Source organism: Streptomyces bungoensis, from assembly GCF_001514215.1.
GTDB lineage: Bacteria > Actinomycetota > Actinomycetes > Streptomycetales > Streptomycetaceae > Streptomyces > Streptomyces bungoensis.
In genome coordinates, this window is record NZ_KQ948851.1 from 953463 (window position 1) to 1008701 (window position 55239).

Consider the following 55239-nt stretch of genomic DNA (forward strand, 5'->3'; position numbering starts at 1 on the left):
GATGACGGTGGCGATGGTCATCGCGTGGTCCTCGTGCTCCACGACCGCCGCCGTGACCTCGGCGTCGTACAGCATCCAGAAGCACTGCTCGGCCGACGACGTGGGGTAGACGGGGACGACCTGGGCGCCGATCGTCCACAGCGCGAAGTCGAACAGGGTCCACTCGTAGCGGGTGCGGGACATGATCGCGACCCGGTCGCCGAAGCGCACGCCCTGGGCGAGCAGTCCCTTGGCCAGGGCGAGGACCTCGTCGCGGAACTCGGCTGAGGTCACGTCCCGCCACTGGCCGGCGGCGTCCTTGCGGCCGAGGGCGACGTGCAGCGGGTCGGTCCGGGCATGCTCGAACACGACGTCTGCCAGACCGCCGACCGGCGGCGCCGACGCCAACGGCGGGGTGGTGAACTCGCGCAAAACCTGGCTCCCGATCCTCGCTGCTTGGTCAGGCCCCTCATGCTCGGCAGCGCCGTGAAAGCTACCCCACCCGTCAGCCGGGCGGGAGGGGTACGGAAACCGAGCAAAACTCACGTTCTTCCCGCACGACGACCGGAAAATGCCCGCACATGGGGAAGGGCCGGACACAATACTGACGGGTCAGTAAGTTTCGGTCCCGTAATCTCCACCGAATCTGTACGCGCCGATTACCGGGCGCGACGCACCGGATACGGAGGTCAGGCGCCCGGGCGGCGCAGCCGCTCCCCGCCCGCCAGGACGGCCGTCGCCAGCGCGTGGGCGGCGGCCTGTGCCGCGGCCGGCCGGTGCCCGTGGACGAGCACGAAGTCCACCTTGCCCAGCTCCGGCAGGCCGGCCCGGTCCGGCAGCCGGACCAGGCCCGGGGGGATCAGCCGGCGGGAGTGCGCCATGACCCCGAGGCCGGCCCGGGCGGCGGCGACGAGGCCGTTGAGGCTGCCGCTCGTGCACACGATCCGCCAGTCCCGCCCCTGGGCCTCCAGGGCCTCCAGCGCGCGGGCGCGGGTGATGCCGGGCGGGGGGTACACGATCAGCGGGACCGGGCGGCCGGCCCGCAGGCGCAGCTGCTCGGAGCCGATCCACACCAGGTCGTCGCGCCACACCAGCTCACCGCGCGGATCCTGCGGGCGCCGCTTGGCCAGCACCAGGTCGAGCTTCCCGGCCGCCAGCTGCTCGTGCAGGGTGCCCGACAGCTCCACGGTCAGCTCCAGGTCCACCTCGGGATGGTCGTGGCGGAAGCCCTCCAGGATCTCCGGCAGGCGGGTGAGGACGAAGTCCTCCGAGGCGCCGAAGCGCAGCCGGCCCCGCACCCGGGTGCCGGTGAAGAACGCCGTCGCCTGCTCCTGCACCGCCAGCAGCCGGCGCGCGAAGCCCAGCATGGCCTCGCCGTCCTCGGTCAGCTCCACCGAGTGCGTGTCGCGGGAGAACAGCCGGCGGCCGGTGGCGTCCTCCAGCCGGCGCACGTGCTGGCTGACGGTGGACTGGCGCAGGCCCAGCCGCCGGGCGGCCTGCGTGAAGCTCAGCGTCTGCGCCACCGCCAGGAACGTGCGCAGGTGGGTGGGGTCGTACACGACGGCAGCCTACCGCGTGGCCATCGCGAAACGTGATGACAGTCAGAGTGGTATGGCGGATTCCCGATCAGTCGCCCCAGGAGGACGATGGACCTTCCGGGCCCGGACCCGACTCCCGCACCCGACCCGCCGGTCCCGCCCCCGTACCCGACGGACAGCATGTGGAGCACCGTGAAACGCCTGCAGTGGCCGAGCTGGATGCCGATCGACCCGTACATCGTGCTGCTGGTCGCCACGGTGGGCCTCGCCGCGCTCCTCCCGGCCCACGGCACCGGCGCCCAGGTGGCCTCCGGGGCGTCCACCGCCGCGATCGCGCTGCTGTTCTTCCTCTACGGCGCCCGGCTCTCCACCCGTGAGGCGCTGGACGGCCTGCGCCACTGGCGCCTGCACATCACCGTGCTGGCCTGCACCTTCGTCGTCTTCCCGCTGCTCGGGCTGGCCGCCCGCGCACTGGTGCCGGTGCTGCTGACCCAGCCCCTGTACCAGGGCCTGCTCTTCCTGACCCTGGTGCCGTCCACGATCCAGTCGTCGATCGCCTTCACCTCGATCGCCCGCGGAAACGTGCCCGCCGCCATCTGCGCGGGCTCGTTCTCCTCCCTCGTCGGCATCGTCGTCACCCCGCTGCTGGCGGCCGGCCTGCTCGGCAGCAGCGGCGGCGGGTTCTCCGCCGACTCGCTCGTGAAGATCGTGCTGCAGCTGCTGGTGCCGTTCCTGGCCGGGCAGCTGCTGCGCCGCTGGATCGGGGGCTTCGTCGCCCGGCACCGCACGGTCCTCGGCCTGGTCGACCGCGGCTCCATCCTGCTGGTCGTCTACACCGCGTTCAGCGAGGGCGTGACCCAGGGCATCTGGCACCAGGTCAGCGCCGTCCGGATGGGCGGTCTGCTCGTCGTCGAGGCCGCCGTGCTGGCCGTGATGCTCACCCTGACCTGGTACGGCGGCAGGGCGCTCGGCTTCGGCCGGGAGGACCGGATCGCCCTTCAGTTCGCCGGGTCCAAGAAGTCCCTGGCCTCCGGTCTGCCCATGGCGAGCGTCCTGTTCGGCGCCCATGCCTCCCTCGCCGTGCTGCCGCTGATGCTCTTCCACCAGATGCAGCTCATGGTGTGCGCGGTCATCGCCAAGCGGCGCGCCCGCGACCCGGAGACGGACCCGGGGCGATCAGCCCCGGACGCGGTCCCGGGGCAGCCGGAGCACGGGGTCCTTCGCTGACGGCCGCGCGGGCCTACGGGCGCAGGACGACCGTGCCGAGGTTGCGCCGGGCGGTGATCACCTCGTGCGCCGCCGCCGCGTCCTCCAGCGCGAACTCGCCGTGCACCGCGGGCCTCAGGACGCCGTCGGCGAACAGCCGCCACAGCTCCTGCCGCCGGCGCTCGTACAGCTCCGGCCGGTTCCGGGTGCTCGCCCCCCTGTCGGCGGCCGAACGCGAGCAGTTCATGGACCTGTTGATCCGGATTTCCGGCACGGACGGCTGACGGCGGTTAACGTTCCGTCATGACCGCAGCTCCCGTGCTCGATCCGCAGCGCACCGCACTCGTCCTCGTCGACCTGATGGACCGCATCGTCGCGCTGCCCCTGGAACCCCGCAAAGGCACCGACGTGCTCTCCGCAGCCCAGGAACTGGCGGCGGCCTTCCGCTCCGCCGGCGCGCTCGTCGTGCTGATCCGGGTCGAACGCCCCTCGGCCGCCGAACAGCCGCCCGGCAGCGCCCTGGTCGCGGGTCTGCGCAGGGACGGCGACCTGGAGGTGGTCAAGCGGACCATCGGCGGCTTCCAGGGCACGGACCTCGACGCGCGCCTGCGGGAGCGCGGCATCCGCACGCTGGTGTTCGGCGGGATCGCCACCAACCTCGGCGTCGAGTCCACCGCCCGCGCCGCCGCCGACCTCGGCTACGACCTGGTCTTCGCCGAGGACGCCATGGCCGCCTTCACCGCCGCCGAGCACGAGGCGTCGGTCCGCCTCGACTTCCCCCGGCTGGGCACCGTGACGAAGGCGGCGGACCTGGACTTCGCACACGGCTGAGCCGCCGCCCGCCCGGCGGGCGGCGGAACACGGCGTGACCCCTTCACGGCGCGGGGGCCGTTCCCCGCCGGCGGGGGTCCCTCCGGCGTGCCGCGGGCCGCCGGTCAGCCCTGCGCGGCAGCGGCCCGCAGGGTGACGCGGTCCTCGCCCGCGTACACGTTCATCGAGCCGCCCCGCAGGAAGCCCACCAGGGTCAGCCCCGTCTCGGCGGCCAGGTCCACCGCCAGCGACGACGGCGCCGACACCGCGGCCAGCACCGGGATGCCCGCCATGACCGCCTTCTGCGCCAGCTCGAACGAAGCCCGCCCCGAGACCAGCAGGATCGTCCGGGACAGCGGCAGGTCGCCGTTCTGCAGCGCGCGCCCGACCAGTTTGTCGACCGCGTTGTGCCGCCCCACGTCCTCCCGTATGTCCAGCAGCTCCCCGTCCTCGGTGAACAGGGCCGCCGCGTGCAGGCCGCCGGTCCGGTCGAACACCCGCTGGGCCTCCCTCAGCCGGTCGGGCAGGCCCGCCAGCAGTTCGGGCGTGACCCGGACCGGGGGCGTGTCGGCGATCGGCCAGCGGGCGGTCGTCCGCACGGCGTCCAGGCTGGCCTTGCCGCACAGCCCGCACGAGGAGGAGGTGTAGACGTTGCGCTCCAGGGTGAACTCGGGCAGCGCGACGCCGGGCGCGGTTCGCACGTCGACCACGTTGTAGGTGTTCGCCCCGTCCGCCGTCGCACCCGCGCAGTAGACGATGTTCATCAGGTCGGACGCCGCCGCCAGCACCCCCTCGCTCACCAGGAACCCCGCCGCCAGCGCGAAGTCGTCCCCCGGCGTGCGCATCGTGATCGCGAGAGCCTTGCCGTTCAGCCGGATCTCCAGCGGTTCCTCGGCGACGAGCGTGTCCGGCCGGGTGGAGACCGACCCGTCCCGGATCCGGAGGACCTTGCGTCGTTCCGTGACTCGTCCCATGTCCTGATCAGCCCCGGTTCTGTACGTGCTGGTGGCCGAAACGGCCCTAGATGCAGAGGTTGCCGTGGGTCACCGGGCCGTCGTGCGGCGAGGTGACCCTGACGATCTCATTGTCCTGCACATGGAGCGTGACTTGCGGCCCATGCCGCAGTGGGCGCACACCGTGGTCGTCTCCGTCTGCCGGGACTCGTCCCAGGTACCCGCCGCACGCGTCTCCAACTCAGACCGGAACGACAGCGCGCCCGCCGGGTGGCCGGCGCCGGCAAGGGTGCGGGAGCCGACAACTCGTACGCCGGTTTCCTGTGGCCTTGCCCGCCGCCGTACCCGCGAGTCACTGCTCAGACTGAGGGTCCCGCCACTCACGGAACACGAGGGGGACCCCGCCATGAACGGCTCGCGCATCACCGCCGTCGGCCACTACCAGCCCGCCCGGGTGCTCACCAACGACGACCTGGCCGGCATGGTCGACACCAGCGACGCGTGGATCCGCAGCCGGGTGGGCATCCGGACCCGGCACCTCGCCGGCCCCGACGAACCCGTCGACGAACTGGCCGCGCACGCCGCCGCCAAGGCCCTCGCCGCAGCCGGCCTCGCCCCCGGCGACATCGACCTGGTGCTCGTCGCCACCTCCACCGCGATCGACCGCTCCCCGAACACCGCCGCCCGCGTCGCCGCCCGGCTCGGCATCCCGCAGCCGGCCGCCATGGACGTCAACGTGGTCTGCGCCGGGTTCACCCACGCCCTCGCCACCGCCGACCACACGGTCCGGGCGGGCGCGGCCACCCGCGCGCTGGTCATCGGCGCCGACAAGATGTCCGAGGTCACCGACTGGACCGACCGCACCACCTGCGTCCTGGTCGGCGACGGGGCCGGGGCCGCCGTGGTCGAGGCCTGCCGGCCGGGCGAGGAGCCCGGCATCGGGCCGGTGCTGTGGGGGTCGGTGCCCCAGATGGGCAACGCCGTGCGCATCGAGGGCACGCCGCCCCGGTTCGCCCAGGAGGGGCAGAGCGTCTACCGCTGGGCCACCACGCAGCTGCCGCCCATCGCCCGGCGCGCCTGCGAGAAGGCCGGCGTCGAGCCGGCCGACCTGGCCGCGGTCGTCCTGCACCAGGCCAACCTGCGCATCATCGAGCCGCTCGCCCACAAGATCGGCGCCGTCAACGCCGTGGTCGCGCGCGACGTCACCGAGTCCGGTAACACCTCCGCGGCCAGCATCCCCCTCGCCCTGTCCAAGCTCCTGGAGCGCGGAGCGGTCCGCAGCGGCGACACGGCCCTGCTGTTCGGCTTCGGCGGCAACCTCTCCTACGCCGGGCAGGTCGTACGGTGCCCGTGACGCGACCCGGCGCCCGGATGTGACGCGGTAGACGCCCGCGCGCGGCCGGCGCGCGCCGCGGACTGCAGACGATGGACGGATACTGCCTCGTGCGTACCGCCCCGGTACCGCATGCCGAGGAGGGGGACCGCGATGTCGTCGACCGGACTGCCGCAGGGGGCCGTGCCCAGGCTGGAGCGCCCCGGCCCGCTGCGAGACCGTGTCTACCAGGCGCTGCTCGAGCTGATCGGCACCCGCGCCCTGCGGCCCGGCCGGCACCTCGTGGAGAGCGAACTCGCCGGTCACCTGGGCGTCTCCCGGCAGCCGGTGCGCGAGGCGCTGCAGCGGCTGAGCACCGAGGGCTGGGTCGACCTCAGGCCCGCCCAGGGCGCGTTCGTGCACGAGCCGACGGAGGACGAGGCCGACCAGCTCCTGACCGTCCGCACGCTCCTGGAGGCGGAGGCGGCACGGCTCGCCGCGGCCCATGCCGGCACCTCCGGCGCCGCCGCCCTGGAGGAGCTGTGTGCCGAGGGCGAGCAGGCGGTGGCGGCCGAGGACGTGCACCGCGCGGTGGCCCTCGACGCGGCCTTCCACTCCAAGGTGATGGAGCTGGCGGGCAACGCGGTGCTCGCCGAACTGGCCGCCCAGGTCGACCGGCGGGTCCGCTGGTACTGCGCGCCGGTGGCCCGGCAGCGGGGCCGGCAGTCCTGGATCGAGCACCGAGAGCTGATCACCGCGATCGCCGCCCGGGACGAACAGCGCGCCACCCACCTGATGCGCGCACACACCGAGCACACCCGGCGGTCGCACCAGGAGCGCGACGCGACCTGACCGGCCGCCGGGCAAGGCGCGACATGCGCGCACGAGGTGTCAGCCCGCTCACTCGCCGTAGCACCTGGCGCACGGATACGCAGGTGAAACGCACTCCGAAACCTTGGTATTGTTGTGCCTGTCGCCGCGGGGAACACACATCCCCGCCAGGCGGCAGACACCTGGTCCGGGTGGCGGAATGGCAGACGCGCTAGCTTGAGGTGCTAGTGCCCTTTATCGGGCGTGGGGGTTCAAGTCCCCCCTCGGACACCATGCGTCGACAAGACGATGAAGAGGGCCCCGACCTTGCGGTCGGGGCCCTCTTCGCGTGGGTCCTCAGGGGGTCGCGCTGCCGGAGACCCACTCGGTCCACGGCATGTTCCAGTCGCTGAGGCCGTTGCCCGGGGCCAGCGGGGTCTTGTCCTGGGAGTTCTTGACGACCACGATGTCGCCGATCATCGAGTTGTCGAAGAACCACGCGGCGGGCAGCCTGCCGTCGCCGCCGCCCCGGATGTCCTTCAGGCCGACGCAGCCGTGGCTGGTGTTGACCTTGCCGAAGACCGAGTCGGCGCCCCAGTAGTTGCCGTGGATGAACGTGCCCGAGTCGGTCAGGCGCATGGCGTGCGGCACGGCCTGGATGTCGTACGCGGGCTTGCCGTCCTTCGTGAGGCCGACGCTCGCACCGTTCATGTGGATCTGCCGGTACTTCTCGGAGATGACCATCCGGCCGTTGTACGTCGGGTGCTCGGCGCTGCCGGACGAGATCGGGATGGTCCTGATCGTCTTGCCGTCCCGGACGACGGTCATCTGCTTCGTCCTGGCGTCGACGGTGCTGATCTGGCTCCGGCCGATCTTGAACGTGACCGTCCGCTGGGCGCCGTGCACGTGGAGCTTGACGGTGACGGTCGAACCGGGCTTCCAGTAGTTCTCGGGGCGGAAGTCCAGGCGGGTGCCGCCGAACCAGTGGCCGACGACCCGCTGGCCGCTGCTGGAGCTGACCTGGATCTCCGACTGCACGGCGGCCTTGTCGCTGATCGCCTTGGCGAAGGTGACCGTCACCGGCATGCCCACGCCGACGGTCGAGCCGTTCTCGGGGGAGAGGTGCCCGACGAAGTCGTTGGCCGGGGAGACCGTGGTGATCGTCGCGCCTGCGCTGGCGGAGCGGCCCTGGGCGTCCACGGCCTCCGCGGCGATCTGGTACTTGGTGGCCCGCTCCAGCCGGCCGTCCGGCTTCCAGGACGTGCCGTCCGCGGCCAGGGTGCCCGGAACCTCGGTACCGGTCGCGACGGCGGTCATGGTCACCTTGGTGAGCTTGCCGTCGGTGACGCTGACGGCGACGGGGCGGTCGATCCCGACGTTGTACGCACCTTGCCCGGGCGTGAACCTGATGCGGGCGTCGGACGCGTCCTGGGTGCCCGCCTGACCCGCCGGAGCCTGCGCTTTCGGGGGGCTCCCGGCGTCGTTTCCGCCGGTGGCGGCGCCGGCGGTGCCGCCGAGGGCCGTGAGTGCGAGGACGCCGCCGAACACGCCGGCCGTGGCCATCAGCCCGGTGCGTCGTTTACGTGCCGTGATCAAACGCTTCTCCCATGCGACTGGTCGGTGGATTCCTGAGCTGGTTAACGGGGGGAGCGCAACCGGCTGCGAAAATCCACCTTTACGCATTCATTCGCCTCGAAGGTAGTGATTGTGGCGAATTACACGCACCGTCCTGGGCGCGTTCCTGGGCGGGCGGCGCACCGACTGCCCGCCCAGGCTCGTCGGGGGGTGGCCGTGGGATCAGCCGCCCTGCTCGGCGAGGACCGCCAGTTCGCGATCCACCGCACGCTGGTGCTCCACCGCCTCCTCGCGGGCCCTGCGCGGGCTCCAGCGGCCGGCCATGACGAAGATGAACGGCAGGAAGATCAGTTGGCCGGCGGCGCAGATCAGCCACCAGGTGCGCCACTGTCCGGGGCCTTGGTCCGCGGCGCTCTTCACCTGGGATCCGTAGCGTCGCAGCAGCGCCAACTGCGGCTGGGCCTTGCGCACGGTCGCCAGGTCCTTCTCCCCGACCTCGCGGGCCGCCTGGGCCGCCAGTGCCGGCGGGACCGCGTTCGGGGGGTACGCCCCGAGCTTGGCGAAGAGCCGCGGGTGCGCGTCGATGACGGCCAGAGCGGGGGCGGCCCGGACGCTTGCGGCCTTCACCTCGGCTCCGTGCTCGACCAGTGGCGTCGCCGACGTCACCACGACCGGGACGAACGCCGTGGAGACCGCGACCACCGCCCGGATGATCCATCCCCACACGGCCAGGCCGGTCGCCGTGGCGGCCGGGTTCCGCTTCTCCACGGTCTCGGTGAAGCTCGCCATCCAGGGCGCGTAGGTGACGCCGGTGAGCACACCGATGGCGACGAACAGTGCGGCGAAGGTGTAGTAACCGGTGCCCGGCTCCGTGGCGCGCAGGGCGAAGAGCGTGGTGGCCGCGAGCGAGCCGACGGCTCCGACGATCATGAACGGCTTGCGCACCCTCAGCCTGTCGGAGAGCAGCCCCGCCGCCACCAGTGCCACCGCGTTGGCCGCCCAGTACCAGTTGGCCAGCCCGTTGGTGCGCTGCTCGCTGTAGCCGAAGGTCGCGGCGAAGTAGACGACGAAGTTCCCCACGGCGCCGAAGTAGAGCAGGAGGAAGAGGCTGATGGCCGTGGCCGAGCCGACGATGTCCAGCCGCAGCATCTGCCGCCAGTGGCTCCCGGCCGCCGTCGCCGGACCCGCGCCCTTGGCTCGCGCCTCGACGAGCGCACGGTCGCGGAGGCTCACCATGATCTGGTCCCGCAGCCGGGGCGACAGCTCGCGCAGTCCCAGGAGTGCCAGTGCGAAGACGGCGAGCCCGGCCCAGCCGGAGTAGCGCAGCTCGTCCTGCCAGCCGGCGAAGGACAGGGTGCTGCTGGTGACGACGGTGACGACCAGGCTCCCGATGACCGGGCCCATGGTCCAGTAGCCCATCGCGGTGGCTCGGCCGAGCTGCGGGGAGAAGTCCCGGATCAGTGCCGGAGTGGCCACCAGCACGATGCCCTCGATGAAGCTGAGGGCGGCGAAGAGCACCAGGTAGGTGCCCTTGTCCGGGGCGTTGGGCAGGCCGAGGAGGCTGAGCAGGGCGGCCATCAGAAGCCCGTAGACCACCATGTTGGCCCGGCCCCAGCGGTCGGCGAGACCCGCGACGAGCGAGGCGAAGGCGCCGACCCCGTTGCCGATGACGCTGACCCACACGAAGTAGCCGTAGGTCATGTGGAAGTGCGTGATGATCGACGTCGCGACCGCGTACTGCACGTAGAGGGCGTAGTACAGGACGACGGTGGTCAGCACCACGATCGCCAGGTACGCCATCCGGTGTGAGGTGACGGGGTAGTGGTCCAGCTCGCGGCGCCACAGCCGGGCGGCGCGGTGGGGGGTTTCCGGTGTGCCGGCGTCGGCCGGCCCGAGGTTCGTGTCGTCGGGCGAAGCGGGCATGGCAGTCATGCGGCGGCTCCTGGAGTCGGCCCATGGGCCCGGTGGGATGTGCGCAGAGGCTAGTACCGACCAGTCGGTACGACCTAGGGGTGTGCGGGGGGATACCGAAACGTGACCTCTCAGGGCCAGGACCCGAGGCGGCCTAGGATTGCCGTCATGAGTCGTTGGGAGCAGCTCACCGGGGGAACGTCCGGACAGGACTACGCCGCGCGGTTCGCGGCGCTGGCTGGCAGCGGGAAGGACGTGCACGGCGAGGCGCGGTTCTGCGCGGCGCTCGTGCCTCCCGGAGCGCGGGTGCTGGACGCGGGGTGCGGCACCGGACGCGTCATGATCCGGCTCGCGGAGCTGGGGTACGACTGCGTCGGCGTGGACCTCGACGCCTCGATGCTGGCGGAGGCGCGCAGGCAGGCCCCTGCGCTCCCGTGGTTCCAGACCGATCTGGCCGGGTTCGACCCGGCCCTGCTCGGCATCGCCGCCGACTTCGAGCTCGTCGTCGCCGCGGGCAACGTCTTCCCGCTGCTCGCCGCCGGTACCGAGGCCACCGTGGTCGGGCGCCTGGCCGCGTCCCTGCGCCCGGGCGGCCTGCTCGTCGCCGGCTTCGGCCTGGACGAGGCCCACCTGCCGGTGCCGCCCGGCATCACCCTGCCGCAGTACGACGACTGCTGCGCCTCGGCCGGCCTCACCCTCGTCGACCGCTTCGCCACCTGGGACGCCGACCCCTACACCGGCGGCGGATACGCCGTCAGCGTCCACCGCCGCTGACCGATGAGTTTCCGGGGCCCCCGGAGTCTGACCCTCGTTGTCGGCAATACCGGAGGAAAACATGAGTCAGCTGCTGAGGGTGCAGAACTTCAACGTCTCGAGTGACGGGATCGCCGCCGGCGAGGACCAGACCCTCGAGAGGCCGTTCGGCCATGTCGATCCGGCGAGGCTGTTCGCCTGGGCCGGTGCCACGGCGAGCTGGCCGATGCGCACCGAGCCCGGCGGCAGCCGGGGCCTCGACGACTACCTGACCCGGGACTTCGCGCGCAACATCGGCGCCGAGATCATGGGCCGCAACAAGTTCGGCCCCCAGCGCGGCCCCTGGACCGACCACGACTGGCGCGGCTGGTGGGGTGACGAGCCGCCGTTCCACACCCCGGTGTTCGTCATGACCCACCACAAGCGGCCCTCGTTCACGCTGTCCGACACCACGTTCCACTTCGTCGACGGCAGCCCGGCCGCCGTCCTTCAGCAGGCCCGGGAGGCGGCGCAGGGCAAGGACGTCCGGCTCGGCGGCGGGGTCACCACCATCCGGCAGTTCCTCGACGCCGACCTCGTCGACACCCTGCACGTGGCGGTCTCACCGGTGAAGCTCGGGTCGGGACTGCGCCTCTGGGAGTCCCCCGACGAGCTGCTCGACCGGTTCCACCTGGACGTCGTGCCCAGCCCGAGCGGCGTGACGCACCACCTGTTCTGGCGCAAGTGACGGTGGGCGGCGACAGCGGGACCGGGGCGCTCCTCAGGGTGCTGGACGGGCAGCGGCGCCACGTCCTCGGCATCCTCGACGGGCTCGACGACAAGGCCCTGCGGCGACCCGTGCTGCCCTCCGGATGGCACTGCCTGGGGCTGGTCCAGCACCTGACACTGGACGTCGAGCGGTTCTGGTTCCGTGCGGTCGCCGCCGGGAACGAGGAGGTCATCCGCGGCCTGACGAGCGGCGACGAGGCATGGCAGGTGGCCCCGGACGTGCCGGCCGTCGACGTGCTCGACCGGTACCGGCAGGAGGCGGAGCTCGCCGACGCCGTCGTCACCACCACTCCCGGGGACACCGCCCTGGCCTGGTGGCCCCACGACCTGTTCGGCGAACCCCATCTGCACACTCTGCGGGACGTCCTGCTGCACGTCATCACCGAGACCGCCTGCCACGCCGGCCACCTCGACGCGGCTCGCGAACTCCTCGACGGCCGCCGCTGGCTGGTCCTGACCTGACGCGGCCGCCCGCCGAGACGTCCTGAACGCAGTAACGCTTCACCGCGAAGGAAGCGCGGCGGGGATCCGCTCCAGGACCCCGCCCGCGAAGACGTCGTACAGCGGCAGCGTCTCCAGGTGGACGTAGCCGATGTGGCAGTCGCAGACGGCCAGGGGGCAGGCGCGGGGGCGCAGGGCCCGCCGGTAGGAGCCGTCGTACAGGTTGCCCAGCTCCGACCGTACGAAGTGGCACCGTCGCACCGTGCCCTCGCCGTCCACCGATATGACGGACTCTCCCGTACGGCAGGGCAGGCCCGCGCTGCGGTGCGGGTGGCGGCTGTACGGGAAGAGCGGGTCGAGGGCGGTCCACCGGTCGGCCTCGGCGTCGGTGTAGGTGTGGCCCTCGGCGGCGTTGACCCACAGGTAGACCTCGGAGGGCAGGTCGGCGCGCAGGCGGCGCGCGGACTCCAGGTGCTCGGGGAGGCCGACGACGCCGACGCTGTGGCGGACCCCGCGGGCGGCCAGGTCCCGGCACTTGGCCACGAAGCGCTCGTACGGTGTCTGCCCGGGGTGGAAGGTGCACCACAGGGCGAGGGTGTCCAGGTCGGCCGTGTCCAGCCAGTCCGTGCGGCAGCTGAGGTTGGTCTGGATCGCGACACGGCGGACGTGCGGCAGCCGGCTCAGCTCCGCCAGCGTACGCCGGTACCAGGAGCGCACCAGGCCCTCGCCCCACGGCGTGAACAGCAGCGAGAGCCGGTCGTCCCGCTGCGCGGCCGCCCAGTCGGCGAACCGCTCGAGCGCGGCGCGGTCGGCGGCCAGCTCGGCGCGGCTGTCGCGGCGCTTGGCGAAGGGGCAGTACGGGCAGTCGTAGTCGCACGACGCCAGCGGGCCGCGGTAGAGGATCGTCAGGTCCATGGGGCTTCCGTCACTTGAGTTCGTACGCGGCCATGCGCTCGCGCACGGCGGCGGAGAACAGTTCGGGGCCCAGCGCGTCGGAGTGGGCCAGGCCCTCGGGGGAGAGCCGCAGCAGCTCCGGGCCGGCGGAGTCGTCCAGCCAGCCCAGGAGGCGGAACCGGTCCAGCTCGCCGGCGAAGTCGTCGCCGGGCGCGGCGCCGAAACGGGACCGGTACTCCGCGACCGGCATGCCCTCGGCCTGCAGCAGCGACTGCAGGAGATGGCGGCGCCGGGACTCGTCCCCGGTCATCTCCCAGCCGAAGTCGGCGTGGCGGAACTCGTCGGCCGAGCGGGCCGTGTACGCGTCGATGATCCCGCGTATGCGGTGCATGTCCACCGCGTAGTCGAAGGAGTAGTGCAGCGCGGAGGTGTACGAGCGGGCGCCGCAGCCGAGACCCACCATGCCGTCGGTCTGGCACGCGTAGTCGTCGCCGCCGGTGGCGGGGGCGCCGGTACGGCGGAACATGCGCATCGACACCTGCTCGTAGCCGTGCGCGAGCAGGTGGTCGCGGCCGTGCCGGTACAGCCGCAGCCGCTGCTCGTCCCACGCGGCCTCGCCGGCCGCCCGGTCGCGGTGCCGGCCGAGACCGGTGAGCGGCCGCACGTACAGGGGGTACAGGTACAGCTCCTCGGGCCGCCAGGCCAGGGCCGCGTCCAGGGAACGGGTCCAGGACTCCTCGGTCTGGCCGTCGATGCCGTAGATCAGGTCGATGTTGAGAACGGGGATGCCGGCGTCGCGGATCCGGGCGAGGGCGGCCTCGACGTCCGCCCGGCGCTGCGGACGTACGGCCGTGCGCGCCTCGGCGTCGACGAAACTCTGCACGCCCAGGCTCAGCCGGGTGGCGCCGCGGGCGGCCAGCACGGCCAGCCGGTCGGCGGTCGCCGTGGCGGGGGAGGCCTCCACCGACAGCGGGATCGCGCTCAGGTCGGCGCCCAGGCCCTGCTCGGCCAGGTCGCACAGCCGCTCCAGCTCCGGGGCCTCCAGGAAGGTCGGCGTGCCGCCGCCGAACGCCGCGTTCGCGAACCGTGCCCCCTCGCCCAGCGCCTCGCGCACGGCGCCCGCCTGCCGCTCCAGGGCGTCCAGGTAGGCGGTGGCCAGGCCGTCCGGCGCCCCGATGCGGGTGAACAGGTTGCAGAAGCCGCAGCGCACCTCGCAGAAGGGGATGTGGAAGTAGAGCGAGAGGGCGTCCTTCGGCTCGTCCGCCCACAGCGCCCGCAGGGACGCGTGCGCGCGGTCCAGCGGACGGTACGCGGTCTTGTGCGGATAGGCGTAGACGTACTGGCCGTAGGGGCGCACGGCGGGCGTGGCCGCCGCTTCGGTGCCGGTCACGGTGCTGGTCATCGGTCCTCGCCGAGGAAGGGGCCGGAAGAGGGTGCGGCGGCGGAGTCGCGGGAGGACTCGAGGAAGAAGTGGGCGTAGGGCACGGTCCAGACGACGTCGTGGCCGATCCGGTGGCCCGTGTAGCCGTCCTCGCCGTACGCGGTGCCGTGGTCGGAGCACACGATGGCGAAGCACGGGCGGCGGCCGGCCGCGGCCGCCAGGAGCCGTCCCATGTGCCGGTCCACGTACTCCAGCGCCGCGGCGTGGCTGGCCCGCGTGTCGCCCGCCTCGCGGGTGGCCCCGGGCAGGTGGAACCAGTTGGGCTGGTGCAGGGACGCCACGTTCACGAAGAGGAACAGCCGCTGCTCCGCGGGCAGGCCGGCGATCACCTTCTCGGCGCAGGCCACCTGCGCCTCGAACGAGGTCGGGGAGGTCACCCCGAACTCCGGCTCCCAGTGGCTCTCCTGGAACATTCCGGGCAGGACGGAGCCCAGCGGGGCCTGCTTGTTGAAGAAGCCCACCCCGCCGATGCAGACGGTGCGGTAACCCACGGCGGCCAGACCCGAGACCAGGTCGGCGGTGTCGTGGACGAAGGTGCCGCCCGCGGTGGACTCACTGCCCGCGAAACGGGCGGCGAAGAGCCGTGGATGCGGGCCCGGCGCGGCCGGCGTCGGCAGGAAGCCCGCGAACATCGCCTGGTGGGAGGCGTACGTGAAGCTGCCGGGGGCGTGCCGGCGCTCCCAGGCGCCGCCGGGCAGGTGCCGGGCCAGGTTCGGTATGCGGCCGGCCGCCGCCAGCTCCTGCGCCACGTCGTAGCGAAGGGTGTCGAGCGTGACCAGCAGCAGGTCGTGGCTGCCCACGACCTCGTTCATGTCAGGCGGCGGTGTCGTGGTGCTGCCTGGCGTGGCGGTGCGTGTGGTGCGTGTCATGGTGGTGCTCCTAGCGTTCCGCTCGCCGTGCGGCGGCCGGTGCCGCGGCGACCTGCGCGGCGTAGGTGTCCAGGCCCTCGGCGCCGCTGCCGGGCAGGCCGGTGAGGCGGGGCAGCAGATCCCCGAAGGCGTTCACTTCCCCGACGGTGAACCGGCGCCATCCGGTGGACGGCAGGATGTCCACGCCGACACACAGCATGCCCGGGAAGCACGCGGCCGCCCGCTCGGCGGTCTCCAGGACGCCGGCGAAGTCGCCTCCCGCGGCCCGGATCGCCGCGCGCGCCGTCTCCACATCACCGCGGGCGCCACCGAGGTGCAAATTCGTCATGGGGTGCCGGCTGGTCCGTACGACGGCGTGCGTGGCGCGTCCCGCGACGACGACCACGCGCAGGTCGGCGGCCCGGCCACCCTGCGAGGCCTTGGGCAGCCACCGCTCGACGTGGATCCCGTCCGGGACCAGGGCGTCGACGAGGGCGGCGACCTCGGTCTCCGAGGTGTGGTGGCGCACCCGGAGGGAGTTGTACAGGCGGCCGTCCGGAGCGGTCTCCACCGAGGTCGTCGCCTTGATCCGGCCGGGGCCCGCCACCGACAGCGCCACGACCCCGGAGGCAGACGAGCCGTGCGCCGGCTTCACGAACGCCCGGGAGAAGCGGGCCGCGCTCAGCCGCTCCCTGAGTGTGTCCCAGCCGTCGACCGGACCCGTCAGGGCCGGTGGGACCGGGACCCCCGCCGCGGCGAGCCGGGCATGGCAGCGCCGCTTGTCGAACAGGACCGCGACCTCCTCCGGGTCCGCGGACACCAGCGCGCCCGCACGGCGCGCCTCCCCCGTCACCTCCCGGACCGCTGCGGTGAAACGGCGGTGCCACAGGGCCGTCCCCTCGACCCGGGTGGGGTCGTCGGTGTCCCGCAGCAGCCGGTCCACCTCCGCGTCCTCTCCGGGGGAGTCGATCCGGACGAACTCGCCCGGCGCGAAGGCGTACCGCCCGCGCAGCACGTCCCGCCACGCGAGCACCCGGGGCGCCGGGTGGCCCGCCGCCCGCACGGCGTCGGCGAACATCGTCGTGCGCCGGTTCCCGGGGTTGCCGACGACCGCGAACCGCAGTCCGGGACCGGGCACCGGGGCGTCCGGGCCGCGGCCGGGCGCCGTGCTACTCGGAGACAGCGACATAGCGCCACTCCTCGTCCCGCCAGCGGTGCGGAGTCTGGTGCTCGGAGAGGTCCACCTCGGTCCCGGCGGCACCGACGGCCGTACGGATCCGGTCGGCCATGGTCTCGCTGAGGAAGTGGTGGTGCAGGTCCAGCCGCTTCAGATGGGTCAGCGGCTGGCCGGCGAGCAGGGCCCCGGCACCGGTGTCGGTGAGGGTGCCCATGGACAGGCTGAGCGAATCCAGTTGGGCGACGACCGGTGCCGAGGCGACCGCCGCCGCGATCTCGTCCTGCAACTCGCTGTCCTGGAGCCCCAGCTGGCGAAGTGCCGGGAAGCGTCCCCCGGCCAGCAGCGGTGCGAGGTCGGCCACCGTCGCGTCGCCCCCGTACCGCGACACACCGAGCCACAGCTCCAGGTGCTCCAGGGCGGGCAGTTCACTGGCGCCGACCGCCCGCACCACCTGACCCGGCAGGCCGCCCGACTCGAACCGCAGCACGCGCAGCGCGTCGTGGCGCACCGGGCGCAGCGACAGCGGCTCCTCGCCCAGTCCCTGGGAGTCCCCGCCGCGCACGGCGAACTCCTCCAGCAGGGGGAAGGCCTCCAGGACGGGGGTGACGTCGGTGAGCTGCAGCCAGGAGATCTCGCACTCCTCGCCGGTGACGTCGGCGAGGAACAGCGCGCGCAGCGCGGGGAAGCGCGGCGCGTCGGCCACGATCAGCTCCAGCGCCGGACGCAGCTCGCCGTACTCGTCGTCCCACCAGGGCCCGACGACGAGGGCCCGCACCTCCGTGCTGGGCACCCGGTCCGTGAAGCCGCGCCACAGCTCGGGGAACGGCAGCTCCCCGGCCGCGAAGCAGTCCAGCCGCCAGGCCACGGCGTCCGCGGCCGGAAGCTCCTCGTCGTCGGGCTCGGGCAGGGTGTGGACGGGCAGCCCGTGGAACGTGTCGAAGTGATCGGCGAAGGTCATGACGGCCTCACTCCGCGACGGCGGTGAAGCGGTGGACGACGCCGTCGTCCTCCCACAGGTCACCGGGCTCGGACAGGTCGATCTCGACGCCGGACGGCTCCAGCGCCGCCCGGATCCGCCCGCCCACCGGCTCGGTGACGAAGTTGTGGTGCAGGTCGAGCCGGGTCAGGTGGGTCAGCGGCTGGCCGCCGAGCAGCGCCGTCACGCCCTCGTCGGTGAGCACTCCCAGGGACAGGTCGAGCGACGTCAACTGGGCGACGACCGGTGCCGCGGCGACGGCCGCGGCGATCTCGTCCTGGATCTCGCTGTTGCGCAGGCCGAGATGGCGCAGTGCCGGGAAGCGTCCCCCGGCCAGCAGCGGCGCGAGGTCGGCCACCGTCGCGTCGCCGCCGTACTCCTGCACGCCGAGCCATATGTCGAGGTGCTCCAGCGCGGGGAGTTCGCTGGCGGCGACACCGCGCACGACCTCGCCGGGCAGGCCGCCGGCCTCGAAGCGCAGCACGCGCAGGTGCTTGTGCGCGACCGCCGGGAAGCGCAGCCCGGTGCCGCCGCGGACCCCGAACTCCTCCAGCAGCGGGTAGGCGTCGAGGACCGGGGTGACGTCGGACTGCTCGATCCAGGAGATCTCCGCCTCCTCCATCTCCAGGTCCCCGACGAACACGGCCCGCAGGGCGGTCAGCCGGTCCCGGGCGTCGACCAGGAGCCGCACGATGTCACCGGAGTCGTTGTCGTACGCCTCACCCCACTGACCCACGACGATCGCGCGGACACCGGCGCAGTCCACCGAGCCGAGGAAGCGGTCCCACAGATCGCCGAACCCCTCCTCGTCGTTCTCGTAAGGGTCGACGGCCAGCCGCCAGGCCACGGCGCCGGCCTCCGGCAGGTCCCGCTGCTCCCCGGGTGCGGGGAAGTCGAAGGCCGGCAGGCCGTGCAGTTCCTGCAGGTGCTGGACATGGGACATGGCGCTGGCCTCCTGGGACCCGGACACGGTGAGTTGCTCGCCCGAGATTTCTACCAAGCGGCTCTGACAACGCCGGTGACGGGCTGTGGACAAGCCGCCTCCGGCGCGGTTCCGGTGAGGGCGAGGGCAGTCCGGGAGGCGTTCCCGACGCGTTGTCAGACCCCGCGCGTAGCGTCGTGGACATCGGTCGGCGAGGCGCCGGCGGGAAGGGAGACACGCATGTACCGGCAGGGGGACGTCCTGATCGTGCCCGTGGCGGAGGGGGACGTGCCGTCGGGCACGGACCGGCTGCCGCAACAGCCGCGGGACGCGCTCGGCAGGCTCGTGCTGGCCCTCGGCGAGGTCACCGGACACGCGCACGCCGTGGTGGGTCCCGGGACGCTGGCCCGGGAGACCGGCCCGTTCGGAGCCTCCTGGCTCCACCTCCCCGACGGCGGACGGGTGGTGCACGAGGAGCACGCGGCGATACCGCTTCCCAAGGGCTGGTACCGCGTGGTGCGCCAGCGTGAATACGTGCCCGGCGCGGTCCGCGTCGTGGCGGACTGAGACGACGGGGGAGTGGAGCGGTGACGACACCGATGGAGACCGCACGGGCCGCACAGGTCCAAGAGACCGCCCAGCCGGACACGACGGCCAGGTGGCGCGAGGTGGCCGCGGCCACCGGTCCCGCGGACCGCCCGGCGGCCGAGGCGGGCGTGCGCCTGGCCTACCGGCTGGCGGGCCTGCCCGAGCCGGAGCGCATCGTGTGGGCGGGCTCGCCCCGCGAGGGCGCGGCCCTGGCCGCACGGCTCACGGCGGACGGAACGGCAGGCCGCAGCGTCCGCGAGGCGGTGCGCACCCGGCCGTGGGCCGCCGCCCGGGAGCGGGTCCTCGACCGGCTCGGGCCGGCCGGCTGGGCCGGGCACTGGGCGCTGACGGGTGCTCAGCTGTGGGAGGGCGCCACCATGCTGACCGAGCGCATCCGGACGGGTGTGGTCGAGGCCTCGGCGGCCGGGGAGGAGGGCGGTGAGCAGGCCGTCCGGCTCGTGCTGCTCGACGCCGTCCTGGGCCAGCACGACGCGGCCTGGCTGGCCGCCTTCGACGGCCAGGACGGCGCGGACTCCCTCGCCGGGATCGCCGCGGTCGCCCGCGCCGCGGGCTGGTGGTGGCCGTACGAGAAGACCGCCGTCGTCTGCGAGCGCCCTGGGGAACTGCACCGCGACGAGGCGGGCCGGCTGGACCGCGGGGACGGACCGGCGCTCGCCTTCCCCGACGGGTTCGCCCTGTACGCGTGGCGCGGCATGCCGGTCCCCGCCGCGTTCCTGGCGGAGCTCGCCGGACTGACGCCCGAGCGGATACGCGAGGAGGAGAACGCCGAGCTGCGCCGCGTGATGCTCGAGCACTACGGCTACGACCGGTACCTGGAGGAGTCCGGGGCCGAACCCGTGCAGCGGGACGAGGCGGGCGTGCTGTGGCGCATCGACCTGGACGGGGACGAGCCGCTGGTCATGGTCGAGGTGGTCAACTCCACGCCGGAGCCCGACGGCACCCACCGCGTCTACTGGCTGCGGGTCCCGCCACGGGTCCGGACCGCGCGGGAGGGCGTCGCCTGGACCTTCGGACTGGAGGAGGCCGACTACACACCGGAGAGGGAGACCTGAGCCGGCGCCGGCCGAAATTCCGTCGAGTCCGGCATCCGGCGGCGCCTACCCTGCGGGCATGGCCCACGCGAAGACCTCCTACGTCTGCCTGCCCTGCCGGGCCTCCTACAAGCAGCCCTACGACGCCTACGGAAAGGGCAGGCAGCGGATCTGCCCCCGCTGCGCTCAGCCGCTGATCCACGCCGGCTCCGCCTTCGCCGCACCGCGCCGAAGGGACGTCGCGGCGTGGCGGACCCTGTCGGTCCTGCTTCACGCCGGCGTCGGCTTCCACAAGAGCTGCTGCGGCGGGCCCGGCTACCGTCCCCGCACCCTGCGGGAGGTCCGGGAGCGGATGACGTACGCCCGGCGCGGCGGCGAGCCCTTCGCCAGGGCACTCGTGCGGCCCGAAGTGCCCTGACGCCTGACGCTAGTCGTCCAGGCGCACCGGCATGAGGATCGAGAAGGCGCCCTCGTCGTCGGGCCGGCGGATCGCCAGCGGTGCCGTAGGGGCGCCGAACTCCAGGACCAGCTCGTCGCGGGCCCCGGCCGTGAGCGCGTCCAGCAGGAACTCCCGGTCGACGCCCACGGCGCCCTGGTCGTCGTCCCCGTCCGCGCAGACGGTCACCGTGCCGTCGTCCGACACCCTGAGCACGCTGACGTCGTGCGGCTCGCCGTCCGGCCGGCGCGGCTCGCCCGCCCGCACCGGGCCGGTCTCCAGTGCCTCCCGGAGGGCAGCGGTGGCGACGACGGCCCGGCGGCCGGCCGGCAGCCGGACCAGGCGGCGGTAGTCGGGGAAGTCGTGGTCGAGGCACGGGCCGGCCGCCTGGCGGTCGCCGGAGTCCAGCGACACCCGGTCACCGTCGACCGTGAGCCGCACCGGCTCCGCGCCCTGCGCCAGCGCGCGCATCGCCTCGGCGAGGGGCAGCGGCACGATCGCCTGGACGCGGGGCCCGTCGTACCCGGTGGCGGCGGTCCGGGCGACGGCCATCCGGTAGCGGTCGGTGGCCACCACGTTCAGTCCGTCGCCGTCGACGTCGAACAGGATCCCGGCGAGCATCGGCAGCTCCGGGTCCGTGCCGGCGGCGAAACGGACCGCGTCCAGGGCGGCGGCCAGCTCCGGCGCGGTGACGGTCAGCCGGACGGTGGCGGTGCGCAGTGACGTCATGGGGTTCTCCCTGTGGTCGTGGTCGAGTAGCGCTCGGAGCGTGGAGAACTCCCTGCGGGCATCGGACAGCCCCAGTTCGAGGCGGCGCAGGTGCGCCCGGAAGAGCCCGTGCACCAGGTCCGGATCCGCGCTGGACCAGCCGGCCAGGACCAGCCGGATGTCCGCCAGGGGCATGCCGGCCCGCCGCAGACGGGCCAGCAACCGGGCCTCGCCGCACTGCTCGGGGTCGTACCAGCGGTAGCCGCTGACCGGATCCACCCACGCCGGGACCAGCACACCGGCACGGTCGTAGAAGCGGAGCGCACTGACGCTCAGTCCGCTGTCCCGGGCCATCTCCCCAATGCTGCGCATCTCGTTCTCCACACCCGGGACTCTGGGCCCTCGACAAGGTCGAGGGTCAACTCGGCGGCCACCGCGAGAAATTCGCTGTCCGCCGCCCGGCCCCTTTCCTAGACTCGGCACGCACCGCCGAACCGTGACCACCGAAGGGAGCCCGCCGTGCGTGACCGTACCGCCGTCGTCGTTCCCCCGTCGCGGTCCGAGGTGATCCTGGTGTCCTCGTCCGTCCGGTGCCCGCTGCGCGGCCGGCACCGGATGCCCGCGACCACCCTCTGACCCGGTTCACCAACCCGAACTCCGTCCTTTCACAGGCGAGTTCACGGTCTCCCGCGTCTCCTCGTCCGGGAAATCGCGCTGCCCTCTTTTCGAACCGCAGTTCCGCAGAAAGGCCACGGGCCGTGCGCACCAACCTCAGCACCCTCGCCGTCGTCCGCAACCTCGGCATCCTCGCCCACGTCGACGCCGGCAAGACCACCGTCACCGAGCGGATCCTGTACGCCACCGGCACCACGCACAAGCGGGGCGAGGTGCACGACGGCACGACCGTCACCGACTTCGACCCGCAGGAACGCGACCGCGGCATCACGATCTTCGCCGCCGCCGTCAGCTGCGCCTGGGACGGCCACCGCATCAACCTCATCGACACCCCCGGCCACGTCGACTTCGCCGACGAGGTCGAACGCTCGCTGCGCGTCCTCGACGGCGCGGTCGCCGTCTTCGACGCCGTCGCCGGCGTCGAGCCGCAGAGCGAGTCGGTGTGGCGGCAGGCCGACCGGCACGGCGTGCCGAGGATCGCGTTCGTCAACAAGCTGGACCGCGCGGGCGCCGACCTCGACCGGGCCGTCGACTCGATCCGGGAACGGCTGCATCCCGTCCCGCTCGTCGTGCAGCTGCCGATCGGCGCCGAGGACGGCTTCACCGGCGTGGTGGACCTGGTCCGCATGCGCTCCCTGGTCTGGGCCGACGGCGACGCCGCGGCCGTGGAGGGGCCGGTGCCCGAGTCGCTGCGGGACGAGGCCCTGCGGCGGCGCCGGGCGCTGGAGGAGGCCGTGGCCGAGCTGCACCCGGCCGCCCTGGAGGAGTTCTGCGACCGGGAGACGCTGTCGGCCGCCACCCTCACCGCGTGCCTGCGCGACCTGACCCGCACCGGCGACGGCGTGGTCGTGCTGTGCGGCTCGGCCTACCGCAACCGCGGCATCGAACCGCTGCTGGACGCGGTGGTGGCCTACCTGCCGTCACCGCTGGACGTGCCCGCCGTACGCGGCGTCCACCAGGACACCGAACAGCGGCGCCCCGCCGACCCCGGCGCACCGTTCGCGGCGCTCGCGTTCAAGGTCCACGCGGGCGGCACCGGCCGCCTGACCTACGTCCGCGTCTACTCGGGCGCCCTCGAGAAGGGAGACACCGTGGCCGACCCGGGCACCGGGCGCACCGAACGCGTGACGCGGATCCTGCGCGTCATGGCGGACCGGCATATCCAGCTGGACCGCGCGGTCGCCGGTGACATCGTCGCGCTCGCGGGCCCGAAGGCCACGCGGGCCGGCTCGACCCTGTGCGACCCCGGCGCCCCGCTGCTCCTGGAGCCGACCGCGGCCGCCGAGCCCGTGGTGTCCGTGGCCGTCGAGGCGCGCCGCAGCACCGACACCGGCCGGCTGGCGACCGCGCTGGCCCGGCTGGCGGAGGAGGACCCCTCGCTGGTCGTCCGCACCGACGCCGAGACCGGGCAGACGGTGCTGTCCGGCATGGGTGAACTGCACCTGGAGGTGGCGGTGGAGAAGATCCGCCGGGACGGCGGACCGGAGGTCACCGTGGGTCGTCCCCGCGTCGCGTACCGGGAGACCGTCGTACGCGGGGTGAGCGGACTGGTCCACCGGCACGTCAAACAGGACGGCGGCGCCGGGCAGTTCGCCCACGTCGTCCTCGACGTCGATCCGCTGGGCGGCGAAGTCGGTTTCACCGGCTTCGAGTTCCGGTCCACGGTGGCCGGCGGCCGGGTGCCGCAGGAGTTCGTGCGCGCGGTCGAGGCCGGCTGCCGGGACGCCCTCGCCGAGGGTCCGCTCGGCGGTCACCCGGTGACCGGGCTGCGGGTCACGCTGACCGACGGCTCGACCCACGTGAAGGACTCCTCCGACACCGCCTTCCGCACCGCCGGCCGGCAGGGCCTGCGCGAGGCGCTGCACGCCTGCGCGGTGGCCCTGCTGGAGCCGGTGGTCGAGGTCACGGTCACCGCGCCCGAGGACGGGCTCGGTGCGGTGCTCGGCGATCTGGCCGCCCGGCGCGGCCGGGTCACCGGCTCCGCGAGCCGGGGCGGCCGCGCGGTCCTGACGGCCACCGTGCCGCTGGCCGAACTCTTCGGCTACGCGACCCGGTTGCGCAGCCGCACCCAGGGCCGCGGCACCTTCACCACCCGCCCGGCCGGTCACGCGCAGGCGCCGGCGGCGGTGACGGTGGCCTCCCGGTAGCCGGGCCGCCCGTCCGCGGTTCGTGTCGCGCACCAGCCCGGTGCGCGACACGAACCCCTGCGGCGCTTCGGCGCACGGGGTCTCAGGGGTACGAAACCACCGTCGAAGGCGTCGTCGAGGTCCCCGACGTCGGCGCCCCGGTGTCGTTGATGACGTGCTCGTACTGGCCGTTGCCGCCGAGCGAGATCACCAGCAGGTCGTGGAACCGGACCCCCGGCCGCTGCGGGGCGGCGAAGCCGCTGTGCTGGACGATGGTCGGGTCCACGTTGTAGAAGCAGTAGCTGCCCAGGCCCCAGGCCTCGTGCGCGGTCACATTGTCGCCGACCTTGTAGGCGGCGTACCCCTTGACGGAGCCGTTCTGGATCGCGGCCTGGTTCGGGGCGTCGTACGCCTTCTCGTTCTGGAAGAAGATCGTCCGGCCGCGCTGCCCGTACCACTGCACGTCGTACTTGTTGAAGTGCTCCACGAACAGGCCCGTCGCCAGGACGTCGTCGCCGTTCACCACCACGCCGTAGTCGGCGCGGTTGGTCTCCCAGCCCACGCCGGTGCCGTGGTCGGCGCGCCACACCCAGGTGTGGTCGACGATGGTGTGGCGGCTGTTGATCGCCATGCTGGTGGTCGCCCGGCCGGCGCCCGCGCCGCCGATGCGCACGAACACGTCCTGCACGGTGGTCGGGTCGGCCGAGTGGTCCCGGGAAGCGCCGGGCGGGCCGACCTCCAGCAGCGTCGGGGAGTTGACCGGCCCGGCGTCCAGGAGGAACCCGGCGAGACGGACGCCGTCCACGTCGGCGACCTTCAGGGCGGTGACGCCGTTGTCCGGGACGATCGTCGCGTAGCCGAGGCCGAGGACGACCGTGCCCGGCCGGTCGACCCGGATCGGCTGGTCCACGTGGTAGACGCCCGGGGTGAGCAGCAGGTGCAGTCCCTGGGCCAGCGCCTGGTTGAGGGTGGCGGCACTGACGCCGGGCCTCGCGACGTAGAACCGGGACAGCGGCAGCGAGGTGCCGCGCGGGGTGCCGTTGCCCCAGGTGACGCCCCGGGCGCCGACGCGCTTCGCCGGGAGGAAGACCCGGAACTCGTCGCCGCTGACGTACAGGAACGGCTTCTCCCGGGAGACGGGAGTGGTGTCCAGCGTGGTGTACGGCGGGTTCGGGAAGCTCTGCGCGGGGGCGCCCTGCACGCCCGAGAACACCATGTTCCACACGCCGTTGAGCCAGGAGCCGATGACGCTGTCGCGGGTGTACCACTGCTGCTGCGAGTACGGCCCGACCTGGCCGTCGATGCGGCTGTCGGCGATGTAGCCGCCGCTCGCCCAGCCGTAGCCGGAGGGTGCGAGGTTCAGGTCGCCGCGCACGTGCATCCGCCGGAACGGCGCCGCCTGGGCCACCGCCCACCGGTTGGTGCCGTTCGCCGGCACCAGGGCGAGGTTCTCCGCCGAACGCCAGAAGTTCTGCGTGGCGTTGCCGTTGAACCAGCCCGCGTCGACCGTCACGTCCCCGTGGATGGTCGTGTCGTCGGGGGACAGGCCGAGGCCCGCTATCGAGGTGTAGAAGCCGAGCTGGGCGTTGAGGCCGGTGTAGGTGCCGGGCTTGAACAGCAGGGCGTAGCGGCCGCTTCCGAACTGGGCCGACTCCTGCTGCGCGAACACCTCGTCGAGGCGGTCCTGGATGCCGGGCGTGGCGGGGTCGAACACGAGGACGTTCGGGCCGAGGTCGCCCCCGCCGTGCAGGGCGCGCGGGGGACGCCGGTGCGTGCGGGCCGGGGCGGCCGCCCCGGCCGGCGAGGCGGCTGAGGCCGGAGTGGTCAGACCGGCCACCACCGGGACGGCCGCCGCGGCGGCACCGAGGACGGTCCGGCGCCCGACGGATGGGGAGGAAGAGGACATGCGCGGCTCTCCTGGTTCAGGAAGTGAACGAAGTGGGGGTGGGGGAGCGCTCTCTCGCCGATGGATGCTTCAGTGGCTTGAAGGATGCGTCAAGAGGTGCGACAGAAATTCCGCGGTCCCCCACGGTGCGGGGCCGAGATGCGCAACCGTTGCTGCCGGATCCCTTGACGCGCGGCTCCGACGGCTATTAACTCACGTCCTAAATTAAGCCGTGAGGGGCACGAGTGGCGGCTCCGCCGCCGGACGCCCCCCGCACGTCTCGACTCCCGGAAAGGGACACCAGGAGCCATGCGCAGCACCCGAGCCGCGGCCGTAGGCGCCGTCACCCTGTCTCTCGCCCTCGCGGCCACGGCCTGCGGAGGCGGTTCGTCGACCGGCGGCGGGTCCGACGACTCACCGAAGACGCTGACGTACTGGGCCTCCAACCAGGGCGCCAGCATCGCCGTCGACAAGAAGGTCCTGCAGCCCGAACTCGACCGGTTCCAGAAGCAGACCGGCATCAAGGTGAAGCTGGAGGTCGTGCCCTGGTCCGACCTGCTCAACCGGATCCTCGCCGCCACCACCTCCGGCCAGGGCCCGGACGTGCTGAACATCGGCAACACCTGGAGCGCCTCCCTGCAGGCCACCGGCGCGTTCCTGCCGTGGGACGCGAAGAACTTCGGCAAGATCGGCGGGAAGGACCGCTTCGTCGACTCCGCGCTCGGCTCGACCGGCGCCCAGGGCAAGGACCCGGCCGCGGTGCCGCTGTACTCGATGGCGTACGCGCTCTACTACAACAAGAAGATCTTCGCCGACGCCGGCATCTCCAAGCCCCCGGCCACCTGGGACGAACTCGTCGCCGACGGCAAGAAGATCAAGGCGAAGGGCAAGTCGGTCCTCGGCGCCGAGGGCGCCAACGTCTCGGAGAACATCCACCACGTCTTCGTCTTCGCCAAGCAGCAGGGCGCCGACTTCTTCACCCCCGACGGCAAGCCCGACTTCACCAACCCCAAGGTGGTGGACGCGGTGAAGAGCTACGTCGACCTGATGGCCAAGGACAAGGTCATCCCCACCGGTGACGCCGAGTACGCGCAGAACCAGTCCGTCAGCGACTTCGCCAAGGGGAAGCAGGCCATGCTGCTGTGGCAGTCCGCCGCCTCCAACCTCAAGTCCCAGGGCATGAGCGAGGACGCGTACGGCATCGCCCCCGTGCCCGTGCGCTCCGGCACGCCCGGCGCCGGCGCCCAGGTCGACTCGATGGTCGCCGGCATCAACATCGCCGTCTTCAAGAACAGCCACAACCTCGACGGCGCCGTGAAGTTCGTGAAGTTCATGACCAGCGACACCGAGCAGAAGACGCTGAACGAGGCCTACACGTCCATCCCGCCGGTCAAGTCCGCCCAGTCCGACGCGGCGTTCAACACCCCGGCCACCGCGGTCCTCAAGCAGACCCTCGCCACCAGCGCCGCCGCGCTGCCGCAGGTCCCCAGCGAGTCGCAGTTCGAGACGACGGTGGGCACGGCCGTCAAGGAGCTGTTCGCCGACGCCGCCGCCGGACGCGCGATCACCACCGACTCGGTCCGGGCCAAGCTGGAGAAGGCCCAGCAGCAGATGCCGGCGGCCTGAGCACGATGACGACCACCACGCTCGAGGAGCCGGTGCGCAAGGCTCCCCCCGGGACGGCGGCGCGCGAGCCCCGCCGCCCCGGGCGGCTCCGCCGCGTCTCCCTGCCGTACCTGCTGCTCCTGCCCGCCCTGCTCCTCGAACTCCTCGTCCACCTCATCCCGATGGTGATCGGCATCGTGATGAGCTTCAAGGAGCTCACCCAGTTCTACATCCGCGACTGGGGCACCGCCCCCTGGTCCGGCCTGGCCAACTACAGGATGTCGGTGGACTTCGACGCCCCCGTCGGCGAGGCCCTGCTCCACTCCTTCTTCGTCACGGTCGGCTTCACCCTCCTCTCCGTCGCCCTGTGCTGGCTGATCGGCACCGCGGCCGCGATCTACATGCAGGACACGTTCCGCGGCCGGGGCCTGCTGAGAGCGCTCTTCCTGATCCCCTACGCCCTGCCGGTGTACGCGGCGGTCATCACCTGGGTCTTCATGTTCCAGCACGACAACGGCCTGGTGAACCACGTCCTCCACGACCAGCTGCACCTCACCGACAAACCCTCCTTCTGGCTCATCGGCGACAACAGCTTCTACGCCCTGCTGACCGTGTCGGTGTGGAAGGGCTGGCCGTTCGCGTTCCTCATCGTGATGGCCGGCCTGCAGAACATCCCCGGGGAGCTGTACGAGGCGGCGGCCCTGGACGGCGCCGGGATCTGGCAGCAGATCCGCCGCATCACGCTCCCGTCCCTCCGCCCGGTCAACCAGGTCCTGCTGCTCGTCCTCTTCCTGTGGACCTTCAACGACTTCAACACGCCGTACGTCCTGTTCGGCAAGTCGGCTCCGGAGGCCGCGGACCTCATCTCGGTCCACATCTACCAGGCGTCCTTCGTCACCTGGAACTTCGGCACCGGCTCCGCCATGTCCGTCCTGCTCCTGCTCTTCCTGCTCGTCGTGACGGGCGCCTACCTCCTGCTCACCTCACGCGGACGGAGGGCCGCCGATGTCTAGCACCTCGCCCATGGCGCGGCCCCGTTCGTTCCTGTGGTCCCGCCGGATCTTCCTCACCCTGCTCACCGGCTTCGTGCTGGTCCCGGTGTACGTGATGGTCTCCAGCTCCCTGAAGCCGCTCGCGGACGTGACGGGCAAGTTCCGCTGGTTCCCCAGCGGCCTCACCGTCCGCCCGTACATCGACATCTGGTCCACGGTCCCGCTCGCCCGCTACTTCGCGAACTCGCTGATCGTGGCGGGCGCGGCGACCCTTCTCTCGGTGCTCATCGCCGTCTTCGCGGCCTACGCCGTCAGCCGCTACGACTTCCGCGGCAAGCGCGTCTTCACGGTCACCGTCCTGTCCACCCAGATGTTCCCCGGCATCCTCTTCCTCCTGCCCCTCTTCCTCCTCTACGTCAACATCGGCAACGCCACCGGCATCGCCCTGTTCGGCTCCCGGGGCGGCCTGATCCTCACCTACCTGACCTTCTCCCTCCCCTTCTCCATCTGGATGCTGATCGGCTACTTCGACTCGGTGCCGCGCGACCTGGACGAGGCGGCCCTGGTGGACGGCTGCGGCCCGCTCGGCGCACTCCTGCGCATCGTGGTGCCGGCCGCGATCCCCGGCATCGTCGCGGTCGCCGTCTACGCGTTCATGACCGCCTGGGGAGAGGTCCTCTTCGCGTCGGTCATGACCGACGACACCACCCGCACCCTCGCCGTCGGCCTCCAGGGCTACTCCACGCTCTACGACGTCTACTGGAACCAGATCATGGCCGCCTCGCTCGTCGTCAGCGTCCCCGTGGTGGCCGGCTTCCTCCTCCTGCAGCGCTATCTCGTCGCGGGTCTGACGGCGGGCGCCGTCAAGTGACCCCCACCCCTGATCCCGAAGGGACTTCCGTGTCCGAACGCATCGACCTGGCCGCCTTCCCGCCCGACTTCCTGTGGGGCACGGCCACAGCGGCGTACCAGATCGAGGGGGCCGTCGCCGAGGACGGCCGGGCGCCCTCGATCTGGGACACCTTCTCCCACACCCCCGGGAAGATCGCGAACGACGACAACGGCGACGTCGCCTGCGACCACTACCACCGCTGGCGCGAGGACATCGACCTGATGCGGCGACTGGGCACCAACGCCTACCGCCTGTCGGTGGCCTGGCCGCGGGTGATGCCCGGCGGAACGGGCCCGGTGAACCCGAAGGGGCCGGCGTTCTACGACGAGTTGGTGGACGCCCTGCTGGAGGCGGGCATCACCCCGTCCGTCACCCTCTACCACTGGGACCTGCCCCAGGCGCTCCAGGACCGCGGCGGCTGGCCGGAGCGGAACACCGCCCTCGCGTTCGCCGAGTACGCGTCCGAGGTCGCCACCCGCCTCGGCGACCGCGTGAAACTCTGGACCACCCTCAACGAGCCCTCCTGCTCGGCGTGGATCGGCCACCTGGAGGGCACGATGGCCCCCGGCTGGACCGACCTGACGGCCGCGGTCCGCGCCTCCTACCACCTGCTCCTCGGCCACGGCCTCGCGACCCAGGCGATCCGGACGGCCGTGCCCGACGCCCAGGTCGGCATCGTCAACAACCTCTCCACCGTGCACCCCGCCACCGACCGCCCGGAGGACGTCGCGGCCGCCCGCCGCCACGACGGGCACGTGAACCGGTGGTGGCTGGACCCGATCCACGGGCGGGGCTTCCCCTCCGACATGGTGGAGACGTACGGGGTCGAACTGCCCGTGCTGCCCGGCGACCTGGAGACGATCGCGGCGCCCCTGGACTGGCTGGGCCTGAACTACTACTTCCCGGCGTACGTCGCCGACGACCCCGAGGGCCCGGCGCCGCACGCCCGCTCGGTCCGCCGCCCGGGCGTCCCGCGCACCGCCATGGACTGGGAGATCGACGCGGGCGGCATCGAGACCCTGCTGCTCCGCCTCACGGAGGAGTACGGCGCCCGCCGGATCCACGTCACCGAGAACGGCTCGGCGTACCCGGACGTGGTCCGCCCCGACGGCACCGTCGACGACCCCGAACGCCAGGACTACCTGGAGCGGCACCTGGCCGCCTGCGCCTCGGCGGCCCGCAAGGGCGCCCCGCTGGCCGGCTACTTCGCGTGGTCGCTGCTGGACAACTTCGAGTGGGCGTACGGCTACGAGAAGCGGTTCGGGCTCGTCCACGTCGACTACCGCACCCAGGTGCGCACGATCAAGGGCAGCGGGCACCGGTACGCGGACATCGTCCGCGTCCACCGCGGCCAGAACCGCCGGGCCGCCTGAGCCCGGCCCGGACGCCGGTGGGTGCGGGGTCGGGAGCCCGCACCCACCGGTCGGGCACGGCGCTTGATCTGTCATGGGCATGTCATCAGCGCACGCATGCATCCCCACCCCCACTGAGGAGAGCCGCATGTCATCCCGTATCCCCCGCACCCTGCTCGCCGCCGCCCTGTCCACGGCGGCCTTACTGACCTCCGGCCCGCTGCTGGCCGGCCCCGCCCACGCGGCCCAGGCCGCCGCCGTCGGCTGGGACACCGACCGGGCGGCCGCCGCGTACGCGGTGAACCCGGCCGCCGTCACCGCCTCCGGCAGCGAGAACGCCGGCACGGCTCCCGGCCTGGCCTTCGACGGCGACGGGGCCACCCGCTGGTCCAGCGACTTCGCCGACGACGCCTGGATCCGCGTCGACCTCGGCACCACCCTCCGCGTCGACCGCGTCACCCTGGACTGGGAGGCGGCCTACGGCAAGCGGTACGTCCTGGAGGTCTCGAAGAACGGCACCGACTGGACCCCGTTCTACACGGAGACCGACGGCACGGGCGGCTCGGTCACGGCCCACACCTACCCCCAGGAGGTCACCGGCCGCTACGTCCGCCTGCGCGGCCTGGAACGGGCGACACCGTGGGGCTACTCCCTGTGGAGCTTCAAGGTCTACGGCGGCGAACCGGCCCCGGCGTCCACGACCCGCACCAACCTGGCACTGAACCACCCGGCCTACTCCAACTACTACCAGCACGCCGGCAACTCCCCGGCGTATCTCACGGACGGCGGCTGGCCGGCCGACCTGAAGGGCGACGCCACCCGCTGGTCGAGCGACTGGAACGCGGACCGCTGGGTGTCGGTGGACCTGGGCGCCCAGTCGACCATCGACACGGTGGACCTCTACTGGGAGTCGGCGTACGCGGTCGACTACCTCCTGCAGGTGTCGGACGACAACCGCACCTGGCGCACGGTCTACGAGCCGTCACCGTCGGACATCGCCGCCCGCCGCGCGAACGTGAAGTCCCCGTCCGACGCGACGGGCCTGCACGACACGGTGAAACTGCCGTCCCCGGCCACCGGCCGCTACGTCCGCATGCTCGGCAAGGAGCGCCGCTCCTTCTACAACCCGGCCCCCGCGACGGCCCGGTTCGGCTACTCCCTCTACGAGTTCCAGGTCTGGGGCACAGGCGGCAGCGCCTCGGCTTCCTACCCGCCCCTGCCGGCCGACCAGCCGGGCACCTACCGCACCACCTTCTTCGACGACTTCACCGGCGCCGCACTCGACCGCTCCAAGTGGCGGGTCGTCCGCACCGGTAGCGAGATGGGCCCGGTCAACGGCGAGTCCCAGGCGTACGTCGACTCCCCGGACAACATCCAGACCCGCGACGGCAACCTGATCCTGAAGGCGAAGTACTGCAAGGGCTGCACCCAAGCGGGCGGCGGCACCTACGACTTCACCTCCGGCCGCATCGACACCAACACCCACTTCGACTTCACGTACGGCAAGGTCAGCGCCCGCATGAAGCTCCCGGTCGGCGACGGCTTCTGGCCCGCCTTCTGGCTGCTGGGCAGCAACGTCGACGACCCGTCCGTCTCCTGGCCGGCCTCCGGCGAGACCGACATCATGGAGAACATCGGCTACCCCGACTGGACCAGCACGGCCCTGCACGGCCCCGGTTACTCGGCGGACGGCAACATCGGCGCCCGTCAGACGTACCCGGGCGGCGGCACGGCGGACCAGTGGCACACGTACGCCGTCGAGTGGACCCCGACGGCGATGCGCTTCTACGTCGACGACCGCCTGGTCCAGGAGACGACCCGCAACGAACTCGAGTCGACGCGCGGCCAGTGGGTCTACGACCACCACCAGTACGTCATCCTCAACCTGGCCCTGGGCGGCGCCTACCCGGCCGGCTGGAACAAGGTGACGAGTCCGTACTGGGGGCTGCCTCAGTCCAGCGTGGACCGGATCGCGGGTGGGGGAGTGGAGGCGGAGGTGGATTGGGTTCGGGTGGAGCAGAAGTGAGACGGCGCGCGCGGCGCCCGCGGGCCTACTCCGGAGGCGTGGGCGTCTCGGCGGTGCGGTACATGGCCTGGACGTCAAGCTCCAGTTGCACGGTCGGTCCGACGACCGCGATGCCGCGGGCCAGCATCGAGCGCCAGTTGAGGGTGAAGTCCTCGCGGTGCAGTTCCGTCTTGGCGAGCGCCGCGCAGCGCAGCTCCTGCTCGTAACCGCCGTTCACCGTGCCGAGGTAGGTGGTGTCCAGGCCCACGGAGCGGCTGGTTCCGTGCATGGTGAGCGTGCCGTTCAGCGTCCACCGGGAGCCGCCGCGGTAGACGAACCGGGTGCTGTTGAAGTCGATGTGCGGGAAGCGCTCGACGTCGAGGAAGTCGGCGGACCGCAGATGGTTGTCGCGGGTCCTGTTGCCAGTGGTGATGCTGGAGGCGTCGATGCGCACCGAGACCTGGGAGTCGGCCATGTCCGGCGCGATGCGGATGCCGCCGCGGAACCGGGTGAAGCGGCCGTGGACATGGGCCATGCCCACGTGCTTGGCGATGAACCGGATCGCGGTGTGCGGCGGGTCGAACAACCAGGTGCCGGACGGCGGAAGCTCCAGCTGACGAGCGGGCAGCAGCGCGATGCGCACCGGCGGGAGTACGGCGCCGGCGGCGACGTCGACGTTGTTGCGGGCGGGCGTGAGGCCCTCCGCCACGGCCATCACACTGTAGGAGCCGGGCGGCAGCGTTGCCATGAACAGGCCGTACGGATCGGTCGTGCCCTGGGCGACGACGCGGTGGCTGTCCAGCGCGGTCACCGTGATCTCGGCGCCACCCATCGGCTGCCCCAGGGGATCGACGACCTCGCAGCCGTACCGGCCGGCGCCGGGTGGCAGGGGTACCGAGAGGCCCTGCGCGGCACCAGAAGCGTTACGGGAACGCTGACGCCGGAGCAGTCCGAGGGCCATGCTGTCCACCTTTCCTCGTACGTCTCGCCACCGCACCCAAAGATGCGGTGCAGATGAGTTGCATCCGTGATGAAGTCAACTCTTCAACGATCATAGGTGGGTGATGTCAGGCGGTTCAGTGGCGAGGCTGAGGCACGCAAAGGCCTCGCCGTCCCCTCAGACCGCTGTAGATCGCCGTGATCACGGCCCCAGGGCGATTGTAGAGTCCCGCTGCTTTGCATCGGTGCTGTGGCGAAGGACACCCGCCAGTGACGAGGTGTTCACGCGTGGCTCGTGGCTCCGTTACCGGGTCCACACATTCCGCATGTCGTAATCGTTCGGCACTCACCGAACCACGCACGGCGCCCGATCCCGCCGGCCCAAGACCCCTCTCTCACCGAACCGAAGCCGGGTAGGCTTGATCGCATCGTCATCGCGGCCCGACGGGCTTCCGCTCCATCTCGGTGGAGTCTCGAAGGACATGCCCCCACCCGCACGAGTCATTTCGTGCTGCCTGGGGGAAGTCCTTGCTGTTCCGCGAGTCCGCGAAAACGATCGCCGCGAGGGCACTCGACACGTCGCTCTACCTCCACCTCACCGAGCAGTTCGTCCATATGCACGGTCACCGGCCCAATGCCGCCGAAGCCCGCTCCTGGGAGCGGAGCATCCCCGCTCTGGCCGCCGCGCTCAACGACGCGGGCCTCGGCGAGGTGGAGGTCATACTGGAGTACGCCCTCCCGCTGAACAGCAAGCGGGCCGACGCCGTCCTCGCCGGAGTGCATCCCACCACGGGCGAGCCGTCGTACGTCGTCGTCGAGCTGAAACAGTGGAGCCAGGCAGAGCCGGACGAGGACGACCCGGCGCTGTGTCGGATCGACGCCTACGCGCATCCGATCCTCAATCCGATCGAGCAGGTGCGCCGCTACTGCGAGTACCTCGTCAACTTCAACGGCGCGGTGGCCGAGCACCCGGACCGGGTCAGCGGTGTGGCGTACCTGCACAACGCCACGGAGTTCGGCGTGGGCGGTCTACGGGCGGTCGAACTGGACAACCGCGGGCAGATGTTCACCGGCGAGCGGCGCGGCGAGTTCATCGACCACCTCCGAGTCAGGCTCAGCGACAAGGTGCCCGGCGCACGCGCGGCCGACGAACTCCAGGCGGGCAGGATTGTGCCCTCGAAGCAGTTGATGTCCGTCGCGGCCCAGGAGGTGCGTGAGCGGGAGCAGTTCGTGCTGCTGGACGAGCAGCAGGTCGCGTACCGCATGGTTCTCAACGCGGTACGCAAGGCCAAGCGGTCCAATCACAAGGAGGTCGTGGTCGTCACCGGCGGCCCCGGCACCGGCTTCATCGACCAGGCGGATGAAGCTCTGGGAGCGGGTGGAGTGTTGAGCGCGAGTAAGGAGGAGGTGGCTCGCGCTCAGTATCCGGCGTTCTTCCGGGATGCGGCCAAGTTGGAGGCCGAGGCGGTTGAGCTTCACGTGTATGCCAACCAGGCGGTGCCTGGACTGTTGCAGACGGAAGAGTACGCGCGGGCGGTGTTCATCAACTGGCGGCCTCTGCTGCATGAGGATGTGGTCGAGCAGAGGGTGACGGCGCGCCTGGCCCGGCAGGAGATTTTCTGCCGGGCGCAGTTGCCTACCCTCAGCTTCGTCATCGAGGAGTCGGTACTGCGTAGGCCACTGGCCGGGTGGGGCGTCATGCGAGGGCAGTTGGAGCAGATCCTGCTACACGGACAGCGACGTAACGTGGAGATCCAGGTGATGCCGACTGAGCGGGACGAGCACGCCGGACTGGCTGGTCCGTTCACCTTGATCGAGACGAAGGAAGGGCAGAGGATCGCGTACGTGGAGGCTCAGCAGGACAGTCGCCTCTACACGGCGCGGAAGCCAGTCCGGGAGATCGAGGAGCAGTACGGACTCCTTCGGGCCCAAGCACTCACTCCGCGCGAGTCGCTGGCCTTCGTCGAGAAGTTGCTTGGAGAGAGATGAACGTCGAACAGCCTGTACCTGAGTCGGCCTGGTTCAAGAGCAGCTACAGCAGCGGGGCTGGCGGCGAATGCGTAGAGGTAGCCGCCACCCCCGACAGGGTCCACATCCGCGACTCGAAGGACACAACTCGCGCCGCACTCGCCGTGGACCCCACGACCTGGACCGAGTTCGTCGCCTTCGCGGCACTCTGAACAGACGCGGGGCCCTCGGCAAGCGCACCGCTTGCCGAGGGCCCCGCGCACGTCCGCTCGCGCAACACCTTCAGTAGCCCAGGCGCCTGCTCGCCGGATGCCCGCGCAGGCCAGTGCGGTGCGGCCGTCAACGTCCGCCTCGGGCCCGGTGCCGTGCTCGGCTGAGACTGAGGTCAGAACGCCTTCAGATAGACCCTGGCCTGATGGTCCTTGAGCGCCTGGACGTAGATGTCGATCCACTGCACCTTCTTGCGGCGATCGTCCTTCACGCACGGGGGGCAGACACCGGCCGAGCGGGCTTCCTTCAGCGTCTGCGGTTCCGCCAGCCCGAGGTGCCGGAACAGCTCGCCATCCGGGGCGAAGTCGACCTTCTTCACCTTCAGCGGTTCCTCGGGACGAAGGTCCGCCGCGATGCCCTCGGCGTTCTTCTCGCTGGTGACGAACGAGAGGAGGTAGATGTCCTCCTGGGGGTTGATCTGCACGGCTCCCTTGACCTCGGTCGCACCCTTGGGCGCCGTCACGTGCATGAACGCCGACGCCTCGGGCACGCCGGCGTTCTCGTCCCAGCGCGAGGTGCGCCCGTCGGTCACACGGCGGTCGTCCGTGTCCGGTCCGGAGCAGGCGGAAAGCAGAAGAGTGGCTGCCACTGCCGCGATGAGGAGGGCTCCTCGTTTGGTCGTCACCGGTTCTCCTCGTCACCGCGTGAGACGTCGCCGCGGGTTCCTTCTCGTCCTTGGTCCGGCGGGTTCACTGTCGGTTTCGCATCGCTGTCCAGGTCGTACGTGTACGTGGAGCTACTGCCTCGCATGTCGAACTCCCGAGCAAGTCCGGTCTTGTGCAACCGTCCCATCTCGGAGTCCGGGATCACCACGCCTCCGGGGAAGGTGGTCGACTTGCCGGCGTCCCAGTTGTACCGGTCCCACACGTTGGCCTGGTATTCGAGCGAAACCTTGGGCTTGCCGTCCGCGCCGGGGGTGACGGTGACCATCCCCGACTGCGACCGACCGCCTTGCTCTCCACCGGTACGACGACCGTCTTGTCACCACCGGCCTTCTCGAAGGCGTCGAGCCCCTGCTGTCGCCACGCGTCCTGGTTCTGGGCGATGTGGACCGAGACGTCGTCGCGAAATCCGGGATCGTCCTTGAGGATGCGGTCGATGTCCAGGTCCAGCGGCTCACCCGTTGCACTCAGGTAATGCTCCATGTTGCGCGACGCGGCGTTCTCCCCGCTGAAGTCGCCGCCGGCCGCGATGCCCTGCGCGCGGGCCAGGTACCACAGATCCTCGGCCGTAGGCTTCTCGGTGTTGAACGCTCCGGACCCCGCGTCAGCAGCATGCCAGTGGTACAGCGGGCTCATGATCCCCGCCTTCCGCAACTCGTCGCCCTTCTCCTGAAGCAGGATGCCGCGCGTGACCGGATCGAGGCCGCGCCACCACTCGGCGACCGCCTTCTTGCCCTTGGGGACGTGCTGCGCCTTCGCCCTCTCCGCAAGCGACGGGTACGGGTCGGGCCCCGCTTCCCGGTTGAAACCGCCGATCGTGCCGTCCAGGGGGTCGCTGTCCTGCATCATGGAGGCGAGAGCGAGTTTGAACCCCTCGTCCGCGTCGTTCAGGGCCGCCACCGCCGAATCCAGTTGCGCGGCCCATCCGGCAGCGGCCTTGCGGGCGCTCTCCTGGTAGTCGGGATCATGCACGTAGGCCATGTGCTCGCTGTGATCCAGCTTGGACGTGTCGAAGGCGACGGCGCCTTGCTCGGACACCTTCATGCCGGCCTTCACCGCGTCCTCTCGGACGTACTCGATCTTCTTGCGAAGACGGCTGAATTCAGCGTGCGCGTCCCGGAGCAGTTCGGCGACGGCCTTCGCCTCGCTCTGCGCTCCCTGGTACTCCTTCCATGTCACGGCGAAGCGCGCGGAGCCGGCGCTGGCACTCAGACCCACCCACGTGTCGCCGAGGGAAATTCCATGCACTTCCTGTTGGTAGGTTCGCGCGAGCTTGTCGAAGTCCTTGGCCATGGCGGCCCAGTCGTCGGCAGCCGTGGTGAGCTTCGACAGGTCGGTGCCCATGATCTCGTAGTACGTCACCATGGCTGAACTCCTGTTTCAGGACCGCGGTTCGGTCGGACCTGTGCGATCAGAACGAGTCGAGCGCGGAGGACTTGCGGATGCCCAGCTCGATGCCGGTGTCCGTGTTCTGCAGCAGCGTGTTGGTGGCGCGCAACGCGGTCTTCTCCGAGCCGAGGCGGCGGGAGTTTGAGGGGTGGCTCACCGGACCTGCTCTGAAGACCGCGCGTAAGACGTGGAGCGAACAGCTCACGACGCTGCCGCCGGACGGCGAGCCTCCACCGCCATCGAGCGGTGCCGCATGGTTCAGGCGCATCCGGGTCGGCGCCGCACCACCCGGTGATATGTCGCCTTCGGTCATGATCTCTCCCCCGAGTGTGATCAGATGCCCGCAACTTTATGTGAGGCACAGTTAGGGCTGCAAAGTGCCGGTGGGCCGGAAACCGGCCTCGCCGACGCGGTACGGGCCGCGTCAGCGAAGGCGTACCTGACCCTGGACGGCACGCGAACCCTGGGGGCTCCTCCGCGATCTGCGGCGCCCAGCCACCCGGATCGCCAGCCTTGTCCAAGCCGTCTCCATCCTTCATCTCCGGCTCGGAGCGAGGACGGGAAACGGTCAGTGCATGCCGACCCTTGGAGCGCGGAGCTACTGTAAGTTCCTGCCATGAAGCAGGGTAAAGAGGTCGAGAACCCCGAGTCGCGTTTCTTCGCGGTGCTGCTGGCGGCAGCGAAGCTTCCGGGTGTGCGTATCCACAGGGAGGCGTACCTCCGAAGTGCGCTGGCTCGCCACTGCTCCGAGGAGGAGATCCGACGAGCGACAGAAGAGACTCCCGCCGCGGCCGGCATCACCGTCGAGCTTCTCGACAAGGTCGCCAACGACTCGATCCGCTACGAGACCGCCAAAGTCAGCGCTCTCTCCGCCGCGGCCGGGATACCCGGCATCCTCGCCCTTCCCGCCACGGTGCCCGCCGACTTGGCACAGTACGTCGGCCACATGCTGCGTATCGCGCAGAAGCTCGCCTATCTCTACAGCTGGCCCGAACTGTTCTCCGACGAGGGCGATGACGTCGATGACACGACCGTGGGGGTGCTCACGCTGTTCTTCGGCGTGATGTTCGGCACCCAGTCGGCGAACGCCGCTGTGGGGAAGGTCGCGGGGATGATGTCGGAGCAGGTCGCCAAGAAGCTGCCTCAGAAGGCGCTCACCAAGGGCGTCGTCTATCCCATAGTGAAGAAGGTCGCGGCCTTCATCGGCGTCAAGATGACAAAGGAGTCGTTCGCGAAGACCGTGTCGAAGGCCATTCCTCTCGTAGGGGCTGCCGTCTCCGGCGGGCTCACCTTCGCGACCTACCTTCCGATGGCCAAGAGGCTCAAGAAGCACCTCGCCGGCCTGCCGCTGGCGGACCCGTCGCACCGAGTGATGGAGGGAGAAGTCGTGGACGGAGAAGTCGTCGAAGAGCACGAATCCTTCGTCCCGGCACAGGCTGAGCCGCACGGCGCGGACTCCGCTGCCGTCAAGCTGGAGGAACCCAGGTCCTGACGCCGCGAGTGGGCTCCTGGCTGCCCAAGGTGCCCGCCTTCCAACTTCGATGGAGGTGCGGACCCGGTTCGCAGCCGCGACGTCGGTGATCACTTGGAGGGCAGCAGAGCCCTCATCCTTTGCCCACCTTGATCTGAACTTTGCCATCCCTCGACTCGGATCGCGAAAGCAACCCGGCTCGGTGAACTACCGTCTTCGGGCCGGTCAGCCGACTCAGGGGGAGCAGAAGACGCCATGGGCGACCACAGCGACGGCAAGATACTCGACATCAAGATCGCCGATCTGAAGGCGACGGCCCCGCATTTCCACACGCACAGCTCCGACCTGGCCAAGGCGCTGACCAAGCTCAAGACAGCTCTGGCGGCGGCCGGTTCGCCGTGGGGTGACGACGAGCAGGGGCAGAAGTTCCACGAGTCCTACGGCCCGCACGTCAAGAGGATGGAGACCGCCGCCGGGATTCTCGCGCTCGGCCTGGCCAGCATCGAAGCGGCCATGACCGACATGGCCGACGGTCACATCGACAACGAACTGCTGGTCCGCTCGATGTTCAGCAAGATCCAGCCCGCTCCGCACGACGGCCACGGGGGCGCGCAGTGAGCGCGGCCGACAAGGCCAAGGAGATCGTCCAGGACCTGACCGGCATGTGGTGGCCGGATGCCGACGAAGGGGGGCTGCGGGACGCGGCCAAAGCCTGGCGGGACTTCGCCGACGACCTGGAAGACGTGACGGCCGCAGCGAACAAGTCGGCGCGCGGCATCATCGAGGACAACAAGGGCGAGGCGATATCCGCCTTCGACGACCCGTTCTGGCGCCGCTACTACCACGACGGCCACGGTTGGCTCCAGGACATGATCGACGGCGCCCGCGACATGGCCAAGGCCCTCGACCAGTACGCCGACGTCGTCCACAAGGCCGTCAAGCATCTGGAACACGAGTTGGAGATCGTCGGCGCCACCATCGTGGCCGGCACAGCCCTCGCGGTCTTCACGCTCGGCATCTCCGAGGGCGCCGCGGCAGCCGCCACGGCCTCGATCCTGGAGCTGTCCGCAACGCTCGGCGTCACCGTGTCCACCGAGATCGCCACCATCGCCGGCACCACCCTGGCCACGGCCGCCATGGGTGGACTCGAGTCGATCACCGTCGACCTCGCCGTCACCCAGCCCGTCGCCATCGCCACCGGCGAGAGCAAGGGCCTCAGCCTCGACGAGGTGAGCGACTCCGCCCGCTATGGCATGGAGTTCGGCGGCGCGTTCGGAGCAGGTGGCAGCACAGCCCGAATCGTCGTCGAGAACGGCGGGACGGTGGGCCTGTTCAACGGCTTCCGGCTGAACAGCGCGGCCCTCGACGAGATGGGCAAGTCCCGTACGTGGAAGCTGATCCAGTCCCCCGACTCGAAGATTCCCGTTCCTCCGGCGCGGGCCGGCGACTACGAGTTGGTCTCGGGCGACCCGGTGTACTTCGGGAAGAACACCACCACGGTGGGTTACGACGAGCGCACCCTGAACAACCTGCAACGGGTCGCCCGTGTACCCGGCATACACGACGTGGTCGTCCACGGCACGGACGAGGGGGTTTTCGTCCCCGGCCGCGTCAACGCCGCGGGGAAGACCCTCACGGACTTCGAAGTGCACCCCAACCACATCGCGGACGCGATCCGCAGCAACCCCAACTACCACGGTGAACCGGTGCGCCTCATCTCCTGCTACTCCGGCGCCGACGCGAGACCGCCCGAGCTGCCCCTCGCGCAGGCCGTCGCCAACGAGCTCGGTGTGCCCGTGACGGCGCCCACGAGCAAGGTGGGAACGTCCCCCCAGCTCGGTCTCAACCAGACCCCCACCATCGGCAACAATGGCTACTGGCGCACCTACCTGCCCATGGCCCACTAGGGCAGGCTCACAGGAGTGGAAATGATCAAGCGAGCGGGCTTCTACCGGGAGATCGGCGGTCGGGCCACCACGGCGGACGATGCGCCGTCGCTGCGAGACGCCGTACAGGACAGTGGGCCCTGGGACGAGGACCGTGTCCTTGCCTACCTGGGATCGGCCCTGGAGATCTACACCACGATGGGCGCCGAGCGCGACGTCCTTACCGGCGAAGAGTGGATCGCCGGCTCCGGATCCCTGATGACGGACGGCACCTGGCTCTGGCCCGTCGATCTCACGCACTACGTACGGCGTCACCACGCTGCCCTGCCGCGGGAATTCCTGGACCACATCCGGGCCAACAACTACACGGTCCCCGTCGTGACCGACGAGCAGGCCAGGCGCATCTTCCAGGAGGAGTTCCCGGACAACGCCCCCGCCGCGGCCCCGTCCAAGGCCGCCGGCTTCTTCACCTGGTACGTGCCGAAGCTGGACAGCGCGCGCGCCCATCAGCTCCTCACGCATCTGGAGACCGCCGGGCTCTCCGCCGTGCACCCGCTGACCCATGCCCTCTTCGGATTCCGCGAGACGCCGGTCGGAAACCGTGAGCCGCTGACGGGCGATGGCGCGGCCCTGGCCGCCGCCTTGGCCGACGATCGATACGCGATGGCCGAGTTCACCTGCTGGAAAGGCTACGACCAGTCCCTGACCGGCATCGTGCGACGCACGGACGAGACGACGCAGAGCATCACGCTGCGCCTCACCGACGTCCCCGTCTCCGACCGTGAGGAGGCGGTCGCGGCACTGGTGCGCACGCTTGATCAGGATGCGGCCGACTGCCGCGGGTTCGTCATCGATCGAGCCGGCGTTTCGGCTTCCCAGGACTGGGACCGCATCCTCGTCGGCGACGGAGGGCACTTCACCGCGTGGCCCGACACCGTCGGCATCCTCCGGGACCGCGTGGGCGACCACCCTGAGCTGGCCGACAGCAAGCCGACTGCTTACGGCCCACTCGACGTCTTCCACCGCCCGTGAACCTTCGGCTGCCCTACCGTCCCCGGCACTGGTCCGACGGTCCTGATCGGGGTTCCGGCCGTTCAGGGTGCGGACGCCGTCGGTTGATCGATCTTCACCAAGGGGGTATACAGCGCAAAGGGCAGCGGGCGCCCGTCCGGCGGCCGGACGTTCCGGGCACGGAAGGCGGCCTGTCGTCGCCGTCCGGAGGCGGTGACCAGGGCAGACAGTGAGAGGGGGGCCGTGTTCGGCTCAGAACTGCACGACGACCACGCGGTCGGCGCACAGCTGGCGCATGCCGTCCTCGTCCGGCGTGTACACGGTGATCGGGCCGGGCTGTCGCAGGGTGACGGCGGCGAGGGCCGCGTCGATGGCGTACTCGTGGCCGTGCAGGCCCGTCTGGTGTACCCCCTCGCCTGTCACACTGCCTCGCGAGGCCGCTCAGGCGCGTTCTCGGCGGCGGCCCGGCAGGAGCGGGCGAGCTCGACGTGCTCGCGCTCGATCTCCCGGCGCTCGGCTTCGGCCTGCGCCCGGTCCTCCTCGGTGACGCGGCCGTATCCGGCCTCCAGCCAGTCGGCGAGTTCCCCCGGACGATCCTGCTCCCGCCGGCGCTCCACGGCGTGCGTGACGTAGCGGCTGAAGCCGCCGGGGCCGACCTCGGCCCGGACGGCCTCGGCGGGCTCCTCGGGAAGCGTCACAAAGTGCTTTTTGGTTGCCATACCGTTGACCACCGAGGGGCCGATCGGGCAGTCAACCGACAACCAGGCACCCGAACGATCAAGTACAAGCGGTGGCGGAGGCCACCAGATGGAGAGTGTGACCGGTAATGCTCCAGCAGCCGCCCCTCCTCCGCGATGTCATCGACATCAAGGAGTCCACTCCACCTCGGACTTCGTGCTGTCCCTCGCCGAGGCGACGACACCCGAGGGCGCCCAGCACGCGCTCAAGGACTACGTCGTCACCGAGCGGCTGCTGGAGAACTTCGACGAGGCGCTGGACCTCATCAAGTCCGCCCTGGATGGGCACCGCTCCAAGGCGGCGTACCTCCACGGCTCGTTCGGTTCCGGTAAGTCGCACTTCATGGCCGTGCTGTACGCGCTTCTCAGCGGCAACCCGGCCGCCCGCGCCCGCACCGAGTTCGACCCGGTGCTGACCAGGCACGAGTGGCTGAGCACGGACGGCAAGAAGTTCCTGCTCGTGCCGTACCACATGCTCGGCGCGAAGGCCCTGGAACAGCGGGTGCTCCGGGCCTCGCTGCTGGGGTACGGGCGCAAGGATCTGGTGCGTCTGCTCGACGCCACGGGGGTGGAGTAGATGGGTTTCGGCCGAGGTGGCGGTGAACCGGGCGCCGTCGCCGGCCGTATCCCTTTTCCGTGGGAGGATCGCTCACCATGAGCGCGTCGGCGGCCGTGAGGAGTCTGCGTGCCGCCGTGTTCGCCGCGGTGTGCGTGCTGCTGGCCGCCGCCGGGCACGGGCTGGCCGTGGGGGACATGCCTCCGCTGTGGGCCGACGCGGGCGCCTTTCTCAGCGTGTTCGCGGTCGGCTGGGCCCTCGGTGGGCGGGAGCGGTCGCTGGTCGGTATCGGGGCGGCCATGCTGGTCACCCAGGCCGGGCTGCACTTCGCCTTCGGCGCGGCTCATCGGGTCAATGGCTCCAGCGGGCGTATGGACGCCATGCACATGGCGTCCATGCACGGTCACACCATGACGGCCATACAGGCCCACTCCACGGCCGATTCCGCCACGGCCGCCCACCTTATCGCCGCTCTCCTCGCCTCCTGGTGGTTGCGGCGAGGTGAGGCCGCCTTCTGGTCGCTGCTGTGGCGGGCCGTCGGCCTCGTGCCGGGGCTGGTCGCGTGGTGGCGGGGCGTTTCACTGCCCTCTCCGGACGGACCTGCCGTGCGCGTCCCGGCCGGGCCCGACTCGCCCCGTCCGACGCTGCTGCTGCGGCATGCGGTGAGCCGGCGGGGGCCTCCCGTTCCGATCCCGTACTCGGTCTGACCATCCGACGCACATCACTCGTACGGAGATCCACTCAGCCATGTCCATCTCACCCATGTCCATCAACAGGTCCGCGACGCGTATCGTCCTGCGCCGTGCCGCAGCCGTCACCGCTCTGACCGCCGCCGGCGTCCTCGCGGCGGCCGGTGCCGCCTCCGCGCACGTCACCGTCCATCCGGAGAGCTACGAGAAGGGAGCCACCGACGGTGTGCTGACCTTCCGGGTGCCCAACGAGGAGGACAGCGCCTCCACCACCAAGGTGCAGGTCTACCTGCCCACCGACCACCCCGTTCTCGGCGTCATGGTCCATCCGCAGGACGGCTGGACCCCCAAGGTGACCACCACCAAGCTGAAGACGCCGGTCAAGACCGACGACGGCACCATCACCGAGGCCGTCTCCGCGATCACCTGGACCGGCGGGAAGATCGGCGCCGGGCAGTACGAGGACTTCGACGTGGCCTTCGGGCAATTGCCGGAAAACGGAGATCAGTTGGTGTTCAAGACTCTGCAGACCTACTCGGACGGCAACGTCGCCCGCTGGATCGAGGCGCCCACCGGTGGCGACGAGCCCGAGAACCCCGCGCCGGTGCTGAAGCTCACGGCAGGTACGGCAGGCGACGACGCCTCCGCCGCGCCCGCCACTGAGAAGAAGAGCACCGCCGCCGCGGCGACCGACGCGAGCGACTCCACTGCGCGCGGGCTCGGCATCGCCGGGCTGGTCGTCGGCGTCCTCGGCCTGGCGGCCGCCGGGTTCGCGATCGTGCGGAGCCGCGCCACCCGGTCCTGACGGGACACCAGGACATCCGAGCATGCGAAGGGCCCGGCACGGGGCCGGGCCCTTCCTCCCCCCGTCGGCGTGCGCTCAGCGCGTCGCCAACTCCAACGCCGGCACCATCGGCTCCGCCACCGTCATCTCGGCCATCGTCCCCTGGGACAGCAGTTCCTCCGGCGCCGTCTCCTCCGACAACAGCCCCTCCGCGACCGTCCCCGCGTTCCGCCACAGCCACAGCACATCCCGGCCGAAGGACCACACCAGGGAGCCCAGCGCCAGCAGGACCACCGCCAGGTTGGCCGCCCGGGGCAGCAGGTCCGCGCCGGCGAGGAGCAGGCAGACGCCCTGGAGCGCGGCGACCGTCTTGCGGGCGAAGGACGCAGGGAGCGGGGCGTTCAGCCAGGGGGCGACGCGGGCCGCGGCGACGAAGGCGTAGCGCATGCCGCCTATCAGCAGCACCCAGGGGCCGAGCTGGGTGGACACGTACACGCTCAGGACGAGGATGAGGAACGCGTCGACTTCCATGTCGAAGCGGGCGCCGAGGGCGCTGGAGGTGCCGGTGCGGCGGGCCACCTTGCCGTCCACGCCGTCCAGGAGCAGCGCTACGGCGGTCAGGCCGACCAGCAGGGTGACCGGCGGTGCGCTCTCGAAGGAGTCCGCGACCAGGGCGGTCACCCCGCCGACCAGGGTGGCCCGGCCGAGGGTGACCCGGTTGGCGGGGCCGAAGGAGCTGAGCCGGGATCGGTGCAGGGCGCGGGAGAGGACCGCCCAGGTCGCGAACGCGAAGACGAGTCCGCTCAGCCAGCCGGCCGGGCCCATGCCGATGGCCGTGCCGAGCAGCGCCAGCAGCAGGATCTGGACGCCCGCTCCCACAGCGGTCTCCTGCTGGAGCCTCGCGTCGTACGTGTTGTTCAGGGCCACCGCACATCCTCCGGCCGAGTGACAGAGTCGATCAACGCCGCGTACTGTGCGCGGCCTGTGCACATCTCCCTGTGCACAACTCCGTACGTGAACAACTTCCCGATCGTTCAGGAGGACGCCGATGAACCACTCGGCCCGCGCGTTTTGGGTCCGCTCTCCGGGGTACGGCGAGCTCCGCGACGTCACCCTCACGGCGCCGGGCGAGGGCGAGGTGCTGGTCCGCACGCTGTACTCCGGGGTCAGCCGCGGCACGGAGACCCTGGTGTTCCGAGGTGGGGTGCCCGCCTCCCAGCACGGTGTGATGCGGGCGCCGTTCCAGGAGGGCGATTTTCCGGGGCCGGTGAAGTACGGCTACCTCAACGTCGGCGTGGTCGAGGAGGGGCCGGGGGCGCTGGTCGGGCGTACGGTCTTCTGTCTGTATCCGCACCAGAGCCGTTACGTCGTTCCGGCGAGCGCCGTGACCGTCGTACCCGAGCGGGTGCCCGCCGGGCGGGCCGTGCTCGCCGGGACCGTGGAGACCGCGGTGAACGCCCTGTGGGACGCGCGGCCCCTGATCGGCGACCGGATCGCGGTGGTCGGCGGCGGCATGGTCGGCTGCTCGGTGACCGCGCTGCTCGCCCGGTTCCCCGGTGTACGGCTGCAACTGGTCGACGCGGACCCGGCCCGCGCGAAGACCGCCGAGGCGCTCGGTGTCGACTTCGCCGCACCCGCCGACGCCCTCGGCGACTGCGACCTCGTCGTGCACGCCAGCGCCACCGAGACCGGTCTCGCCCGCTCGCTGGAACTCCTCGCCCCGGAAGGGACGGTGGTGGAGCTGAGCTGGTACGGCGACCGGCGCGTCACCCTGCCGCTCGGCGAGGCCTTCCACTCCCGCCGGCTCACGGTGCGCAGCAGCCAGGTCGGCACCGTCTCCCCGGCCGCCCGCGCCGGCCGGGGCTACGCCGAACGGATGGCACTCGCCCTCGACCTGCTCGCCGACCCGGCGCTCGACGCCCTCGTCACCGGGGAGAGCGCCTTCGACGAGCTTCCGGAGCTGCTGCCCCGGCTGGCCTCCGGCGAGATCCCGGCCCTGTGCCACCGCATCAGCTACCCGGCGACCGACTGACCGACGGCTGGTTCCCGGGAACAGGCCGAGAACAGACCTACGGTCTGACCTGTAAAAAGAGTGAGGGGAGGCTGAACACGGGGAACCGAAGAGCCGTACTACACGGCAATCCCCCGGCAGGGAACAGCGGGGGCATCAGACGCGCCGCACCTGGAGGGTCGTCCGTTGTTCAGCATCACTGTCCGCGATCACATCATGATCGCCCACAGCTTCCACGGCGAAGTGTTCGGGCCCGCTCAGCGACTGCACGGCGCCACGTTCCTCGTGGACGCGACGTTCCGCCGCGAACAGCTGGACGAGGACAACATCGTGGTCGACATCGGCCTGGCCACCCAGGAGCTGGGTGCCATCACCGGCGAGCTGAACTACCGCAACCTCGACAACGAGCCGGAGTTCGCCGGGATCAACACCTCCACCGAGTTCCTGGCCAAGGTCATCGCCGACCGGCTCGCCGAACGCATCCACAAGGGGGCCCTGGGCGAGGGCGCCAAGGGCATCGCTGGCCTCACGGTCACGCTCCACGAGTCGCACGTCGCCTGGGCGAGCTACGAGCGTGCGCTGTGACCGACGTGACCCTGCACAGGGCGGCGCCGCGGCTCGGCTACGTGCCCCAGCAGCCCACCGCTCCCGCCGCCGCTTCCACCGTCGGCGCCAACCTCGGGATCGTCCCCATGTCCCTGCGGACCGTGCACTTCGTCATGCCGGGCGGCGTCGACGATCCGGCCGTGCCGAGCGGCGGCAACGCCTACGACCGCCGGGTCTGCCTCGACCTGCCCGGCTTCGGCTGGCAGGCCGTGCGGCACGCCGTGCCCGGCGGCTGGCCGCGGCCCGGCGCCGCCGACCGCGAGGCCCTCGCCCGTACGCTGCGGGAGCTGCCCGACGACACGGTGGTACTGCTCGACGGGCTGGTCGCCTGCGGCGTGCCGGAGGTCGTCGTCCCGGAGGCGGAGCGGCTGCGGCTCGCGGTGCTGGTGCACCTGCCCCTCGGCGACGAGACCGGTCTGGAGCCGGCCGTGGCCGCCGACCTGGACGCGCGCGAGCGGGCCGTGCTGCGCGCGGTGCCCGCCGTCATCGCCACCAGCGACTGGGCGGTCCGCCGCCTCGTCTCCCACCACGGCCTCGACCCGCAGCGGGTGCACGTCGCCGCTCCCGGCGCCGACATCGCGCCCCTGGCGGCCGGCACCGACGGCGTCTCCCACCTGCTGTGCGTCGCCGCGGTCACCCCGCGCAAGGGCCAGCACCGGCTGGTCGAGGCGCTGGCCGCGGTGACCGACCTGCCGTGGACCTGCACCTGCGTCGGCGGGCTGACCAACGACCCCGAGTACGTGGCTCATCTGCGCGACCTCGTCCGGAGCCACGGCCTGCAGGACCGGTTCCGGCTCGCGGGGCCGCAGTCCGGCGCCGCCCTCGACGCCAGCTACGCGGCGGCCGACCTGATGGTCCTCGCCTCGTACGCGGAGACCTACGGCATGGCGATCACCGAGGCGCTCGCGCGTGGCATCCCGGTGCTGGCCACCGACGTCGGCGGTGTGCCCGAGGCGGTCGGCCGCGCGCCCGACGGAGGCGTCCCCGGCATCCTCGTCCCGCCGGAGGACCCCGCCGCGCTCGCCGTCGAACTGCGCGGCTGGTTCGGCGAGGTGGACGTGCGGCGCCGGCTGAAGGCCGCCGCACGCGGCCGCCGTGCCGCGCTCGACGGCTGGGCGACCACCGCCCGCAGCCTGGCCGGGGTCCTCGGCCGGCTCCCCGAGGCACCGAGGAGGGTGGCGTGAAGGACGCGACGACCGTGACCGACGGCATCCCGGCCCAGCCGGGCCCCAGCGAACCGCAGACCGGGCCGCGGGGCGACGGCGCCGAGGTCATCCCCGGCGCCGGGCCCGTCGTGGGCCCGGGGGAGCGGGCCACCGTACGGCTGCGGGACGGCGGGCCGGAGGAGGAGCCGCCGCGGTACGCGCCCGAGTGGCTGCAGTTGCGCGAGGTGGCCGACGCCGCCGCGCGGGCGCAGGACCTGCTGGACCCGCTGCGGATCCGGCAGGCCGATCTCCCGGCCCGGGAGGGCGGCGCGGAGGGTCTGGTGGTCCATGACCTGGGCTGCGGCACCGGCTCGATGGGCCGCTGGCTCGCGCCCCGCCTCGACGGCCCCCAGCACTGGGTGCTCCACGACCGCGACCCCTACCTGCTGCACTTCGCCGCCGTCGCGTCCCCGCGCGCGGCCGCCGACGGCAGCAGGGTCACGGTCGAGACGCGGCGCGGCGACGTCGCCCGGCTCACCCCGGACGCGCTGACCGGGGCCTCCCTGGTCACGGCCTCGGCGCTGCTGGACGTCCTCACCCGTGAGGAGATCGGCACGCTCGCGACGGCCTGCGTCGGCGCCGGCTGCCCGGCCCTGCTCACACTGACCGTCGCCGGGCGCGTCGAACTGACCCCCGCCGACCCGCTGGACGCCGAGATCACGGAGGCGTTCAACGCCCACCAGCGGCGTACCGGCCTGCTCGGCCCGGACGCGGTCACGGTGGCCTGCGAGGCGTTCAGCGAACGCGGGGCGACGGTACGCGTGCACCCGAGCCCGTGGCGGCTCGGCCCCGAGTCCGCCCAGCTGACCGCCCAGTGGCTGCGGGGCTGGGTGGGCGCGGCCGTCGAGCAGCGCCCCGGGCTGCGCGAGCCCGCCGAACGGTATCTGCGCGAGCGTCTCGCGGCCTGCGAGGCGGGCGAGTTGAACGTTGTGGTGCACCACAGCGACCTGCTGGCGCTGCCCCGGCCGGCGGGCGGTACGTCATGACCGTGCAGACGGTGGGTGCGGGGGTGCGGGCCGTGCCCGACCTGGCGACGGCAACGGTCCGCGCGGAGGAAGGCGTCGAGACCGGCAACGCGTCCTCCCGCCTCCGCGCCCTGCGGACGCACCTCGGTACCGTCGCCGGTGCGGCCATCCTGGCCGTGCTGCTGTGGCGGCTGGGCACGGGTGTCCTGCTCGACGGCCTGCGCCGGATCGACACGGCGACCCTGCTGATCGCTCTCGGCGTCGGGGTGGTGACCACCGTGTTCAGCGCCTGGCGCTGGCAGTTGGTGGCCCGGGGCCTCGGGATCCGGCTGCCGTTCGGGCCTGCCGTCGCCGACTACTACCGGGCGCTGTTCCTGAACGCGGCCCTGCCCGGCGGGGTGCTCGGCGACGTGCACCGGGCGGTCCGGCACGGACAGAGCTCCGGGGACGTCCGGCGCGGGGTGAAGGCGGTCGTGCTCGAGCGGGTCGCCGGGCAGGTCGCGCTGGCCGTGAGCGGTGCCGCGGTCCTGCTGACGCTGCCGTCACCGGTCCGCGACGACGTCCGCGGCTTCGCCCCGGTGGTGGCCCTGACCGCGGCGGGCGCGTTCGCCGTCGTCCTCGCCGTCCGGATGAACCGGGCCCCCGCCCGGCGCGCGGGCGCCCTGCGCGCCGCTCTCACCGAGGCCCGCGCGGGCCTGCTGTCCCGGGAGAACGGGCCCGGCGTGGCGCTGTCGTCGGCCGTCGTGCTCGCCGGTCACGTGGCGATGTTCGTCGTGGCGGCCCGGGTCGCCGGCTCCGCCGCCTCCGTCGCGGTGCTGCTGCCGCTCGCGGTGCTCGCCCTGGTCGCCATGGGAGTGCCGGTGAACATCGGCGGTTTCGGGCCCCGCGAGGGCGTCACCGCCTGGGCGTTCGGCGCGGCGGGGCTCGGCGCGAGCAGCGGTGTGGCCGTCGCCGTGGTGTACGGCGTGCTCAGCTTCGTCGCCAGCCTGCCCGGCGCCGTCGTCCTCGTCGCCCGCTGGTACGCCGGGCTGCGCGGCTACCCCCGCACCGGCGTCGCGCCGTCGTCCGGCGTGAGCAGCGCGAAATACGAGCCGAACGATTCGGCCAGGCTCGCCAGCAGTTCCTTCCCCTTTTCCGCCGAACCCAGGGAAGGACGGCCGATGACGCCCGACTCGGTGTAGGCGGACATTCCCACGGTGAGCAGATGACGGCGGTCGTCCGCGGTGAAATCGGTGGACTCGTGGCCAGGGCGGATGAATTCGGGGTGAGCGTGCAGCAGAATCGACGTCTCGATTTCTCCCGCGTGCATGTCGGTGAGCAGCGAGGTGAGCACCCCGGCCCGCTCGCACGCCGTCTCCCAGTCCTCGGCGGCCGGGAACAGCGCCATCCGCTCCCCGCGCGCGGAGGCCTCCTGGACGACGTTGCCCAGCACGTAGTTGCCGCCGTGCCCGTTGACCACCACGAGCGCCTCGACGCCCGAGCGGCGCAGCGAGTCGGCGATGTCCCGGACCACCGCGTGCAGCGTCACCGCGGAGATACTGACGGTTCCCGGCCAGGCCGCGTGCTCGTGGGAGCAGGAGACGGTCAGCGGGGGAAGGAGATGTACCGGGTACGCGGCTGCGATCTCCCGCGCCACGGCACAGGCGACGAGCGTGTCGGTCGCCAACGGAAGGAAGGGCCCATGCTGTTCGAAGCTGCCCACGGGAAGGACGGCCACCTGTGTTGAAACGCCCGCCCCCCGCGCCCGTACGTCTTCCGTAGTGTCCGTCGGCACCAGCCCGAAGCCGGCCGCACGCGCGCCCGAACCACTCATCTCTTCCCGGCCCTTCGTCTCCGCTTAGGAATCAGATCATGACAGAAAACATCGGTGTCCTCGGCAAGAAGTCCCCGCGGCGTTCGGGCGTGGAACGTGTCGTGAATGCCCCGCTGCCCACCGTGTACGGGAAATTCCAGGCGGTCGGCTACCTGGACCATGACCGCGGCGAGGAACAAGTCGCCTTGGTCCACGGAGAGATCGGAACCGAGAACGTGCTGACCCGGCTGCACTCCGAGTGCCTGACCGGCGACGCGTTCGGCTCCCAGCACTGCGAGTGCGGCGACCAGCTGGCGTCGGCGCTGCGCGCGGTCGTCGCCGAAGGCAGCGGCATCGTCGTCTACTTGAGAGGGCACGAGGGCCGCGGCATCGGCCTGCTGGCGAAGCTGCGCGCGATGGCCCTGCAGGCGGAGGGCCTGGACACGGTGGAGGCGAACCTGGCGCTCGGGCTGCCGGTCGACGCCCGCGACTACGGTGTCGCCGCCGGGATCCTGCACGACCTCGAGGTGCGCTCGGTACGGCTGATGTCCAACAACCCGGCCAAGCGCGAGGCGCTGACGCGGCACGGCATCGAGGTCGCCGAGCAGGTGCCGCTGCTGATCGAGCCGTGCGAGAGCAACATCACCTACCTGCGGACCAAGCGGGAGCGGATGGACCACATCCTGCCGCACCTGGACGCGGTGGCGCACGGCTCCTGACCCGTCGTCCCCCGCACGCGGCTTCGCCCGGGCGGGGGACCCCCGGGTCAGTCGAGCACCGCCTCGTGCACCAGCCGCCGCAACTCGGGAAAGACCTTCAGCTTTTTGGGCCGCACCTGGGTCATGAACTGCACGGTCAGATCCCGCCCGGGGTCGACCCAGAAGGCGGTGGTGGCGACGCCGGTCCAGCCGTAGGTGCCGGGGCTCGACGGGGACAGGGTGCGGGCGGGGTCGGTCACGACGGACACGTTGAAGCCGAACCCGAGCCCGTCGTTGCCCCGCTCCTGGTGCACCGGGGCGCCGAAGGCGCTCAACTCGGCGCCGCCCGGCAACTGGTTGCGGGTCATCAGGTCGACCGAGCCGGGGGACAGCAGCCGGGTGCCGTCCAGTTCGCCGCCCCGGCGCAGCATCTCCATGAACCGGTGGAAGTCCGGCGCCGAGGACACGAGGCCGCCGCTGCCGGACAGGAACCGGGGCCGGCCGCGCACCGGGAGCCCCGGTATGGGCGCGATGCCGCCGCAGTCCGTCTCGCCGTACAGCTCGGCCAGTCGCGGGCCCTGTTCGGGGGTGATGCGGAATCCGGTGTCGGTCATGCCCAGCGGGTGGAAGATCCGGTCGGCGAGGAACTCGTCCAGCGCCTGCCCGGAGACCACCTCGACCACCCGGCCCAGCACGTTGGAGGCGACCGAGTAGTTCCACTGCGTGCCCGGCTCGAACTGCAGCGGCATCCGCGCGTACACCTCGACGGTCTCCGCCAGGTCCTTGCCGGGCGGCACCGAGTACTCCAGACCGGCCTCGCGGTACAGGGCGTCGACGGGGTGCTTGTGGTAGAAGCCGAAGGTCAGCCCCGCGGTGTGGGTGAGCAGGTGCCGGACGAGGATCGGCCCGTGAGCCGGCCGGGTGCGTACGTCGCTGCCGGAACCGCCCTCGTACACGCGGGGGTTGGCGAACACCGGCAGATGGCGGTCGACCGGGTCGTCCAGCGACAGCCGCCCCTCCTCGACCAGTTGCAGCACCGCGACGGCGGTGACCGGCTTGGTCATGGAGTAGATCCGCCACAGGGTGTCCGCCTCGACCGGCAGGCCGGCCGCGAGGTCCCGGCGGCCGTACGTGCGCAGGTGGGCGACGCGGCCGCCGCGCGCCACGGCCAGCAGCCAGCCCGGCAGGCGCCCCTCGTCGACGTGGTGGGCGAAGCGCCGGTCGAGGCGCTCCAGCGCCTGCGGATCCAGCCCGGCCTCACCCGGGTCGACGTCCTGTCGCAGCTGTGTCATCGCTCTCCTCCGGTCGCGTCCCCCGTGCGGTCCGACCCCCTCATCGTCGCCCAGGAACATCGTGGTGCGCCCCCTCATCAGGGCGTTGTGTGATCGACACGACGGGGAATGCGCCGCGCGGCGGACCAGTTGACGTGGGTATGACTCACGACCCGACGGTTCCGGCGGACCCGACGCAGTTCGCCCTGCTCGCGCTGCTCTCCGAGACACGGGGCGGGGTGCTGGCCACCCTGAAGGGGGACGGCCGGCCGCAGCTGTCCAACGTCAGCCACGCCTACTACCCCGACGAGCGGCTGGTCAGGATCTCGGTCACCGACGACCGGGCCAAGACGCGCAATCTCCGGCGGGACCCCCGCGCCTCCTACCACGTGACCAGTGACGACCGCTGGGCGTACACCGTCGCCGAGGGGACGGCCGAACTGTCGCCGGTCGCCGGCGACCCGTACGACGAGACGGTGGAGGAGCTGATTCGGGTCTACCGGGACGTGCTCGGTGAGCATCCGGACTGGGACGAGTACCGGGCCGCGATGGTGCGGGACCGGCGTCTGGTGGTCCGGCTGCGGGTGGAACGGGCGTACGGCATTCCCAAGCGCTGACCCACCGCACTGCCGCTGCGCTACTGCACCCCTGCTGTTCCACCGCGCTCCCGCTGTTCCACCGCACGTCCGTGCGGCGCGCGGTGCTACGGCGCCTCGGCGGTGCGTGCCTCGATCGCGTGCAGGACCGCCACCATGTCCTCGCCGCCGTGCCCCTGGGCCACCGTCTCCTCGAAGAGGGTGTGGCACACGTCGAGCAGCGGCGAGGCCAGGTGCGCCTTGCGGGCCGCCTCCGCGATGAGACGGTTGTTCTTCAGCACGTCCAGCGCGGCCGCCTGCACGGCGAAGTCCCGCTCGCGCAGCTTGGGCGCCTTCATGCGGGAGACCGCACTGGCCATCGGGCCCGCGTCCAGCACCTCCAGGAAGAGGCGCCGGTCCAGACCCTGCCGTTCGGCGAAGTGGAACGCCTCGGTCAGCCCGGTCACCTGGGTGATCAGGAACAGGTTCACCGCCAGCTTCATCAGCAGCGCGCCCGGCACGGGTCCGCACACGAACGTCTCCCGGCACATCGGCGCCAGCAGCGGCCGCACGGCGCCCACGGCCGGCGTCTCGCCGGCGAGCATGGCCACCAGCTGCCCCTGCTCCGCCGGGACGCGGGACCCGGAGACGGGCGCCTCCACGTACCGCCCGCCGGCCGCGCGGACGTCGGCCTCCAGGGCGTGGGAGTACTCGGCGGAGGTCGTGCCCATGTGGACGACGATCCGTCCGGCGACCCGGGCCGCCAGGGCCGGCGTGCCGCGGCCGAGGACGGTGTCGACCGCCGCCTCGTCGGCGAGCATCAGCAGGACCACCTCCGCCCGCGCGAACACCTCCCCGGCGTCCGCCGCGACCTCGGCCCCTGCCGCGCGCAGCGGCTCGGCGCGCTCCGGCGTCCTGTTCCACACCACCAGGGGCGTGCCGGAGGCCGCCAGGCGCAGCGCCATGGGGCGGCCCATCACCCCCAGACCGATGAATCCGACGTGCACGGGGATCGCCCTTCCTCGATGGGCCGGAGACGGCCGACCTGGCTATGACCGTCGTCATAGTAGCGGGCGGTATGACGGTGGTCATAGAGTTCGGAGGGGGAGAGTGCGGCGGCGTAC

At 71.6% G+C, this 55239-nt stretch carries 53 protein-coding genes, 1 tRNA gene and 4 pseudogenes (1 of these 58 cut by a window edge); 33 read left to right on the forward strand and 25 right to left on the reverse strand.

Annotated elements, in window-relative coordinates; all coding sequences use genetic code 11:
• Together AQJ66_RS03985 and AQJ66_RS03990 are read right to left on the reverse strand one after the other, a co-directional pair.
• A protein-coding gene (locus tag AQJ66_RS03985) for an AMP-dependent synthetase/ligase (protein WP_061916370.1) crosses the window boundary here: on the reverse strand, positions 1-411 show its 5' portion. 1416 nt of this gene lie to the left of the window's left edge; only the first 411 of its 1827 coding nucleotides appear in the window; the start codon lies at positions 409-411; the stop codon falls past the left edge of the window.
• A 257-nt stretch (positions 412-668) separates the two neighbouring features.
• Positions 669-1538 (reverse strand): LysR substrate-binding domain-containing protein, encoded by an 870-nt coding sequence (locus tag AQJ66_RS03990; protein WP_061916373.1) that lies wholly within the window; start codon positions 1536-1538, stop codon positions 669-671.
• 171 nt (positions 1539-1709) lie between these two features.
• On the opposite strand from AQJ66_RS03990, the gene AQJ66_RS03995 reads away from it, so the two are divergent.
• Positions 1710-2744 (forward strand): bile acid:sodium symporter family protein, encoded by a 1035-nt coding sequence (locus tag AQJ66_RS03995; protein ID WP_061916764.1) that lies wholly within the window; start codon positions 1710-1712, stop codon positions 2742-2744.
• Between the two features lie 13 nt (positions 2745-2757).
• Here AQJ66_RS03995 and AQJ66_RS04000 read toward each other — a convergent pair.
• Positions 2758-2928: pseudogene (locus AQJ66_RS04000) on the reverse strand (zinc-binding dehydrogenase); the annotation flags it as partial.
• 98 nt (positions 2929-3026) lie between these two features.
• Between AQJ66_RS04000 and AQJ66_RS04005 the strand changes: the two are divergent.
• Entirely contained in the window at positions 3027-3554 is a 528-nt protein-coding gene (locus AQJ66_RS04005) for an isochorismatase family protein (RefSeq protein ID WP_208611271.1), read from the forward strand.
• Positions 3555-3658: 104 nt separating this feature from the next.
• On the opposite strand, the gene fdhD is transcribed toward AQJ66_RS04005, so the two are convergent.
• Together fdhD and AQJ66_RS36925 are read right to left on the reverse strand one after the other, a co-directional pair.
• Positions 3659-4507 carry a formate dehydrogenase accessory sulfurtransferase FdhD gene (gene fdhD, locus AQJ66_RS04010; protein ID WP_061916381.1) on the reverse strand — a complete coding sequence of 283 codons (849 nt, stop codon included), beginning with the start codon at positions 4505-4507 and terminating at the stop codon, positions 3659-3661.
• 46 nt (positions 4508-4553) lie between these two features.
• Positions 4554-4756: pseudogene (locus tag AQJ66_RS36925) on the reverse strand (2Fe-2S iron-sulfur cluster-binding protein); the annotation flags it as partial.
• A 136-nt stretch (positions 4757-4892) separates the two neighbouring features.
• On the opposite strand from AQJ66_RS36925, the gene AQJ66_RS04015 reads away from it, so the two are divergent.
• The 3 genes from AQJ66_RS04015 to AQJ66_RS04025 all read left to right on the forward strand — a co-directional run bounded on the left by AQJ66_RS04015 (position 4893) and on the right by AQJ66_RS04025 (position 6902).
• Positions 4893-5840: a beta-ketoacyl-ACP synthase III gene (locus AQJ66_RS04015; RefSeq protein WP_061916384.1), complete on the forward strand. Its 948-nt coding sequence runs from the start codon at positions 4893-4895 to the stop codon at positions 5838-5840.
• A 132-nt stretch (positions 5841-5972) separates the two neighbouring features.
• The gene (locus AQJ66_RS04020; RefSeq protein ID WP_061916388.1) at positions 5973-6650 is read left to right on the forward strand and encodes a GntR family transcriptional regulator; all 678 of its coding nucleotides are present in this window, start codon (positions 5973-5975) and stop codon (positions 6648-6650) included.
• A gap of 164 nt (positions 6651-6814) precedes the next feature.
• Positions 6815-6902: transfer RNA gene (locus tag AQJ66_RS04025), tRNA-Leu, on the forward strand.
• 63 nt (positions 6903-6965) lie between these two features.
• Here the strand turns inward: AQJ66_RS04025 and AQJ66_RS04030 are convergent.
• Both AQJ66_RS04030 and AQJ66_RS04035 read right to left on the reverse strand, forming a co-directional pair.
• The gene (locus AQJ66_RS04030; RefSeq protein ID WP_244162741.1) at positions 6966-8171 is read right to left on the reverse strand and encodes a L,D-transpeptidase; all 1206 of its coding nucleotides are present in this window, start codon (positions 8169-8171) and stop codon (positions 6966-6968) included.
• Positions 8172-8405: 234 nt separating this feature from the next.
• Positions 8406-10115, reverse strand: coding sequence for an MFS transporter (locus AQJ66_RS04035; protein ID WP_244162733.1), 1710 nt, complete (start codon positions 10113-10115; stop codon positions 8406-8408).
• Between the two features lie 147 nt (positions 10116-10262).
• Here AQJ66_RS04035 and AQJ66_RS04040 point away from each other — a divergent pair, with 147 nt between their 5' ends.
• The 3 genes from AQJ66_RS04040 (at position 10263) to AQJ66_RS04050 (ending at position 12077) form a co-directional block, all read left to right on the forward strand.
• Positions 10263-10868 carry a class I SAM-dependent methyltransferase gene (locus AQJ66_RS04040; RefSeq protein ID WP_061916396.1) on the forward strand — a complete coding sequence of 202 codons (606 nt, stop codon included), beginning with the start codon at positions 10263-10265 and terminating at the stop codon, positions 10866-10868.
• Positions 10869-10929: 61 nt separating this feature from the next.
• Positions 10930-11574 carry a dihydrofolate reductase family protein gene (locus tag AQJ66_RS04045; protein WP_061916400.1) on the forward strand — a complete coding sequence of 215 codons (645 nt, stop codon included), beginning with the start codon at positions 10930-10932 and terminating at the stop codon, positions 11572-11574.
• Entirely contained in the window at positions 11571-12077 is a 507-nt protein-coding gene (locus AQJ66_RS04050) for a DinB family protein (protein WP_061916403.1), read from the forward strand. The genes AQJ66_RS04045 and AQJ66_RS04050 overlap by 4 nt, the downstream gene beginning before the upstream one ends.
• Before the next feature lie 39 nt (positions 12078-12116).
• Here the strand turns inward: AQJ66_RS04050 and AQJ66_RS04055 are convergent, their stop codons facing one another.
• The 6 genes from AQJ66_RS04055 to AQJ66_RS04080 form a co-directional block, all read right to left on the reverse strand.
• Positions 12117-12971 (reverse strand): STM4011 family radical SAM protein, encoded by an 855-nt coding sequence (locus AQJ66_RS04055; protein WP_061916405.1) that lies wholly within the window; start codon positions 12969-12971, stop codon positions 12117-12119.
• Positions 12972-12981: 10 nt separating this feature from the next.
• On the reverse strand, positions 12982-14352 hold the full coding sequence (locus AQJ66_RS04060; RefSeq protein ID WP_061916408.1) for an STM4012 family radical SAM protein: 1371 nt from the start codon (positions 14350-14352) through the stop codon (positions 12982-12984).
• Positions 14349-15203, reverse strand: coding sequence for an STM4013/SEN3800 family hydrolase (locus AQJ66_RS04065; protein ID WP_061916411.1), 855 nt, complete (start codon positions 15201-15203; stop codon positions 14349-14351). Before AQJ66_RS04065 ends, AQJ66_RS04060 begins: the two co-directional genes overlap by 4 nt.
• A 67-nt stretch (positions 15204-15270) precedes the next feature.
• Positions 15271-16428 (reverse strand): STM4014 family protein, encoded by a 1158-nt coding sequence (locus AQJ66_RS04070; protein ID WP_061916414.1) that lies wholly within the window; start codon positions 16426-16428, stop codon positions 15271-15273.
• The gene (locus AQJ66_RS04075) at positions 16409-17374 is read right to left on the reverse strand and encodes an STM4015 family protein (protein WP_061916417.1); all 966 of its coding nucleotides are present in this window, start codon (positions 17372-17374) and stop codon (positions 16409-16411) included. Before AQJ66_RS04075 ends, AQJ66_RS04070 begins: the two co-directional genes overlap by 20 nt.
• Positions 17375-17381: 7 nt before the next feature.
• Positions 17382-18335, reverse strand: coding sequence for an STM4015 family protein (locus tag AQJ66_RS04080; protein WP_061916420.1), 954 nt, complete (start codon positions 18333-18335; stop codon positions 17382-17384).
• A 219-nt stretch (positions 18336-18554) separates the two neighbouring features.
• Here AQJ66_RS04080 and AQJ66_RS04085 point away from each other — a divergent pair, with 219 nt between their 5' ends.
• From AQJ66_RS04085 to AQJ66_RS04095, 3 genes are read left to right on the forward strand one after another with little or no spacing between them, the layout of a single operon-like run.
• Positions 18555-18881, forward strand: coding sequence for a hypothetical protein (locus tag AQJ66_RS04085; RefSeq protein ID WP_061916424.1), 327 nt, complete (start codon positions 18555-18557; stop codon positions 18879-18881).
• Positions 18882-18913: 32 nt separating this feature from the next.
• Positions 18914-19975, forward strand: a complete 1062-nt coding sequence (locus AQJ66_RS04090; protein WP_061916427.1) for a DUF6745 domain-containing protein — start codon at positions 18914-18916, stop codon at positions 19973-19975.
• A 58-nt stretch (positions 19976-20033) separates the two neighbouring features.
• On the forward strand, positions 20034-20372 hold the full coding sequence (locus AQJ66_RS04095) for a hypothetical protein (protein WP_061916430.1): 339 nt from the start codon (positions 20034-20036) through the stop codon (positions 20370-20372).
• Between the two features lie 9 nt (positions 20373-20381).
• Here the strand turns inward: AQJ66_RS04095 and AQJ66_RS04100 are convergent, their stop codons facing one another.
• A complete protein-coding gene (locus tag AQJ66_RS04100; protein WP_079060048.1) occupies positions 20382-21470 on the reverse strand; it encodes a DNA polymerase III subunit beta family protein in 1089 nt (362 codons plus the stop codon).
• Positions 21471-21856: 386 nt separating this feature from the next.
• Between AQJ66_RS04100 and fusA the strand changes: the two genes are divergently transcribed.
• The gene (fusA, locus tag AQJ66_RS04105) at positions 21857-23920 is read left to right on the forward strand and encodes an elongation factor G (RefSeq protein WP_061916433.1); all 2064 of its coding nucleotides are present in this window, start codon (positions 21857-21859) and stop codon (positions 23918-23920) included.
• 82 nt (positions 23921-24002) lie between these two features.
• Here the strand turns inward: fusA and AQJ66_RS04110 are convergent, their stop codons facing one another.
• On the reverse strand, positions 24003-25805 hold the full coding sequence (locus tag AQJ66_RS04110) for a hypothetical protein (protein ID WP_061916436.1): 1803 nt from the start codon (positions 25803-25805) through the stop codon (positions 24003-24005).
• 288 nt (positions 25806-26093) lie between these two features.
• Here AQJ66_RS04110 and AQJ66_RS04115 point away from each other — a divergent pair, with 288 nt between their 5' ends.
• The 5 genes from AQJ66_RS04115 (at position 26094) to AQJ66_RS04135 (ending at position 32651) form a co-directional block, all read left to right on the forward strand.
• Positions 26094-27410, forward strand: a complete 1317-nt coding sequence (locus AQJ66_RS04115) for an ABC transporter substrate-binding protein (RefSeq protein WP_061916439.1) — start codon at positions 26094-26096, stop codon at positions 27408-27410.
• A 5-nt stretch (positions 27411-27415) separates the two neighbouring features.
• Positions 27416-28402: a carbohydrate ABC transporter permease gene (locus tag AQJ66_RS04120; protein ID WP_061916442.1), complete on the forward strand. Its 987-nt coding sequence runs from the start codon at positions 27416-27418 to the stop codon at positions 28400-28402.
• 10 nt (positions 28403-28412) lie between these two features.
• Positions 28413-29252 (forward strand): carbohydrate ABC transporter permease, encoded by an 840-nt coding sequence (locus tag AQJ66_RS04125; RefSeq protein ID WP_061916445.1) that lies wholly within the window; start codon positions 28413-28415, stop codon positions 29250-29252.
• A gap of 29 nt (positions 29253-29281) precedes the next feature.
• Complete coding sequence (locus tag AQJ66_RS04130) at positions 29282-30646, forward strand: GH1 family beta-glucosidase (protein ID WP_061916448.1); 1365 nt, start codon at positions 29282-29284, stop codon at positions 30644-30646.
• A 127-nt stretch (positions 30647-30773) separates the two neighbouring features.
• Positions 30774-32651, forward strand: coding sequence for a discoidin domain-containing protein (locus tag AQJ66_RS04135; RefSeq protein ID WP_061916451.1), 1878 nt, complete (start codon positions 30774-30776; stop codon positions 32649-32651).
• 25 nt (positions 32652-32676) lie between these two features.
• Here the strand turns inward: AQJ66_RS04135 and AQJ66_RS04140 are convergent, their stop codons facing one another.
• On the reverse strand, positions 32677-33591 hold the full coding sequence (locus AQJ66_RS04140) for a YceI family protein (protein ID WP_061916454.1): 915 nt from the start codon (positions 33589-33591) through the stop codon (positions 32677-32679).
• 506 nt (positions 33592-34097) lie between these two features.
• Here AQJ66_RS04140 and AQJ66_RS39915 point away from each other — a divergent pair.
• Together AQJ66_RS39915 and AQJ66_RS04150 are read left to right on the forward strand one after the other, a co-directional pair.
• Positions 34098-35558: a DUF5753 domain-containing protein gene (locus tag AQJ66_RS39915; RefSeq protein ID WP_079060049.1), complete on the forward strand. Its 1461-nt coding sequence runs from the start codon at positions 34098-34100 to the stop codon at positions 35556-35558.
• Positions 35555-35749 carry a DUF397 domain-containing protein gene (locus AQJ66_RS04150; protein ID WP_061916457.1) on the forward strand — a complete coding sequence of 65 codons (195 nt, stop codon included), beginning with the start codon at positions 35555-35557 and terminating at the stop codon, positions 35747-35749. The genes AQJ66_RS39915 and AQJ66_RS04150 overlap by 4 nt, the downstream gene beginning before the upstream one ends.
• A 173-nt stretch (positions 35750-35922) precedes the next feature.
• On the opposite strand, the gene AQJ66_RS04155 is transcribed toward AQJ66_RS04150, so the two are convergent.
• From AQJ66_RS04155 to AQJ66_RS40585, 3 genes are all read right to left on the reverse strand, one after another.
• Positions 35923-36432: a hypothetical protein gene (locus tag AQJ66_RS04155; RefSeq protein ID WP_244162735.1), complete on the reverse strand. Its 510-nt coding sequence runs from the start codon at positions 36430-36432 to the stop codon at positions 35923-35925.
• 181 nt (positions 36433-36613) lie between these two features.
• On the reverse strand, positions 36614-37834 hold the full coding sequence (locus tag AQJ66_RS04160) for a hypothetical protein (RefSeq protein ID WP_244162736.1): 1221 nt from the start codon (positions 37832-37834) through the stop codon (positions 36614-36616).
• 46 nt (positions 37835-37880) lie between these two features.
• A complete protein-coding gene (locus AQJ66_RS40585) occupies positions 37881-38015 on the reverse strand; it encodes a hypothetical protein (RefSeq protein ID WP_279617304.1) in 135 nt (44 codons plus the stop codon).
• Positions 38016-38474: 459 nt separating this feature from the next.
• Here AQJ66_RS40585 and AQJ66_RS04165 point away from each other — a divergent pair, with 459 nt between their 5' ends.
• From AQJ66_RS04165 to AQJ66_RS04180, 4 genes are all read left to right on the forward strand, one after another.
• The gene (locus tag AQJ66_RS04165) at positions 38475-39350 is read left to right on the forward strand and encodes a hypothetical protein (RefSeq protein ID WP_061916463.1); all 876 of its coding nucleotides are present in this window, start codon (positions 38475-38477) and stop codon (positions 39348-39350) included.
• Between the two features lie 234 nt (positions 39351-39584).
• The gene (locus tag AQJ66_RS04170) at positions 39585-39947 is read left to right on the forward strand and encodes a hypothetical protein (RefSeq protein ID WP_061916466.1); all 363 of its coding nucleotides are present in this window, start codon (positions 39585-39587) and stop codon (positions 39945-39947) included.
• Positions 39944-41236 (forward strand): WXG100 family type VII secretion target, encoded by a 1293-nt coding sequence (locus tag AQJ66_RS39920; protein WP_244162737.1) that lies wholly within the window; start codon positions 39944-39946, stop codon positions 41234-41236. The genes AQJ66_RS04170 and AQJ66_RS39920 overlap by 4 nt, the downstream gene beginning before the upstream one ends.
• Before the next feature lie 21 nt (positions 41237-41257).
• Positions 41258-42247 (forward strand): hypothetical protein, encoded by a 990-nt coding sequence (locus AQJ66_RS04180; protein WP_061916470.1) that lies wholly within the window; start codon positions 41258-41260, stop codon positions 42245-42247.
• A gap of 231 nt (positions 42248-42478) precedes the next feature.
• Here the strand turns inward: AQJ66_RS04180 and AQJ66_RS39285 are convergent, their stop codons facing one another.
• Both AQJ66_RS39285 and AQJ66_RS04185 read right to left on the reverse strand, forming a co-directional pair.
• Positions 42479-42649 (reverse strand): hypothetical protein, encoded by a 171-nt coding sequence (locus AQJ66_RS39285; RefSeq protein WP_167359140.1) that lies wholly within the window; start codon positions 42647-42649, stop codon positions 42479-42481.
• A complete protein-coding gene (locus AQJ66_RS04185) occupies positions 42646-42945 on the reverse strand; it encodes a hypothetical protein (RefSeq protein WP_061916473.1) in 300 nt (99 codons plus the stop codon). Before AQJ66_RS04185 ends, AQJ66_RS39285 begins: the two co-directional genes overlap by 4 nt.
• Positions 42946-43052: 107 nt before the next feature.
• Here AQJ66_RS04185 and AQJ66_RS04190 point away from each other — a divergent pair.
• The 3 genes and pseudogenes from AQJ66_RS04190 to AQJ66_RS04200 all read left to right on the forward strand — a co-directional run.
• Positions 43053-43471 (forward strand): annotated as a pseudogene (locus AQJ66_RS04190) (BREX-2 system ATPase PglY); the annotation flags it as partial.
• Between the two features lie 146 nt (positions 43472-43617).
• Entirely contained in the window at positions 43618-44226 is a 609-nt protein-coding gene (locus AQJ66_RS04195; RefSeq protein ID WP_061916480.1) for a hypothetical protein, read from the forward strand.
• A 40-nt stretch (positions 44227-44266) separates the two neighbouring features.
• Positions 44267-45013, forward strand: coding sequence for a YcnI family protein (locus AQJ66_RS04200; RefSeq protein WP_244162738.1), 747 nt, complete (start codon positions 44267-44269; stop codon positions 45011-45013).
• Between the two features lie 75 nt (positions 45014-45088).
• Here the strand turns inward: AQJ66_RS04200 and AQJ66_RS04205 are convergent, their stop codons facing one another.
• Positions 45089-45919: a CDP-alcohol phosphatidyltransferase family protein gene (locus AQJ66_RS04205; RefSeq protein ID WP_079060050.1), complete on the reverse strand. Its 831-nt coding sequence runs from the start codon at positions 45917-45919 to the stop codon at positions 45089-45091.
• Between the two features lie 121 nt (positions 45920-46040).
• On the opposite strand from AQJ66_RS04205, the gene AQJ66_RS04210 reads away from it, so the two are divergent.
• From AQJ66_RS04210 to AQJ66_RS39925, 5 genes are all read left to right on the forward strand, one after another.
• Complete coding sequence (locus AQJ66_RS04210; protein WP_061916486.1) at positions 46041-47024, forward strand: zinc-dependent alcohol dehydrogenase; 984 nt, start codon at positions 46041-46043, stop codon at positions 47022-47024.
• Between the two features lie 165 nt (positions 47025-47189).
• On the forward strand, positions 47190-47588 hold the full coding sequence (locus AQJ66_RS04215; RefSeq protein ID WP_061916488.1) for a 6-pyruvoyl trahydropterin synthase family protein: 399 nt from the start codon (positions 47190-47192) through the stop codon (positions 47586-47588).
• Complete coding sequence (locus AQJ66_RS04220) at positions 47585-48793, forward strand: glycosyltransferase family 4 protein (protein WP_061916491.1); 1209 nt, start codon at positions 47585-47587, stop codon at positions 48791-48793. The genes AQJ66_RS04215 and AQJ66_RS04220 overlap by 4 nt, the downstream gene beginning before the upstream one ends.
• Positions 48794-48819: 26 nt before the next feature.
• On the forward strand, positions 48820-49800 hold the full coding sequence (locus tag AQJ66_RS04225) for a hypothetical protein (protein WP_107118857.1): 981 nt from the start codon (positions 48820-48822) through the stop codon (positions 49798-49800).
• Positions 49797-50960 carry a lysylphosphatidylglycerol synthase transmembrane domain-containing protein gene (locus AQJ66_RS39925; protein WP_079060051.1) on the forward strand — a complete coding sequence of 388 codons (1164 nt, stop codon included), beginning with the start codon at positions 49797-49799 and terminating at the stop codon, positions 50958-50960. Before AQJ66_RS04225 ends, AQJ66_RS39925 begins: the two co-directional genes overlap by 4 nt.
• On the opposite strand, the pseudogene AQJ66_RS36935 reads toward AQJ66_RS39925, so the two are convergent.
• A pseudogene (locus AQJ66_RS36935) lies at positions 50843-51592 on the reverse strand (creatininase family protein); the annotation flags it as partial. The gene AQJ66_RS39925 and the pseudogene AQJ66_RS36935 sit on opposite strands and share 118 nt — an antisense overlap.
• A gap of 38 nt (positions 51593-51630) precedes the next feature.
• Here AQJ66_RS36935 and ribA point away from each other — a divergent pair.
• Positions 51631-52290, forward strand: a complete 660-nt coding sequence (ribA, locus tag AQJ66_RS04235; protein WP_061916497.1) for a GTP cyclohydrolase II — start codon at positions 51631-51633, stop codon at positions 52288-52290.
• A gap of 47 nt (positions 52291-52337) precedes the next feature.
• Here the strand turns inward: ribA and AQJ66_RS04240 are convergent, their stop codons facing one another.
• Positions 52338-53561 (reverse strand): serine hydrolase domain-containing protein, encoded by a 1224-nt coding sequence (locus AQJ66_RS04240; RefSeq protein WP_061916500.1) that lies wholly within the window; start codon positions 53559-53561, stop codon positions 52338-52340.
• Positions 53562-53701: 140 nt separating this feature from the next.
• On the opposite strand from AQJ66_RS04240, the gene AQJ66_RS04245 reads away from it, so the two are divergent.
• Positions 53702-54157: a PPOX class F420-dependent oxidoreductase gene (locus AQJ66_RS04245; RefSeq protein WP_061916503.1), complete on the forward strand. Its 456-nt coding sequence runs from the start codon at positions 53702-53704 to the stop codon at positions 54155-54157.
• 86 nt (positions 54158-54243) lie between these two features.
• Here the strand turns inward: AQJ66_RS04245 and AQJ66_RS04250 are convergent, their stop codons facing one another.
• Positions 54244-55122: an NAD(P)-dependent oxidoreductase gene (locus AQJ66_RS04250; RefSeq protein WP_061916506.1), complete on the reverse strand. Its 879-nt coding sequence runs from the start codon at positions 55120-55122 to the stop codon at positions 54244-54246.
• Positions 55123-55239: the final 117 nt, after the last annotated feature.

Coding starts and splice junctions, on each gene's coding strand:
- AQJ66_RS04200 (WP_244162738.1), top strand. CDS start 44,267: ATGTCCATCTCACCCATGTCCATCAACAGGTCCGCGACGCGTATCGTC.
- AQJ66_RS04240 (WP_061916500.1), bottom strand. CDS start 53,561: ATGACACAGCTGCGACAGGACGTCGACCCGGGTGAGGCCGGGCTGGAT.
- AQJ66_RS04040 (WP_061916396.1), top strand. CDS start 10,263: ATGAGTCGTTGGGAGCAGCTCACCGGGGGAACGTCCGGACAGGACTAC.
- AQJ66_RS04100 (WP_079060048.1), bottom strand. CDS start 21,470: ATGCGCAGCATTGGGGAGATGGCCCGGGACAGCGGACTGAGCGTCAGT.
- fdhD (WP_061916381.1), bottom strand. CDS start 4,507: ATGGGACGAGTCACGGAACGACGCAAGGTCCTCCGGATCCGGGACGGG.
- AQJ66_RS04070 (WP_061916414.1), bottom strand. CDS start 16,428: ATGTCGCTGTCTCCGAGTAGCACGGCGCCCGGCCGCGGCCCGGACGCC.
- AQJ66_RS04170 (WP_061916466.1), top strand. CDS start 39,585: ATGGGCGACCACAGCGACGGCAAGATACTCGACATCAAGATCGCCGAT.
- AQJ66_RS04060 (WP_061916408.1), bottom strand. CDS start 14,352: ATGACCAGCACCGTGACCGGCACCGAAGCGGCGGCCACGCCCGCCGTG.
- AQJ66_RS04020 (WP_061916388.1), top strand. CDS start 5,973: ATGTCGTCGACCGGACTGCCGCAGGGGGCCGTGCCCAGGCTGGAGCGC.
- AQJ66_RS04140 (WP_061916454.1), bottom strand. CDS start 33,591: ATGGCCCTCGGACTGCTCCGGCGTCAGCGTTCCCGTAACGCTTCTGGT.
- AQJ66_RS04005 (WP_208611271.1), top strand. CDS start 3,027: ATGACCGCAGCTCCCGTGCTCGATCCGCAGCGCACCGCACTCGTCCTC.
- AQJ66_RS04245 (WP_061916503.1), top strand. CDS start 53,702: ATGACTCACGACCCGACGGTTCCGGCGGACCCGACGCAGTTCGCCCTG.
- AQJ66_RS04055 (WP_061916405.1), bottom strand. CDS start 12,971: ATGGACCTGACGATCCTCTACCGCGGCCCGCTGGCGTCGTGCGACTAC.
- AQJ66_RS39925 (WP_079060051.1), top strand. CDS start 49,797: ATGACCGTGCAGACGGTGGGTGCGGGGGTGCGGGCCGTGCCCGACCTG.
- AQJ66_RS04125 (WP_061916445.1), top strand. CDS start 28,413: ATGGCGCGGCCCCGTTCGTTCCTGTGGTCCCGCCGGATCTTCCTCACC.
- AQJ66_RS04120 (WP_061916442.1), top strand. CDS start 27,416: ATGACGACCACCACGCTCGAGGAGCCGGTGCGCAAGGCTCCCCCCGGG.
- AQJ66_RS04090 (WP_061916427.1), top strand. CDS start 18,914: ATGGAGACCGCACGGGCCGCACAGGTCCAAGAGACCGCCCAGCCGGAC.
- AQJ66_RS04195 (WP_061916480.1), top strand. CDS start 43,618: ATGAGCGCGTCGGCGGCCGTGAGGAGTCTGCGTGCCGCCGTGTTCGCC.
- AQJ66_RS04135 (WP_061916451.1), top strand. CDS start 30,774: ATGTCATCCCGTATCCCCCGCACCCTGCTCGCCGCCGCCCTGTCCACG.
- AQJ66_RS04185 (WP_061916473.1), bottom strand. CDS start 42,945: ATGGCAACCAAAAAGCACTTTGTGACGCTTCCCGAGGAGCCCGCCGAG.
- AQJ66_RS04210 (WP_061916486.1), top strand. CDS start 46,041: ATGAACCACTCGGCCCGCGCGTTTTGGGTCCGCTCTCCGGGGTACGGC.
- AQJ66_RS04045 (WP_061916400.1), top strand. CDS start 10,930: ATGAGTCAGCTGCTGAGGGTGCAGAACTTCAACGTCTCGAGTGACGGG.
- AQJ66_RS04160 (WP_244162736.1), bottom strand. CDS start 37,834: ATGGTGACGTACTACGAGATCATGGGCACCGACCTGTCGAAGCTCACC.
- AQJ66_RS04095 (WP_061916430.1), top strand. CDS start 20,034: ATGGCCCACGCGAAGACCTCCTACGTCTGCCTGCCCTGCCGGGCCTCC.
- AQJ66_RS04150 (WP_061916457.1), top strand. CDS start 35,555: ATGAACGTCGAACAGCCTGTACCTGAGTCGGCCTGGTTCAAGAGCAGC.
- AQJ66_RS04110 (WP_061916436.1), bottom strand. CDS start 25,805: ATGTCCTCTTCCTCCCCATCCGTCGGGCGCCGGACCGTCCTCGGTGCC.
- AQJ66_RS04115 (WP_061916439.1), top strand. CDS start 26,094: ATGCGCAGCACCCGAGCCGCGGCCGTAGGCGCCGTCACCCTGTCTCTC.
- AQJ66_RS04075 (WP_061916417.1), bottom strand. CDS start 17,374: ATGACCTTCGCCGATCACTTCGACACGTTCCACGGGCTGCCCGTCCAC.
- ribA (WP_061916497.1), top strand. CDS start 51,631: ATGACAGAAAACATCGGTGTCCTCGGCAAGAAGTCCCCGCGGCGTTCG.
- AQJ66_RS04180 (WP_061916470.1), top strand. CDS start 41,258: ATGATCAAGCGAGCGGGCTTCTACCGGGAGATCGGCGGTCGGGCCACC.
- AQJ66_RS04165 (WP_061916463.1), top strand. CDS start 38,475: ATGAAGCAGGGTAAAGAGGTCGAGAACCCCGAGTCGCGTTTCTTCGCG.
- AQJ66_RS04035 (WP_244162733.1), bottom strand. CDS start 10,115: ATGACTGCCATGCCCGCTTCGCCCGACGACACGAACCTCGGGCCGGCC.
- AQJ66_RS04015 (WP_061916384.1), top strand. CDS start 4,893: ATGAACGGCTCGCGCATCACCGCCGTCGGCCACTACCAGCCCGCCCGG.
- AQJ66_RS04080 (WP_061916420.1), bottom strand. CDS start 18,335: ATGTCCCATGTCCAGCACCTGCAGGAACTGCACGGCCTGCCGGCCTTC.
- AQJ66_RS04065 (WP_061916411.1), bottom strand. CDS start 15,203: ATGAACGAGGTCGTGGGCAGCCACGACCTGCTGCTGGTCACGCTCGAC.
- AQJ66_RS04085 (WP_061916424.1), top strand. CDS start 18,555: ATGTACCGGCAGGGGGACGTCCTGATCGTGCCCGTGGCGGAGGGGGAC.
- AQJ66_RS04030 (WP_244162741.1), bottom strand. CDS start 8,171: ATGGCCACGGCCGGCGTGTTCGGCGGCGTCCTCGCACTCACGGCCCTC.